A 46,767-nucleotide genomic window follows, 5' to 3' on the forward strand; every position below is an offset into this window, starting at 1 on the left:
GATGGCCACGGCCTTTGCCGTGCAGGGGCCGGTGGCCGTGCGCTACCCGCGCGGCACCGGAGCGGGCGTTGCCGTCGAGCCGGAGATGCGGCCCCTGGAGCTGGGACGCGGAGAACTGGAACGCGACGGCAGGGACGGCCTGATCGTGGCCCTCGGCTCGCGCGTCTACCCCTCGCTGGAAGCGGCCTTGGAGCTGGCCGAGAACGGCGGGCCGGACATGGCCGTGTTCAACGCCCGCTTCGTCAAGCCGCTGCCCGTGGAGCAGCTTCTCGAGCTGGCCGCGCGCTTCAAGCGCATCGTCATCGTGGAAGAGAACGCGGCCCAGGGCGGCTTCTCCTCGGCCGTGCTCGAAGCCCTGGCCGACAACGACATGCTGGACGGCCTGCGCATCAAGCGGCTGGCCCTGCCCGATCATTTCGTGGAGCACGGAACCCAGAAGGAACTGCGCGCCATGCTCGGCATCGACAAGAACGGCATCAAGAAGGCCGCGCAGGAAATCACCGCGTGAAGCTCCTGCCGCGGCAAGGCTCGGCCCGGCGGGCGGCCTCGCGTGGGCCGCGCGCGGCTGCCCAATACGGCTTTTCCCTTTTTCGGCGCTCCTGCGGCGTGCTGGTCCCGCTCCTGCTCTGCTGGCTGGCCACGGGCTGCGCCCAGCGCTACGCGCCCGGCGACTCGGCCTGCCCCGCGCAGACCTGGCAGGACGTGGCCGAGATCGTGCGCAGCGAGCCAGCGCCGCCGAACAGCGGCGGCAGTCCCGGCGGCGCAGGGGCGCGGCCGTTCGTGGTCGAGTTCCGCATCGTGGGCGACGCAGCCCCGGAAAACAGCGCGGTGCGGCGGCGCACCACCCCCTTCATGCTGACGCTGGGCGCGGGCGGCCTGCCGGACGAGGAATACGTCCGGCGCAACGGCCTGAGCCTGGGTGCCAAGCTGCCCGTGCGCATCACCGAAGGATTTCCCGAAGACCGCTGGACCTACTGCGGAGGCGTGCAGATCCGCTTCGAGGGGCTGCGCTAGGGCGCGGGAGCGCATGCAAAAGGCCGGGAAGCGTGTCGCTTCCCGGCCTTTTCGCTTTCTGTTCCGGTCCGTCGGCTACTTTCCGCAGCACTTCTTGTACTTTTTGCCGCTGCCGCAGGGGCAGGGCTCGTTGCGGCCGACCTTGGGCTCGGCCCGGCGCTGGGGCTCGCCGCGCACCTCGCCGTCCACGTAGATCCACTTGCCTTCCAGCTTGCGGAAGGTGCCCAGCTCGCGGTGGGCCTGGCGCATGCCGGACTGGGTGTAGCGGGCGATGAAATCCACCTTCCCGGCCTCGTCGCTCTCGCCGCCGTCTTCGGTGGCCACGATCTCAAGGCCGTCCCACTGTGCGCTTTCGGACCATTTCCGGGCCGAGTCGATGTCGAACTGTTCCCGCTCTTCGGGCAGCAGGGTGTCGCGCAGGTATTCGAGCTTTCCCGTGGCGTAGGCCGTGTACCGGGAGCGCATCAGGGCCTCGGCCGTGGGGGCGTCGGCAGCGCCTTCGATGTAGGGTCCGCAGCATTCGGCAAGGGCTTTGCCGCTTCCGCAGGCGCAATTGCTCATATCTTTTTCCTCCGTCGCTCAAGGCGCGTGTGGTTTTGCGCGGTTGTAGCGGATTCCGCGCCGGATGGAAAGCGCGCGCCGCGCTCCCCGCGCAGTGCGGCATCCGTTTTCTGCCGCCGGAGGCATGCCTTTTCCAGGCTTATCAATCGCCGGGGAATCTGGTATCCCTGCGGCCATGCTGTACGTTTCCGAAGGGCTCTCCATTCCTCTCAAGGAGATCAGGATATCGGCGGTGCGCTCGTCCGGGCCGGGAGGCCAGCACGTGAACACCACGGCCACCAAGGCGGTGCTGCGTTTCGACCTGGAGCGCAGCGGCGCCTTGACCCCGTTTCAGAAAATGATCCTGAAGGGCAAGCTGCGCAGGCGCATCGGCAAGGACGGTTGCCTGACCCTGAGCTGCCAGGTGCACCGCAGCTTCGAACAGAACCGCGAGGAAGTGCTGCGCCGTTTCGCACGCCTTGTGGACGAGGCCCTGACCCCGGTGCTGGAGCGAATCCGGCCCCGCGTCCCCGGCGGCCAGCGCCGCAAGCGGGTGGAAGCCAAGAAACGCCGCGCCTCCATCAAGAAGACGCGCGGCCCCGTGCGCGGCGAGGACCATTGATCCTTGCCCCGACGAGAATCCGGAACCTGACCCGACCCGACGGCAACCCCTTCCGGCGCATCGCCGCCGACCAAACGGAGCATCCCGCCCATGGCGCCTGAGTTCGATCTCTTTCTTCTGGAGGACATGGACAAGTACCAGGTCCGCGAATACGTCTCGACCCTGCTCTGGCAGATCCGCATCTGCGACGCCTTCTGGTTCCTGAACGTGGAGCAGCGCCACGGCCTGGCCGAGGCCGAGAAGATCAACGAGCTGGTCTGGGACAAGGTCGGCGCTCTGGCCGCGCGCGACATCGTGGAACGGTTCGGCCCGTTCGAGGACTCGCCTCGCGGCTTCTGGGAAGCCTACGAATATCTTTGCTGGTCGCCCATGGTCGAGTATCAGGTCGAGGAAGAGGAGGACGCGCTCACGGTCACGGTGCGTTCCTGCCCGGCCCAGGCGGGCCGCCGCAAGCACGGCCTGGGACCGTATGCCTGCCGGGAGATGCACGGCGGGGAATACCGCCGCTTCGCCGAGCTGGCCGCGCCTTCCGTGCGGGTGGAATGCGTGCATGCGCCCCCGGACGACACGGAGCGCGACTACGACTGCCGCTGGCGGTTCGCGGCCCGCAAATCCGGGGACTAGCCCCGGTCCCAGGGCCAGACCGGGCCGAGCGTCTTCAGGCTCGTTTCCACATCCCTCTCGAAATTCACTTCCAGGGTGACCACGGGACGCGGCGTGTCCGGATGGCTGCGCAGCAGCGCGTCGAAGAGCCGGGCGAAATCGATGCGCCCCTGGCCCACTCCCTTGTGCTGGTCCGCCGTGCCGTCGTTGTCGTGCAGGTGCATCTGGCCCAGGCGCGCGCCCAGCCGCCGCACCCAGTCCTCCGGCGGCGTCCTGCCGAAGACGTGCATGTGTCCGGCGTCCAGGCACCAGCCCGCCTTGCCGTCCAGCGCCTCGAGGAGCGGGGCGAGCTGGCCGGGGCGTTCGTGGCAGATGTTCTCCAGCATGATCCTCGTACCCTGGTCCCGCGCGGTCCGGGCCGTCCAATCCATCAGCGGCAGCGCCCGCTCGTTCCAGGCCGCGTACTGCGCATCCGTCATGTATTCGGGCTGCCCGCCGTGGACCACCACGCAGACGGGCCGCAGCGTTTCGCAGAGCCGCAGGGTCCGCTCCAGGGCCGTGCGGGCCCGGCTGCGCTCGCGTTCGTCCTGCGATCCGAAGTTCAGGCCGAGAAAGGGCGCGTGCACCGTGCAGGGCAGTCCGCGTTTTGCCAGGGCCTCGGCTGCGGGGCGCAGGTCGGAAGGTTCGAGCTGCTCGGCCTGGGCGGCGTCGAAGCATATTTCCGGCCGCATGCCGCGCTGGACGAAGAGTTCCAGCGCTCCCTTGATCAACCGGGAGTAGGGGAGCTTGACGAAGAAACGGTCCAGGGGAAGTCCGGGAAGGGTGGGGGAGGAAGAATTCATGCCCGCAGGCTAGCGCGGGGGAGCCGCGCAGGCAAGCGCATTCCTCTGCTGCCGGACGGGCTCCATCCGGGCAGCTGCGAATGGTGAAAGCGGCGGCGCGCTTTAAATATGATTATATGTCTATGTATTGATTTTCTTTGCCGCCGGGCCGCAGCGGACTATTCCGGTCAGACCCGGCAGGAGAGCAGCTATTTCTCCACGTCCAGGTCGCGTTTCTTGGAGTAGAGGAAGCGCAGGAAATCGTACTCGAAGGGCGTGCCCGTGCTGTGGTAGCGGAAGGGCATCCGCGCGCGCTTGTCCACGGCGCGGACCACGGTGTTCGCCTGGCGCACGGGGTTGCGGTCGCCCGCGTCCGCGGCGTCGTAGATCATCTCCATCTCGTAATAGCTGAAGACCATGTCCACGGCGGTTCCGAGGGTATCGCGCGCGTTGGACGGGCCGTACACCGGCAGGACCACGTATGGCCCCTTGCCCATGCCCCAGACGCCGAGGGTCTGGCCGAAGTCTTCGTCCTGGCGGGCAATGCCCATGTCCGAGGCCGGGTCCAGGAAGCCGGCGACCCCCAGGGTGGAGTTCATCACGAAGCGTCCCAGGGTGACGCCGCTCTTGCGCAGCTTGCCCTGGAGCAGGCAGTTCAGCAGGGTCGGCACCTCGTTGAGGTTGTCGATGGCGTTGGATACGCCGTCGCGCACGCCCTGGGGCAGCACGAATTCGTAGCTGCGCACCAGGGGCAGGAACACGGCTTCGTCGAAGTTCGCGTTGAATTCGTAGATGGCCCGGTTCATCCGTTCCAGGGGGTCGGGAACGTAGAGGAAGGAATCCCGCGTTGGATGCTGCGCGGCCTGCTCCGAAACCACGTGGGAAACGGGCGTGCGGAAGGGGGCGCGGTCTTGTGTTCCGCTCTGCGCGGCCGGGCCGGGAGCCAGCTCCGGAACCTGGACCCGCGCGGCGCAGCCCGCGCACAGAAGGACCGCCAGGAGCAGCGCCGCACGGAGCAGGCCGGGCCGGGGCCGGACCGGGGAAGGGCTGGGCATGGTCAGGCGGACGCGGCTAGACACGGCTCGCCTCCTTGCCCGCTTCGGCGTTCCCGCTGCGTGCCTGCGGCGTTTTCGCCGCCTTGCCGGGCGCGCCCATCATTTCCTGCATGCGCCGCGCAAAGGGCGCGTACTGGAAATTGCCGCAATGGCCGCCATGCTTGAAGAATTCCGCGCGTCCCGCGAATGTGGCCTTGAGAAAGTCCAGCTCGTCCGGGTCCAGAATGGGATCGTCCTCCGTGCCGAGCACGAAGACGTTGTCCGCTGCGCGCAGGAAACGGGCAATGCTCCGCAGGCTGCACTCGTGCAGCACCGTGGCCAGCGTGGCCGCTGGATCGACGTATTGCACGTAGGGCAGGAGGAACTCCTTGACGTACTGCTCGAACGTCAGGCGGCTGGCCGCGTCGAAGTAGGGCAGCAGCGGGTCGTACAGGGACAGCTCCCTGTCCGGGGGCACCAGATAGCCCGCGCGCAGGAGCACGTCCGAGGTGAAGGACATGGAAGCGCAGGTCAGCCGGAAGCTGGAGCTGATCAGGGCCTGGAGCTGCTCCTCGCTCATGTGCAGCGTGTCGAAGAAGCGGAACAGGGCTTCGCTGTCCAGGTCGCCGAGGTCGTTGGCCTTGTAGAACTCCGTGAACTCGCGGATGAAGGTTCCTATGGCCGCCTCGGCCTTGGCCATGCCCGCTTCGCCGTTTCCCAGCCAGGAGTCGAAGTTCAGGGCCGAGCTGTAGAGATCCACGGGCGGATTGAGCATCAGCACGCGCTCGAAATCATAGACATGCGCGTGGGAGTCGCGCTCGGCCAGAAAGGCCGCGTGCAGCGCGCCCAGGCTGTAGCCCGCCAGCCGGTAGCCCGTGACCTGTCGCCGCGACTCCGCCTCGGTCCGGATCAGGCCCATGACCCGCCAGAGGTCGTCCACGTCCCAGGGCACGTAGCCCGCGATGCCGCGCCTGGAAGCGCTGACCAGAAACTGGAACTGCGTGGGCGAGTCGATGCAGGCCGTATGGAACCCCGCGTCGAAGAAAAGCTGTTGCAGGAACTGCATCTTGGATTCGTCGTAGCGCCCGCCCGTGCCCGCGATGAGGAAGACCAGCGGCGCGGGGCCGTCCTGCAGGAGCAGCGAATATTCCATGGCCGCGCTGTAGGAGAATACGTCCGGGATGACCCTGCCCTCGGCGCGGATCGAGAGCGTTTCGGGCCGTGGCGTTTCGCCCAGGTCGTAGCGCAGCTCCGGCGGCGTGCCGAAGATCGTGGCCTCGTAGGGACTGGCATAGGGGTAGGGAGCCTGCTCCGCAAAAACGGGCAAAGCCTGGAACAGGGCGAGCAGCAGAAGCGGCACAACGGCGACGTGTCGCAACATCGAACATCCTTGGGTCGGGTGAGTGAAACGCGTGTTTACTGGCTACACGAATCGGGCGGGGGGAACAAGAGAGGCGAACGATTCGGCGGCGGGAGTCCGGGGAAGGATGCAGCCGCAGGGCGGCCTGGGCCGCGCGCGGGAGACGGTTTTGAAAAAGGGTCCGGGGAAAACCTTTTCTTGCAGAAAAGGTTTTCCCCGGTCGCTTCGTCCCGGCGGTCCGGGATCGAGTCTCGGCTAGAAAACGCCGAGTTTCTGGAAGGCGACGTAGAGTTCGCGGCTGATCCAGGCGTCGGTGGCCGCGTAGTCGATCTGCTTGGACGAGAGCGGGTCGCGCGCCCAGTTGGAGCACTGCGCGCCCTTGGAAACCCGGAAGCCGAGCAGGTTTGCCGAGAGGTTGCGCAGCCCGTGGGTCTGCATCTTGAGCTGCTGGGAGATCTGTCCCAGGTCCACAAATCCTTTCGGCGTGAATTTGTAGATTTTCTTCAGCCCGACAAGGTCGTCGTGCACGGCCACGCCGGACTTGATCACTTCCGGGTCGGCGAGCAGCTTGGCGAGGCCTTTGTCCAGGCCCACATGCTGGAGCTGGATCACGAAAACGCGGTCCGCCGTGGCGAGCTGGAGCAGGTTGGGCGGTCCGGGCGTGTGGCCCTTTTTGAAAACGGGCCGGGTTTCCGTGTCGAACCCGATCAGCTCTTCGCCTTCCATGCGCGCGAGCGCCCATTCGAGCTGCTTCTTGTTGCGAATAACGCGGGTTTCACCTTCCCATTTGCGGATGGGCAATTCATTGATTTCGTCATTGGGGTACGGTCGCAGATGTTCTTCGGATATCTCGACGGCTTCGTTGATCTGTATTTTCATGCGTTGTCGTTCGTGGTCCTATTTCAGCCCCCAGGCCCGCCAGATGTCGTCGCGCCAGGCGTTGAAGTTGGTGATGAAGTCATCGAGGGGCAGTTCGGCGCGTTCGCCGGTTCTGCGGTCCTTGGCCTCGATGATGCCGTTCTTGAGTCCCTTGCCGCCGAGCACCAGCTGCATGGGGTAGCCGATGAGGTCGGCGTCGTTGAATTTCACGCCGGGACGTTCGTCGCGGTCGTCATAGAGCACTTCGATTCCGGCCTCTTGGAGCTGGGCGTAGAGTTCCTCGGCCTTGTCCGTGACGCTCTGGTCCTTGCCGCCCAGGGCCATGAGGCAGACTTCGTAGGGCGCGATGCTGGGCGGGAAGATGGCGCCGTTCTCGTCGTTGTTCTGCTCGATGGCCGAGGCCACGATGCGCGAGACGCCGATGCCGTAGCAGCCCATGACCATGAACTTTTCCTTGCCGTTTTCGTCCAGGAAGGTGGCGCTCATGGCCTTGGAGTACTTCAGGCCGAGCTTGAAGACGTGGCCCACCTCGATGCCTTTCCAGAAGTCGATGCGGCCGCCGCATTCGGGGCAGCGGTCGCCGGGGGTGATCACGCGCAGGTCCGCGAAGCATTCGATCTCGGCGTCGCGGCCCAGGTGCACGTTCTTCAGGTGCGCGTCGGCCTTGTTCGCGCCGGTGATCCAGCCCTGGTCCTGGCGCAGCTCGAAGTCGGCCACGATGCGCTTGACCTTGAGGTTCACGGGGCCGGCAAAGCCCACGGGCGCGCCCGACCAGGCCTGGACCTGCTCCGCGGTCGCCAGGTTCAGCTCGTTGGCGCCGAGCAGGTTGCGCAGCTTGACGTCGTTGAGTTCGCGGTCGCCCCGCACGAGCGCGGCCACGGGCTCGCCGTCCGCGTCGAAGAGCAGGGTCTTGGCCAGTTCCGAGGGGTGCACGTTCAGGAAGTTGCAGACTTCTTCCACGGTGTGCTGGTCCGGGGTGGCGACTTCTTCCACGCCGGGAAGGGCCGTGGTTGCCGGACACTGTCCGCCGGGGTCCACGGTGGCGGCCTTTTCGAGGTTGGCGGCGTAGCCGCAGCCCTCGTCCAGGCAGACCGCGATGGTGTCCTCGCCCGTGTCGGCCAGGACCATGAACTCGTGCGAGAAGTCGCCGCCGATGGCTCCGGAGTCCGCGCGCACCGCGCGGAACTTCAGGCCGATGCGCTTGAAGGCCCTGGAGTAGGCCTCGTACATGGCGCGGTAGCTTTCCTCGGCTCCGGCCTCGTCCTTGTCGAAGGAGTAGGCGTCCTTCATGATGAATTCGCGGCCGCGCATCAGGCCGAAGCGCGGGCGGATTTCGTCGCGGAACTTGGTCTGGATCTGGTAGAGGTTCAGGGGCAGCTGCTTGTAGGAGCGCACCTCGCCGCGCACGAGGTCGGTGATGACCTCCTCGTGGGTGGGTCCGAGGCAGTAGTCGCGGTCGTGGCGGTCCTTGAAGCGCAGCAGCTCCTTGCCGTAGAATTCCCAGCGGCCGGTCTCCTTCCAGAGGTCGCCGGGCTGGACCGTGGGCAGCAGCACTTCGATGGCTCCGGCGCGGTTCATCTCCTCGCGCACGATGTTCGCGACCTTGTTCACGCTGCGCAGGCCGAGCGGCAGGTAGTTGTAGATGCCGCTGGTGAGCTTGCGGATCATGCCCGCCCGCAGCAGGATTTTATGGGAGATGACCTCGGCTTCGGCCGGGGTCTCCTTCAGTGTCGGGACGTAGTAGCGGCTCAGGCGCATTTATTTTCCTCTCCGTTCTTCGAGAAACGAGTCCAGTTCTTTCATGAATTCGGGCAGCAGGTTTTCCTCGCCGCGAATCTTGCGCACCACCTCGCCCTTGCGGAAGATGATGCCCAGTCCGCGTCCGCCGGCGATGCCGATGTCGGCCTCGCGGGCTTCGCCCGGTCCGTTGACGACGCAGCCCATGACCGCGCAGGTGAAGACGTCTTCCACGCCGCGCAGCCGTTCCTCGACCTGGGCCGCGAGCCCGATGAGGTCGATTTCCGTGCGGCCGCAGGTGGGGCAGGAGATGATTTCCGGGCCGCGCTCGCGCAGTCCCAGGGCGCGCAGAATCTCCCAGGCCACGCCGATTTCGTCCACGGGATCGTGCGTCAGCGAGACGCGCAGCGTGTCGCCGAGGCCTTCCCAGAGCAGGATGCCGAGGCCCACGGAGCTTTTGATGGCCCCGCGCACCAGGGTTCCGGCCTCGGTCACGCCGATGTGCAGCGGGTAGTCCACGCGCTCGGCCAGCAGGCGGTAGGCCGCGATGGTGTTCAGGACGGACGAGGATTTCAGGGAAATCTTGATCGCGTCGAAGCCGCGTTTTTCCAGCAGGGCCACGTGGGCCAGGGCGCTCTCGACCATGGCTTCGGGCGTTGGCCCGCCGAAGCGCTCCAAAAGATGCTTTTCCACGGACCCGGAATTGACGCCGATGCGGATGGGCAGCCCCTTGTCGCGGGCCGCGTCCACCACGGCATCGACCTTGTCCGCGCCGCCGATGTTGCCGGGGTTGATGCGCAGCGCGTCCACTCCGGCCTTGGCGGCCAGGAGGGCCAGCCTGTGGTCGAAGTGGATGTCCGCCACGAGGGGCACGTCCGTGTTGCGGCGGATGGCGGCGAGGGCGTTGGCCGCGATCTCGTCGGGCACGGCCAGGCGCACGATTTCGCAGCCGGCCTCGGCGAGCAGGGCGATCTGCGCGAGGGTGGCGTTCACGTCGCGGGTGTCGGTGTTGCACATGGACTGGACGCGCACGGGATTGCTCCCGCCCACGCCCACGCCTCGGATGCGCACTTCGCGGGTCTTGTGACGTTGCTTCATGGGGGTGTGACCGTAACCGAATTCGGGTTGCAAGCCAAGAGCGGCAAGGGGTGCGGCCCCGATCAGGGCAGCCAGGCCCTGGCGATGAGGTGCACGTCCTCGTAGCTGAGCTTTTCGCGCACGGCCAGGGCCATCTCCGTGGCCATATCCATTTTGCGTCCGGCCTGATCCAAGATCTCGTCGCGCACGCGGGGCAGGTGGCGCTCCAGGAAGCGCGCGTCGAATCCGTCCACCACCAGGGCCAGCCCCTCGGCGAAGAACGGGGTGCGGGCATAGGGCAGGAAGCGTTCCAGGCCGAGCCGCTTGTGCTGCCGGGCGTGCATGGCGTAGAAGAGCATCTTGACCAGGAGGCGGTCCGCGGACATCTTGTGGTCCACCTCCAGCAGGGTCTTCATGTCGCCTTCCTTTTTCCGCACGCTGTCCGCGAGCGCCCCGGCCATGTCGATGGCGCGCTTTTCCTCCATGGGCGGCTGGGGGAAGAGGCCGTTCATGCGCACCAGGGTCACGCGGGGGTTTTCCCGCGCGGGCACGGCGATGAGGGTCACGCGCATCATGTCCAGCTTGCGGCGGTGGCTGCGCAGGAGCTTGTCGCGCCGGGCCTCGGCCAGCCGGCGCACCGTGGGCGAGTCCAGCCCGGAAAAGACCGCCTCCAGCAGAAAGCGCACGAAGGGCTCTCCCGTGTGCGCCAGTTCTTCTTCCAGGATGGGCCGGATCTTCTTGGCGTCGGAAAGCTTCTTGATGGACAGCCAATAGGCGGCGAGCCCCTCGAAGGGCATGTCCAGAATATCGATCTGTCGCGATGGTTCCATAGTTCGCCTTGCTCGCCGCGCTGCGCCGCGCGTGTCGTCTTGAAGCCTTTGCCCGCTCCGGGGTTGACGCGGGGGGCGACCTGGCGCACCCTGCGTCGCAGGCGAGGTGCATCGTAGCGCAATTCGGCGCGGAAACAAAGCATTGCGGCGCTGTGCGCCTGAGCTCCCGCAGGAGGAAACGTGATCATACTTCCCGACTTCGATCCCGTGGCCCTGCGCATCGGCCCGCTGGCCCTGCGCTGGTACGGCATGGCCTATGCCGCCGGGTTCATCGTCGCCTGGTTCTGGGGCAACCGCCGGGCGCAGGAACCCTGGCGCGGAGTCACTCCCCGCCGCTTCGACGACCTCGTGACCTGGCTGATCCTGGGGCTGGTGCTCGGCGGCAGGCTGGGCTACGTGCTCTTCTACAATCCCTCGTACTTCCTCGCCCACCCCGCGGACATCTTCAAAGTCTGGCAGGGCGGCATGTCCTTTCACGGCGGCGCCATCGGCGTCATCCTGGTCCTGTTTCTCTTTGCCCGGCGCTACGGCATCCCCTTCCTGACCGTGGGCGACTTCCTGGTGCCCCTGGTGCCGCCGGGGCTGTTCTTCGGCAGGCTGGCCAACTTCGTCAACGGCGAGCTGTGGGGCCGTCCCACGGACCTGCCCATCGGCATGGTTTTCCCGAATCCGCTGGCGGGCGGCGTTCCCCGCCACCCCTCCCAGCTCTACGAGGCCGGCCTGGAAGGCGTCTGCCTGTTTCTGCTGCTCTGGCTCTATTCGCGCAAGCCCCGCAGGATCGGCTCCACCGGAGGCCTGTTTCTCATGGGCTACGGATGTTTCCGTTTTCTGGTGGAGTTCGCCCGCCAGCCCGACACCCAGCTCGGCTACGTGGCTTTCGGCTGGCTGAGCATGGGCCAGGTGCTCTCCGTGCCCATGATTCTCGTGGGGCTTTGGCTTTTCCTGCGGCCCTCGCCGATTCAGGGGCAGTAGCGCCGACGGGCGGGTAGGAAGGATCAGTGCGGCGCGGGAGCCCGTTCCCAGGGCGCGTCCGGAACCTCGATCTCGAAGACCTTGTCCCAATTCTTGCCCGTGACGTAGAGCCGCTCGCCGTCCCAGGCGATGCCGTTGGCCACGCCCGCGTCCGGTCCGAGCAGGGGCCGCAGCGGCGCGAGGTCGATCCAGGCGGACACGCGCCCGGTTTCCGGTTCGATGACCGCGATGCTGTCCTCGAACCAGATGTTGGCGAGCAGATATCCTCGCACGTACTCCAACTCGTTGAGCTGGCTCACGGCCTTTGTCCCGTCCCGGACCACGATGCTTCCCGTCTCGGCCATGCTCGTGGGCGAGAGCAGGGAGATGCGTTCGGAGCCGTCGCTGAGGTAGAGGGTTTCCGGTCCGGCGGCCAGTCCCCAGGCCTCGCGGCCGAGGTTCGCTTCGCCCGCCCGCCCCAGGGTGCGCCCGTCCCAGAGCAGCGCCCGTCCGGATTTCCATGTCAGTTGGATGATTTTCGGTCCGGCCGGGGCCAGTCCCTCGCCGAAAAGGTCGTCGGGCAGGCGTCGGCGGCGCAGCACGCGGCCGCTTTTCGGTTCCACCACGCGCAGCTCGGACGCGCCGTAGTGGCCGATGGATTCGTAGAACAGGCCGTCCTTGGCGTAGAAGCCCTGGGTGAAGGCTTCGGGGTCGTGGGGCAGGGCCTGGACGACGCGCAGGCCGAGCAGGGCCAGGATGGGCCTGCGGGGGGCGTTCACCGCGGGGCCGCGCGCGGCGGCGGGGGCCGCGGCAATGCACGCGCAAAGAAGCAGCAGCAGGGACGCGCATCGGCGAGCTGCGGCGGGCAGGGTCGATTCAAGGCGTGGCGAACGCATTTCAAAGCCCTAATCCATCGGTATCATGGAGGCAAATTCTTTTTTGTCGCAGGGAGTTCCAAAGTGTCGTAAGAATGCTTATCATGGCGAAAAGATGGTGCGGTCAGGCCCTGGAACCCTACCCTATCCACGGAACGGCTTTGAAGCGAAAAGGAACAGGCATCAAGAGCAGCGAAGAGCTCTGCCGCATCTATCGGGAAATTTTCGAGAATTCCCCGGTGGGCATCTTCACCGCCACTCCGGCGGGAGAGTTCCTGATGGTCAACCCGACCCTGGTGCGCATGCTCGGCTGCGAGAACGGGCGCAGCATGACCTGCGGGGATGGGCAGTCGCATCTTGTTTCCTATTGCGGCGACGTCTGCTTCGACCATCTGCGCGAGGCCGCCGAGCACCCCGGACGCACCGTGGTTTTCGAGGCGCGGCCCCTGCGCCTGGACAGCACGGCTTTTCTGGCCCGTTTTTCCCTGCGTTTCGTCCCCGGCAGCGCGGGCGAGGAGCAGGAAGGCTTCATGGAGGGCATGGTCGAGGACATCACCGCCCAGCGCGAGGCCGAGGAAGCGCTTTCCCGCAACCTCGTCAGCGTGGAGCGGAAGGTGGCCGAGCGCACAGCCGAGCTGCGGGAATCCAACGCCATGCTCCGGGCCGAGGTGGAGGAGCGCCGCAAGATCGAACGGGAACTGCGCCGTTCCCGCCACAATCTGCGCGTTGTCCTGGACGGATCCTACGACGCCATTTTCGTGCACGACATTTCCGGCCGGATCATCGACGTGAACCGCAAGATGTTGGAAATGTACGGGGTCAGCCGCGATCGCGCCCTGGAGCTTTCCATCGTGGACGACTATTCCGCTCCGGACGCGCCCGTGCACGAGCTGCCGCAGCGCTGGGACCGGGTCGTGGCCGGGGAGCCGCAATTCTTCGAGTGGATGGCCAAGCGTCCGCACGACGGAACCACCTTCCAGGTCGAGGTCTATCTGCGCAAGGCAGAGATGGAGGGCGACGCCGCCATCATCGCCAACGTGCGCGACATTTCCGATCGCGCGGTGACGTATCGCCGCATCCGCACGCTCTCCCGCGCCGTGGAGCAGAGTCCGGTCTCGGTCGTGATCACGGACCCGGAGGGCCGGGTGGAGTACGTCAATCCCAAGTTCACGGAAGTGACGGGCTACTCCATGGCCGAGGTCATCGGCCGGACTCCGAGCATGCTCAAGTCCGGCGCGCACCCCGACGAATTCTATCGCGAACTCTGGGCCACGCTGGCTGCGGGCCGGGAGTGGCGCGGGGAATTTCTCAACGAAACCAAGGACGGCCGCCGCATCTGGGAATCCGCCTCCATTTCGCCCGTGCTCGGGCCGGACGGCGCGGTTCTGCATTACGTGGCCGTCAAGGAAGACATCACCGACCGCAAGGAGCAGGAGGAGCGTATCCGACATCTCGCACTCTACGACCCGCTGACGGGTTTGCCCAACCGCACGCTCTGCATGGACCGCATAGCCCAGGCTTCGGCCCGCGTGGCCCGCTACGGAGGCCGCGCCGCGTTGCTTTATCTGGACCTGAACAAGTTCAAGCCCGTGAACGACACCTTCGGCCACGAGGCCGGGGACGAGGTGCTGCGCGAGGTCGCGACCCGCGTCAAGTCCTGCCTGCGGGAGATGGACACGGCCGCCCGCATCGGCGGCGACGAATTCGTGATCATCCTTCAGGAAATCGAAAGCGTCGAGGAGGCCGTGAACGTGGCCGAGCGGGTGCGCGCCTCCCTGGACAAGCCCTTCCTGCCGTGCGGCAGGCACTGCGGCGATCTCGGCGTGAGCATCGGCATGAGCATCTGCCCGGACCACGGCCAGAGCGTGGACAGCCTGATCAAGAAGGCGGACCAGGCCATGTACCGGGTCAAGGGAACGGGCAAGAGCGGCGTTTCCGTCTGGGAGGATCTCAGCGAGGAATGAAAAAGGGCGACGAATGGAAAAAGGGGCCTTGCGGCCCCTTTTTTATTGCGGATTGCTTTCCGTATCGCGTGCTCAGGCCGAGGCGCGTTCTCGTCTTCCCGCCATCCAGGCGCGGAAGGATTCCTTGAGCGAGCAGAGCACGGGCACCACCACCAGGGTCAGCAGGGTGGCCACGCCCAGGCCGAAGATTACGGCCACGGCCATGGAGCCCCACCACTGGGACGACTCGCCGCCGATGACCATCTCGAACGAGAAGAAGTCGAAGCTGACGCCCGTGGCCATGGGCAGCAGGCCCAGGACCGTGGTGATGGCCGTGAGCATGACGGGGCGGAAGCGTGTCATCCCCGCGCGCAGGAGCGCCTCGCGCACGTCCATGCCCCGCTGGAGCAGCTGCTCGAAGTAGTCGATGAGCACGATGGCGTTGTTCACGACCACGCCCGCCAGACTGATGACCCCCACTCCGGTCATGATGATGCCGAAGGGCATGTTGCAGACCAGCAGCCCCAGGAACACGCCGATGAGCGAGAGCATCACGGACGTGAGGATGATGAACGGGGTCAGCACGGAGTTGAACTGGCTCACGAGCACCAGGAAGATGATGAACAGGCAGGCCACGAATGCCTTGGCCAGGAAGTCCTGGGCCTTGGCCTGCTCCTCCTGCTCGCCCGTGAAGTGGAACTCGTAGCCGCGCGGCAGGGGGTAGTCCGCCAGGATCTTTTTGATCTGCACGAGCAGGTCGTTGGCGAGGTAGCCCGTGGCCAGGTCCGAGGAGACCGTGACCACCCGCTTCTGGTCGATGCGCTTGATGGCGCCCAGGCCCGAGGCCAGGCGCACCGCCGCCAGGGAGGTCAGGGGCACGGGCTGGCCCTCCGGGCCGGAAACCGTGATGCGCTTGACGCCCTCGACGCTGGTGCGGTCCTTTTCCGCGAGCTTGGCCACTATGTCGTATTCGTCCTTGCCTTCGCGGTAGGTGCCGACCTTGGCCCCGTTGACGGCGGCCTTGACCGTGTAGGCCAGGGTATAGGCGCTGATGCCGAGCAGGGCGGATTTTTCCTTGTCCACGTCCACCCGGATTTCCGGCTTGCCGGAAACGTAGTCGTCCTTGAGGTCCACGAGGCCGGGCAGCTCCTTGATGCGGCTGCGCACCTCCTCGGCGATGCGGCCCAGCTCGGTCATGTCGTCGCCGGAGATTTCCAGGTTGATGGGCTTGCCCGTGGGCGGGCCGCCCTGTTCCTTTTCCACGCGGACCTCGGCACCCTTGATCATGGCGGTGAGCCGGCCGCGGATTTCGTCGGCCACCCCGGGCGAGGGCCGCGAGCGCAGGTGGAAGTCCTTGAAGTCCAGGGAAACCGAGGAGAGGTGGGAGTTGCCCGCGCCGGCAGAGCCCAGGCCGCCGCCCGCCTCGGTGCCCACGTTGGCGATGACGAACTTGATGTCCGGATATTCCATGGCCACCTTTTCCACCTGCCGGGTCAGCTCGTCCGACGCCTTCAGGTTGGTGCCGATGGGGGACTTGATGTTCACGTACACGACCTTGGGGTCCGTGTCGGGGAAGAACTCCACGCCGCGTCCGAACATGCCGAAGGCCACGATGGAGCCGACGAAGAGCGCGAAGGAGGCGGCTAAGATCTTGCCCCGGTTGTCCAGGGACCATTCCAGCAGGCGGCCGTAGCTGTCGCGGACCTTGTTCACGCCCCGGTCGATGATGCCCGGATGGGATTCCTGCTCCGCGGTCTTGGCCGTCTGCCAGAGCGCGGAGAAGACCGGGTTGACCACCAGGGCCACGAAGAGCGAGGCGAAGAGCGAGATGATCACGGTCTGGGGCAGGAAGGTCATGAACTCGCCCATGATGCCGGGCCAGAAGATCATGGGGAAGAACGCGCCCACCGTGGTCAGGGTCGAGGTGATCACGGGCCAGGCCACCTGGTCCGTGCCGATGACTGCGGCCTCCTCGCGGGTCTTGCCGTTCTGCATGTGCCGGTAGATGTTTTCCACGATGACGATGCCGTTGTCCACGAGCATGCCCAGCGCCAGGGTCAGGGAGAAGAGCACCACCATGTTCAGGGTGATGCCGAAGGCCTGGAGCAGGATGAAGGTGATCAGCATGGACAGCGGGATGGCCATGGACACGAACAGCGCCGAGCGGCCGCCGATGAAGGCGAAGACCACGGCCAGCACCAGGAGCAGGCCGGAGAGGATGTTGTTCTCCAGGTCTGCGACCATGTTGCGGATGTCCGTGGACTTGTCGCCCGTGAGGTCGATCTTCAGGTCCGGGGGGAATTGCGGGCGCATCTCGTCGAGCACCTGCTTGACCGAGTCGATGACCTCCACGATGTTCGCGCCGGTGCGCTTCTTGACCTGGAGGGTCACGGACTGGTTGCCGTTGATGCGGCTGATGGTCGAGGGATCCTTGTAATGGTCGCGGATGGTGGCGATGTCGCGCAGGTACACGGGCTTGCCGTCGCGCACGAAGGCCACGATGTTGTTGATCTCGTCCGGGTTTTCGTATTCTTCCGGCACGCGGACGAGGTATTTCTGGCGGCCGATGTCCATGGAGCCGCCCGGCATGTTCACGTTGGAATCCTTGACCGCGCTCAGAAGGCTCTGGAAGGGCATGTTGTAGAAGGCCACGCGGTCCAGGTCCACTTCCACGTGGATCTCGCGTTCCAGGCCGCCCACCAGTTCCACGTCGAGCACGCCCTCCACGCCTTCCATGCGGTCCTCGAAATCCTCGGCGAAGACCTTGAGCCGCTTGAGGCTGAAGGGACCGGAAATAACCACGTTCAGGATCGGGAAGTCCGAGAAGTTCTTTTCCTCGATGATGGGGTCGTCGGGCAGGTCCGAGGGCAGGTCGGGCTTGGCCTGGTCCACCTTGTCGCGGACCTTCTGCAGCGCGTCGTCGATGTTCACGTCCGGCGTGAATTCGATGGCGATGGCCGAGACGCCGTCGTCCGAGACCGAGGAGATCTCCTCCACGTCGGACAGGCCCTTGAGCTTGCGCTCCAGCGGCATGGTCACCAGGGTTTCCATGTCTTCCGGGGCCACGCCTTCGTAGGTGGTGGTCACGAAGACATACGGAATGGTGATGTCCGGATCGGATTCGCGCGGGAGCGAAACGTAGCTGGAGAGGCCCGCCACGATCATGAAGACCACGAGGACCATGACGGCGGGGCGGCGGGCCAGTGCTGCCTTGTTGATGATCATTGGGCGGAGCCCTCCGCGGGCTTGTCGCCGGGGCTGCTCAGCACGCGGCTTTCAGGGTCGGGCCGGACCTGCTTCGCGGCGTCGGGGGCGGGCTGCGCGTCCTGCCCTCCGTCCAGGCCGGGCAGGGGGGCGAGGCTTTCCTCGGCCGGGTGGGCCTCCACGGGCACCCCTTCCTCAACGGTGTTCTGGCCGCTGACGATGAGCTTTTCGCCCAGGCTGAGGCCCTTGAGGATCTGGACGCGGTCCCCGGCGATGATGCCGAACACGATGTTCCGGGCGCGGGCCACGCCGTTTTCCTCCACGAAAAGCATGCGCTCTCCGCCCTTGTCCACGATGGCGTAGAGAGGCGCGGACACGGCGTTTTCCACGACCTGCCGCTCCAGCCGCACGCGCGCGAGCATGCCGGGCCGGATGCGCCCGTCCGAGTTGTTGACGACCACGCGGGTGCGGAAGGTCTTGGTGGCCTCGTCGGCCTTATAGGCCACGAAGTCCACTTGGCCGGTCCAGGATTCCTTGGGGTAGGCGTCCACGCTCACGTTCACGGTCTGGCCGACGTGCAGATAGCGCACGTCCAGTTCGGGCACGTTCACGTTGACGCGGATGCTGGAGACATCCACGATTTCGGCCACGGTCTGGCCCACGTCCACGTACTCGCCCGGATCCACGGCGAGGTCGTTGATGCGGCCCGGAATGGGCGATTTGATCAGGCCCTGGTCGTAGTTGACCTGGGCCTGGGTCAGGTCCGAGGTGGCCGACTCCAGCTCGGTGTTGGCCTGGTCCAGTTCTTCCTGGGAGAGCAGGTTCTTGCCGCGCAGCTCCTTGCGCCTTTCGGCCTGCTTCTTGGCCAGGGCGTATGCGGAGCGGGCCTTGAGCAGGTCGGCCTCGGCCTTGTCCATGTCGATCTTGGCCACGACCTCGCCTTCCGTGACCTTGTCGCCCTCCACCGGGCCGATCCACTCGACGCGGCCGGCGCGTTCGGCGGCCATGGTCACGTCGCGCAGGGCTTCCGTGGAGCCGGGCAGGGTCAGGGTGTCGTGCAGGGTCGCGGGCCGCACCTCGGCGACGAGCACGGGCAGCGCCTTGGTCGCGGCGGGCGCGGCTGCCTCCGGTGCGGCCTGGTCGCCGCCGCGCGTCAGCAGCAGAGCGGCCAGGAGCAGCAGCGCGACTCCCGCGCCCATGAGCAGCTTGCGACGTTTTCCGGGTTTGGGAAGCTTGATCTTTTCTTGCAGACTCATGTGCGGTCCTTGCTTGCGCGCGACGCGCGCAGGTCTTCGGCGATGCTCCGCAGCGCCGCCAGGGCGAATCGTGAAACATGTTCCGCGAGCCGTTCGCGGAAGGCGCACGGGTCGGGATGGTCCTTGTGGATGACGGAGACGATGGGCCAGCACAGGGCGTGGTGCGTCATCATTCCGTATATGGAAATGCAGCTCTGCCGGACCAGTTCCGGGTCCGCGTCCGGGCCGAGCATCTCGGCGATCATGCCGCGCAGCAGCAGGCTGTCCACCGCCAGATGTTCCTCGATGAGCTGCGGCCACGTCTCGCTCGGGTGGGCCAGCTCCATGTGGAAGATGGCGGAAAGCTGGCCCCTGTCCTCGTCCGGGTCCGGGTCGCCGTAGATGTCCCGCGTGACCTCGTGGATGAAGACGGTGATGCGTTCCTCCACGGGCAGATTCGGATCGATGGACTTGGCGTTGGCGCAGCCGCAGTCTTCGAGCATGTTTTTGAGCACCGCCTCGTAGAGGTGCTTCTTGTCGCCGAAATGATAGTTCACTGCGGCGATGTTCGCTCCCGCAAGCTGGCAGATCTCCCGCACCGTGGCGGCAAGAAAGCCTTTTTCCGAAAATACCCTGGACGCGGCGGCCAGGAGCTTTTCCTTGGTTCCGCCTTCCGCATGTGCCTTGTTCGTCATCTATAGATATCTCGTCCTGCTATTGAAACAAACATTTGATTGAAACGGTGGACAGAGGTGGGAATTCCAGTTCCCATCGGGAAAGTCAAGTTGAATGAAGTGACGATTGCGGGTCGTGTGTACGGAAACAACGTTCAAGCGCCTTGAACGCGCACCGGGAGGCGATTCACGGGCCGCCGCGTCGATTTCCGGTCGATTTGGTGGGGAATGGGAGAAGACGCGCGCCGCCGGAGCCGCAAGCGCGAAAGGCATGATTTGAAGAGAAGAGGGGAGCGGCGGTCGCTTCAAGGCGGGCGGCCCGCTTGCCGGCAGGATTCCCGGAGAGGCGGGGCTAGAGCGCCAGGAGGATGCGCTCCACCGCGTCGATGATCCTGCCGGGAGTGGATGCTCCGGCCGTCAGCCCGATGCGCCGGCAGCGGCGGAGTTCGTCCAGGGGCAGTTCCTCCGGGGTTTCCACGAGCACGCAGCGCGCGCCCTTGGCCTCGCAGACCTGGGCGAGCCGCCGGGTGTTGCCGCTCATGCGCCCGCCGGCCACGACCATGCAGTCCACGTCCGAGGCGATGCGCATGGCTTCTTCCTGGCGCAGCTTGGTGGCGTCGCAGATGGTATGCAGCACGACCACGTCCAGATCGGGGTCGGCCTCCATGACCTGGGCGAGCGCTTCGAAGGCCTCGCGGTCCTGGGTGGTCTGGGCGGCGAGGACGTAGCGCCGGGTGCGGTCCAGCCCGTCCACGTCCAGCTCCTCCGGCGCGTCGAACACCACGGCTTCCGGCCCGGCGTAGGAGAGCAGCCCCTTGACCTCGGGGTGGTCGGCTTCTCCGTAGAGCAGCAGCAGGCGTCCCTCGCGGCTTTGGCGGGCGATGAGGGTCTGGGCCTTCTTGACGCGCGGGCAGGTGGCGTCGAGGATGGTCGCGCCCTGCGCGCGCAATTCCTCCTCCACCTCGCGCGGAATGCCGTGGGCGCGGATCACGCAATGCGCGTCCTGCGGCACTTCGGACGGGGAGCCCGCGGTGCGGACGCCCTGGCCCTCGTAGCGGGCCAGCACCTGGGGATTGTGGATGATGGGTCCGAGGGTGTGGATGGCGCGTCCCTCGCTGTTCGTCTCGATGAGCCGGTCCAGCTTGTTCAGGGCCATGTCCACGCCCATGCAGAATCCTGCGGTCTCAGCGCGAATCACTTCCATGCGCGGTGCTCCTTTCGGCTTGGATCGGATGCGGATACCTCGCCGGAGCGAGTTTGGCAACTCGCCCGCTCCGCGTTGACCCCGAAGCGTTTCAAGGGGTAGGAAAGGGCCACATCCACACGAGGAGTTCTCCATGCATCTTCCCTTTCCGCATCGTGCGCCTTCCTTCCATTCGGTTTTCCCCGCCCGCGTCAGGGCGTCGATACTTTGCGCCGTCCTGCTGGCCGCGTTCTGCCTCCTGCCCCGCCCAGGCCTGGCCCAGGACGCGGACAGCGTCTCCCAGGCCAAGGCCGGAGGCCCGCCCTGCGCGCGCGAGGACGCGGCCCCCGGGCCGACCCCGCTGGATTTCCTGGTCGTGCTGCCGGGCGCGCCCGAATCGCCCGAAGAAGCCGTGCAGGCTGTGGACGGTCTGGCCGAATTTCTCGCCCGCAAGACGGGGCGTTCCGTGCAGGGCGGCTTCACCAACGACTCCGAAAGAGCCGTGGACCTGCTGGAGCGGGAGCCGCCGCGCTGGGGCGTGGTTTCCCTGGGATTTTATCTGCAATACGCGGGCAGGCTGAAGATGACCCCCGTGGCCTCGACCCTGCCCGGTGGCGAAAAAGGGGACATCTGGCGGGTGCTGACGGCTCCGGAGTACAGCGACAGGGAACTGGCCGGCGATTTCGCGGGCAGCATGCTGTTCGAGCGCGAGACCGCGGCCTGCCTGCTGCTGCGCGGCCGCAACGGCGGCATCGTGGGCTTTCGCGGGGAGCGCGCCCCGCTCATGGCCCTGCGCGACCTGGGCGGGGAAGGGCTGGCCGGAGTGGTGCTCGACAACATTCAGTATGAGGCGACCGCGCACCTGTCCTACAAGGACGAGCTGAACTACAAGGTGCTCTTCGAGGTGCCGAATCTGCCTGCCGGGCCGGTGGTCTGGTTCGGGGAGGGCGCCAAGGGCGGGGATGCCGAAACGCTCGTCAAGGCTCTGCACGCGGCGGCGTCCGCAAAGCAGGCCCGTCCGGCCATGGAGCTGTTGCGCACGTCCGGGTTCGGTCCTGCGGACAAGCGGCTCTCCGGATTGCTCAAGGAGTGCGGCCAGTAGCCGACGACCACGCTACTGGATCGGTTCTTCCGGTCCGGGGGCGTTCGGGGCGTCGGCCTCGGAGCGTTCGCGATCCGGGTCGGTCATGGCTTCGAAGCAGGCCTGGAACAGGGCCTTGCGTGCGTTTCTGAGCGTGTCCAGCGCCTTGGAGTAGTCCCGCCCGGCCCGCCAAAAATCACCGAGCAGGGAGGGACGTCGCAAGATCGCGCGGACAAGGCCCCGCACGCTTCCTGCCGCGCCGTTGTCGCAGGCCGCGAGCATGGCCTTGGACACGGGGCGCTTGATGCTGTCGCAGACGGCGCGCGCCGCGAGAAAGGGGATGCGGGCCTCCATGGCGGCCAGGGCGACTCCGGCGCTTTCCGTGTCGACGGCCGAGGCTCCCGTGAGCGTGTGCCAGCGTTCGCGCTCCGAGAGATCGAGCAGGGGGGTGGCCGTGGTCAGCAGAATGCCCGCGCGGAAGCGGAATCGCGAGCCCGCGAGCAGACGCAGCGCGGACTCCGCCAGGCCCGGACGTTCCTGCGGCACGGCCAGGGGCGCGCCTTCGTGCACCAGCTGGACATCCTCGCTGATCAGCAGCTCGCCGCATTCGCAACGGCCGTCGATGCCTCCTGCGACGCCCGCGCAGAGCAGCGCGCCTGCTCCCTCGGCCACGAGCTCGCGCGCGGCCGCCAGGGAGCGTTCCGGACCCGGACCGCATTGCAGGCAGACCACGCGGCCCTGGGCGCAGTCGAATTCGCGTCGCTGGAAGTGTCCCTGGGCGATGGGCTTGCCCCTGTCAAAGGCTTTCGTCTCCGATTCCAGGGCGGTGATCAGGCCGAGAAAGGGGCGTGGCTGGTCGGTGGAATTCATGGGCCGTCCTCTTTGGGTGGGCTTCGGGGCCGGAGCTGGCCTGGCAGGCATGTCTGCAAGCGTAGCAGATTCGGGAATTGAAGAAAACCGGCTTTTTGATAAGGGGATATGGGGCTTCGTCTGATTGATGGACATTTTTTATCCCAGCGGTTAGCTTGTCCGAAGTCTGCGAGACGGATGCCGCGGGGGACGGGGCATGCGAGGGGTCATGCGGGAATTCGACATCGAGGTCCGAAACGGACTGCTGCTGGTCCGTTGTTCCGGTCGGCTGAGCATCGAAAGGACCGGACGGCTGAAAAGCGAGTTGGATATGCACTTGCGCGAGGGCGGATTGACCGCTTTCGCGCTGGATCTTTCCCGTGTGCGCTTTCTCGATTCCTCGGGGATCGGCCTGCTGGTGACCTTGCGTTCCCGCGCGGTGAGCCGAGGCATGGACTTCCGGCTGCTCCGGCCGAGCGAGGAGGTCGTCAGGACGCTCGAACTCGTCAAATTGGGCGACTTCTTCGAGTACGCGGAGAGTGAGAAGGAGCTGGGTTTGCGGATCGACTAAGGAAGAAGCGGATGCCCTATTACATCAGACATTACTTCGACCCGGATTTCGACCATTTCCATCTGCAACCCCGCCAGCGCGAAGACGGATCCGTGGACCATTTCGACCTCGGCTACGTCCAGAACACGGTCAAGGGGCAGATCCTCGCGGAGATCGTCGAGGTGGGCGAGGGCGGTCTGAAAGGGATCGACCCGCGCTTCGTGCTCCTGGAGCCGAAGCTGCCGCAGGGCCGGAACACGCGCATCGAAGAGGGCAACCCGCGCGTTCTCCTGGCCGACTGCAACGGCTACGTCTTTTACGATCAGGGCCTGATCGTGGTCAAACAGATCCTCAACGTGCGCCGCGACGTGGACTACCACACGGGCAACATCCCCTACGTGGGGGACATGGTCGTGCACGGCGCCGTGCGCTCGGGGTTCCGGCTTCGGGCTTCGGGCATGCGGGTCAAGGGCAACATCGAGGGTGCCTCCCTGGGGGCGATTCATTCCATCGTCTGCGAATCCGGAGTCAAGGGAGGGAACAGGGCCTTCATCGAGGCCGGGGAAACCTTCCGTTGCGGTTTTTGCGAGAACGCGACCGTCAAGGCCGGGGCCAACGTGCTGGTGGACGGGGCCTGCCTGCACAGCAGGATTTTCGCCGGAGGCAAGCTGGCGGTGAAGGGGCGGCTCACGGGCTGCGAAGTCTATTGCTTCGAGTATGCGTATGTGGAGGAGCAGCTGGGAGGCGGCATGAGCGCCGAAACCTCCATCCTGGCGGGGTATGACCCCATGCTGCTCTTTGCGGATCAACAACTCAACGAACGCATCGCCGAACTGCACGAGCAGATCAAGCTGAGCGAGGCGCACATCGGCAAAGACGATAAGCAGGACAAGGAATTGCGGGAGGCGAGGGATTCCTTCCGACGCAAGCTCCGCCTGCTGCGGCAACGCAAGACGCAACTCTGGGAGCGCATCGACGCCACCGGGATGCTGGAGCGCTGCCGGATCATCGTGCCGGGAAGCGTCAAGCCCGGCGTGGAGATCAGCATCGGTCCAGCCTACTACAAGGTCTTGGACTACCTGGAAAACGTGCGGTTCTACTATGAAGATCGTGAGATCAAGTACGCATCACCCGCAATCGAGAAATAGCGCACCATGGACATCGCAACCGTAATTGGACTCATCGGCGGTCTCGGTCTGATCGTCACCACGATTTTTCTCGGAGGCAACGTCGTCGGCTTCGTGGACATTCCGTCCGCGGTCGTCGTTTTCGGCGGCACCGTCGCCACCGCCTTCATCATGTTTCCGCTGAACGTGATCATCGGCACGGTCAAGGTGATCATGAAGACCGTGTTCTTCAAGAGCACCGACCCGCACCAGATCATCCGCAAGATCATCGAACTGGCGGACACGGCCCGGCGCGAGAGCCTCGTGGCCCTGGAAAAGGTCAGCGTCGAGGATCCCTTCATGAAGAAGGGGGTCATGCTCGTGGCCGACGGCACCGAGGAGAGCCTGGTCCGCGCCGTGCTGGAAACCGAGATCAAGTTCATGAAGCAGCGCCACCTCCAGGGCCAGGGCGTGCTCAAGGGCATGGGCACCATGGCTCCGGCCTTCGGCATGATCGGCACGCTCATCGGTCTGGTGAACATGCTTCAGAACCTTTCGGACCCGGCCTCCATCGGCCCGGCCATGGCCGTTGCGCTCTTGACCACGTTCTACGGGGCCGTGCTGGCCAACGTGGTCTTCCTGCCCATGGCCACCAAGCTGGAGGGCCGCAGCGCCGAGGATCAGCTCTACATGGAGATCATGCTTGAAGGCGTGCTCTCCATTCAGCGGGGCGACCACCCCTCCATCGTCAAGGAAAAGCTCATGGCCTTTCTCAGCCCGGCCATGCGCGAGTCCTCGAGCTAGGCCCGGAGCGCGATCGTGGGCAAAAGGATCATCATCGTAAAGAAGCCCGCAGAAGAAGGGCCGAAGCATGAAGGACTGCCGCCGTGGATGGCCACGTTCGCGGACATGGTCACGCTGCTGCTCTGCTTCTTCGTGCTGCTGCTCTCCTTCGCCAATCAGGACGTGCAGAAGTTCCGCGACGTGCTCGGCTCCATCCGGGACGCCTTCGGCGTGAGCGTGGTGCGCACGAAGTCGTCGGACCTCGGCCTGGAGACGACGAGCAGCACCGAAAGCATGACCGCACCGACCAGCTCCGCCGAGCAGATTCTCGCCGGCGTGGTCATCCGCATCCGCTCCATCCTGGACAAGACCCCGGAGCTGAAGCAGGCCAGCGGCGTCCGCGTGGACAGGGAGGGGGTGCTCTTCGACGTGCGCAGCTCCGCGCTCTTCGAGCCCGGCTCGGCCAAGCTCAATCCGGAAGCGACCCGCGCCCTGGACAGCGTGGTCACGGTGCTCAAGGAATATCCTCTCAATCTGGTCGTGCGCGGACATACCGACAACCAGCCGATCACTTCGGGCCGCTACCCCTCGAACTGGGAACTCTCCGCGGCGCGCGCGGCCAACGCCCTGGCCTACATCGTGGAGGTCGGCGGCATCCCCGTGAACAGGGTCAAGGCCGTGGGCTACGCCCAGACCCGGCCCGTGGCCCCGAACTCGACGGTGGAAGGACGGCTGGCGAATCAGCGGGTGGAGTTCTATTTCCACAAACCGGACGGCGACAGCTGGTAGGCGGGGAACATGGCCAAGGGAAGAGCCGAGGACGAAGTCCTCATCATCGAGCAGTACGAGGAGGGACCGCCCCCGGAAGAGGGGCTGCCGCCCTGGATGGCCACGTTCGCGGACATGGTCACGCTGCTGCTTTGCTTTTTCGTGCTGCTGCTGTCCTTCACCAACCAGGACATCAACAACTTCCAAATGCTCATGGGCGCCATGTCCGACGCCTTCGGCGTGCAGAAGGAGCGCAGCGACGCCAAGGAAATCCCCTACGCGGACACGTCGCGCAGCTTCAAGACCGAGATGGAGAACGAGTCCGAGATCAAGCAGCTGGCCGCCTCGCTGAAGAAGTTCATCCAGGACGAGACGCTTACGGGCGAAGCCTCCCTGAGCGTGGACAACACCGGCGTCATGCTCCGGGTGGGCAACAAGGCCATGTTCCGGCCCGGCTCCTACGACCTCACTCCCGAATCCATCAGCGTGCTGGTGGAGGTCATCAAGCTGCTCAATTCCACGCCCTTCAACCTCATCGTCACCGGACACACGGACGGCGAGAGCCGCAACGAGCAGCTCTTCGACACCAACTGGGAGCTTTCCGCCACGCGGGCCGCAGCCTGCCTGCGCTTCATCCTCGAACATTCGAGCGTCTCGCCGGACCGGCTCAAGGCCGTGGGCCTGGCCGGGTCCAAGCCGCTGGTGCCGAGCACGACGGAAGCCAACAAGGCGCTGAATCGGCGCGTGGAATTCTATTTCAAGGCTCCGGGCGACAAGAACTGGTAATCCCGCGCCGGGAAAGGAGCGCAGATGGAACGCATCGAGTGGAGCAAGGATCTGGAAGTGGGCATCGGGCTGCTCGACGCCCAGCACATGAACATGGTCAAGCTGATCAACACGCTGGGCGAGGCCGTGGAAAAAGACCAGGGCAAGACAGTCGTCAACGAGGTCATGGAGCAGCTCAAGCTGTACACCTCCTACCATTTCACGAGCGAGGAACGGCTGCTCCGCATCCATAACTACCCCGCCTACGAAGAGCACCTCCGGGAGCACCAGGAGTTTTCGGACGAAGTCGAGGATTTCTACCTGGACCTGCGTACCGGGGTTCCCGGAGTCAGCGCCGCGCTGCACGATTACCTGCGGCAGTGGTTCGTGGTCCACATCCAGGACGAGGACCAGCGCTACGCCAAGTTCCTTCGCGCCAAGGGCGAGAAGTGATTCCGCCTTCGGAGAGACGTTGGACTTCCTTGAGCCGACCCGCCGGATCATGGGCATGCGCCCCGCTGTCTGGGAGCGCCATGCCAATCCCTGGAGCGTCTATACCCGCATCCCCATCCTGCCCCTGCTGACCCTGGCCGTCTGGAGCCGCGTCTGGATAGGATGGTGGGCTCTCGCCCCCGTTCTGCTTCTCGCGTTCTGGTCCTGGCTCAATCCGCGGGCGTTTCCGCCGCCCGCGTCCACGGAAGGCTGGGCCTCCAAGGCCGTCCTGGGCGAGCGCCTCTGGATGCGCCGGAGAGAGCTGCTCGTGCCGAGGCACCACGTCAGGGCTGCGGCGCTGCTTTCCGGACTCGCGCTGCTCGGTGCCGGGCTGCTCTGCTGGGGGCTGGCGATCCTGCACCCGTGGCTGACCCTGCTGGGGCTGACCCTGGCCGTGCTCGGCAAGCTCTGGTTCGTGGACCGCATGGCCTGGTTCTACGAGGAGCAGAGCCGTCAGCCGGAACGCACGGACCGGGCGGAAAAATAGTCGCCCCGCTGCGTTTGCGCGGAAAATGCAAGCATTTCAGACTCCGCCGGTCCGATTTAAGTCCGTTTTCGATTAGTGAAATAAAGAATTAATCCCAGTTGCTTGACTTGGCGCAATCCCGGTGTACCCTTTTATCCAAACACAGGGGGCTGTCATGTCCATAGAGATGGGTTTCACCGAAGCGATCATGCTTTTCTGCGCGATTGCGCTGCTCTTCCGCCTGGAAGGGGAACTGCCTGCCATGCTCGCCACGGTCCGCAGCGGCTTTCGGGCCGTGGGATCGAAGCTGAGCGACCACCAGCGAAGCGATTTCTACTGTTTCTTCCACTCCAAGGCCCTGATCGGGCGCTAGCGGAAGCGATGCCGCGCCAGCGGGCGCGGGACAGTATCGGCTTTTTCTACACTCCTCCTCTTCTCGACGACGAAGCGCCTGAACCGGATTTCCGGTTCAGGCGCTTCAATGTCGTGCGGCGCACAGGGCCGCTGGAATCGGCGGTTCCTAGCTTTTCTGGGCGATCTTGGCCCAGGTGTCGCGCAGGGTGGCCGTGCGGTTGAACACGGGTTTGCCTGGCGCGTGGTCCTTGGCGTCCGCGCAGAAGTAGCCCAGCCGCTCGAACTGGCAGAGCCAGCCCGGCTCCTGATGCGCGAGGCAGGGCTCCAGCAGGGCCTGGACCGTGGTCAGGGATTCGGGGTTGAGCAGTTCCTTGAAGTCGCGGTCCTTGACGGCGGCGGGATTCTCCACGCTGAAGAGCTTGTCGTAGAGGCGGACCTCCGCGGGAACGGCGTGCGCCTCGGAAACCCAGTGCAGCGTGCCCTTGACCTTGCGTCCGTCCTTGGACCAGCCGCCTTTCGTCTCCGGATCGTAGGTGCAGCGGATTTCCGTGATCCTGCCGTCCGCGTCCTTTTCCACTCCCGTGCAGGTCACGTAATAGGCGTAGCGCAGGCGCACCTCCCGGCCGGGGGCCAGGCGGAAGAACTTCTTGGGCGGCTCTTCCATGAAATCCTCGCGCTCGATGTAGAGCACCTTGGAGAAGGGCACGATGCGCGAGCCCTGGCTTTCGTCCTCAGGATGGAAGGGCATGTCGAACTCGTCCACCTGCCCTTCGGGGTAGTTTTCGATGACCAGCCGCACGGGGTCGAGAACGCCCATGACGCGGGGGGCGCGGGCGTTGAGATCCTCGCGCACGCAATGCTCCAGCAGGGCGAAATCGACCATGGAATTGGCCTTGGACACGCCGATGCGGTCGCAGAAGTCGCGCAGCGCTTCCGGGGTGTAGCCTCTGCGCCGCAGGCCCGAGATGGTCGGCATGCGCGGGTCGCTCCAGCCGGAAACGTGGCCTTCGGACACGAGCTGGATCAGCTTGCGCTTGGAGAGCACGGTGTAGGTCAGGTTCAACCGCGCGAATTCATACTGGTAGGGGCGCTCCGGGAATGCGGCCACGGTGTCCAGCACCCAGTCGTACAGCTCCCGGTTGTTCTCGAATTCCAGGGTGCAGATGGAATGGGTCACGCCTTCGATGGCGTCCGAAAGGCAGTGGGTGAAGTCGTACATCGGGTAGATGCACCACGCGTCCCCGGTGCGGTGATGGTGCGCCCGCTTGATGCGGTAGAGCGTGGGGTCGCGCATGACCATGTTGGGCGCGGCCATGTCGATCTTCGCGCGCAGCACGCGGGAGCCGTCGGGAAATTCCCCGGCGCGCATGCGCCGGAACAGGTCGAGGTTTTCCTCGGCGCTCCGCTCGCGGAAGGGCGAGGGCTTGCCCGGTTCCGTGAGGGTGCCGCGATACTCGCGGATTTCCTCGGCGCTGAGGTCGTCCACGTAGGCCTTGCCCATCTGGATGAGCTGCTCGGCAAAGGCGTAGATGCGGTCGAAATAATCCGAGGCGAAGCGTTTTTCGTCCCAGTCGAAGCCGAGCCAGCGCACGTCTTCCTGGATGGAATCGACGTATTCCTGCTCCTCCTTGGAGGGGTTGGTGTCGTCGAAGCGCAGGAAGCACTTGCCGTCGTATTCCCTGGCGAGGCCGAAGTTCAGGCAGATGGACTTGGCGTGCCCGATGTGCAGGTATCCGTTGGGCTCCGGAGGAAAGCGCGTCTGCACCCGGCCTTGGTCGTATTTGTTCTCGGCGATGTGGGCGTCGATGATGGTGCGGACGAAATCCTTGCCGATCCGGGTTTCCGGGCTTTCGGCGTCGCTGTGAGTGGTCATTGCGTTTCCTCGTGTGGGAAGGGTTGCTCCCGTTCAACGTCGTGCGGCTCAGAACCGCCGCCGCAACGGGGATCGGCGGAAAATACGGAAAATGCCCCATGCGGTCAAATGGCAAGCGCGGCCCGGGGTGATACGGATCGCCGGTAACGTCGTTTCATTTGTGCGAAAAGAAAGGAGAAGCTTCAAAATGGCTTTTCAAGCGCAGGGGAATGGGGTAAAGAACGCGAGGCACGCCGTGCGCGTATTGAATTGACAGCGAAAAACATCCAAGCGAGCGCGAAGACAGCTGAACCGATGAATCTCTGCGGCCTCTTTTCCAGCTACCAGGTGCTGGTGTATCCCGAAAAAGACGGGGAATGCCGGACTCTGAACATTCGATGCATCCTGCCGGTGCTGTTCTTTTCGCTGCTTCTCGCCTTGGTGGTCACCTTCGGATTTCTGCTCCAGATGTACTTTTCCCACGCGGACCTGCGGGCCAGCTACGACGCCCGCGAACAATTGCGCCTCGAGCAGCGGCTGGACATCCTGTTCCAGGCCCGGCGGCTCATGGGGCTCCAGCACGATTACGACCGGATCGACGATTTCTGCAACAAGCTCATGGTCATGACCAACATGACCGAACCCAACCAGGAATGGGATGCCTTTACGGGCAGCGGCGGTCCGGCCATCAACGACATGACCCTTTCGCCCTACGACACCCGGAGCCTGATCCGAAACATGCAGGGAGCCGTGGCCGCCCTGAACCGCGAGGTTCTCGACAGCGAGGTGCTCCAGCAGCTGATCCTCAAGCAGGTACGGGAAAACAAGCAGGTTCTCGATTCCACGCCCTCGGTCTGGCCGGTCAAGGGACGCATCACTTCCGGCTTCGGCATGCGCCAGCATCCCTTCGACCACACCTACAAGTTCCATCGCGGACTGGACATCGTGCCTCCGGGCGGTCGCGGAACCCCGATCCACTCGCCGGCCAACGGCACCGTCATCTTCACCGGCAGGGACGGCGGCTACGGGCTCAGCCTGCTCATCCAGCACCAGGGCAACATCACCACGCGCTACGGCCACCTCAAGAGCATCGCGGTCAAGGTCGGGCAGAAGGTCCACCGCGACGACATCGTCGCCTTCGTGGGCAACTCCGGGCGCAGCACCGGACCGCATCTGCACTACGAAGTCCTGGTGGCGGGCAAGCCCCAGAATCCCAGGAAATACATCCTGAACTAGTCCTGTTCCGGTCTTGGAATCAGGAAAGGCGCAACGGCCGGGACAGACTTCCGCGCCGCTGCCTTGCCGCGTGCGCGGACCCGGTACCGGTCCCTTCCCTGGGTCCGGTGGTCGGGCGCCGATCGGGCGGCATGCCGCCACGTTCCGCTTTGCGGGGCGATACTCAGGCTACCGCGCCCTGGGCCAAGGATCCCGTTTCGACGCCTTGGGCCTCGTAGGCGCGCATGGCCATGCGCATCAGCGCGGATTGTCCGTCGTTCCCGCCTGCGCCTTCGTCTTGGCCCCGGCCTGCGCCGTCCGTCTCGAAGAGGCTCTCCAGGCTGACGTCGCCGTTGGCGAACGCCTGACGAAGTTCGTCCATGGTCACGACGCCGTCTTCATTGAGGTCGTACTCGTCGTACTCCTCGTCGTCGTCGCTGGAAGAGGCGCTCTCCGTGCCGCCGGAGCTTTCCGATCCTCCGGATCCGGACACTCCGGAAGCGGTGGCCGCGGCGGCAATGGTCTCGCCGCTCTGTTCCGCGCCCTGCGCCCCCGTCATGCCGTCCGGCGGCCGCATGGCCGCGTTGATCTCCTCGGTGGAGACGGAGCCGTCGCCGTCGGCGTCGAGCGCGCCGAACAGCTCGTCGCTCAGGCCGCTTTCCTCCTGGCTGAGCATGCCGTTTCCGTCCGCGTCGCTCTCGGAGATGAGGGAACTGGCGAAATCGCCTTCCCCACGGCCTCCCATGCCCTGCATGAGCATGTTCAGACCGCCCATCATGCGGTCCATTTCCTTTTTGCGGCTCTCCATGTCGGCGGAGATCTCTTCCTCGGTGAGATACCCGTCTCCGTCCGTGTCCGCGTTGTCGAACCTGGTCTGGCCGATGCCGGCCTCTTCGAGGCTGAGCAGACCGTCGCCGTCGCCGTCCTTGTCGCTGACGAAGGAGCCGGCGAACTCCCCGCTGTCTCCTCCACGGTTCGCGCGCATCTGCGCAAGAACATCGGAGGAAAGGCTCGCCAAAGTCGAGCTGCCTATGCCGGAAACATCCACGACGTACCTCCTTGCTGAGGGTTGTTCCACGGGCCGGGAGGCAGGATTTGCCGCCCTTTGCCCCGCTTTCGGAGCAAGCAAGGAGAGGGCCTGAATATGTTAAGATCGATCATCTTAATGTTTATTAATATTGATATGCCGGGAGGATGCTTTGACGCATGCCGCTGCCGGGCCGGAATGTCGAAGCTTTTCGGGAAAAGTGCGGGGAGCGGGGAAGCGCGCTCTGGATTGGAATGCTGCACGGCGCAGGCGTTTGAGCGAGGCCGGGAAAATCGCATTTCCGGACTTGAGCTTGCTCCCGCGCCGGGGTAGGGCTCCTGTCAGGCGCGCGGGCCGCGCTATTCGGGACGTGGCCCGAAATCATCAAAACAAAGGAAGCCAGCATGCGGATTTGGGTCGACGCCGACGCCTGCCCCAACGCGATCAAGGAAATCCTCTTCAAGGCCGCCCTGCGGCGCGAGGTCCGGCTGACCCTGGTGGCCAACACCTCGCTGACCGTGCCGACCTCGCCGCTGATAGACACCATCCGCGTGCCTGCGGGCATGGACGAGGCGGACAAGGAGATCGCCAAGCAGGCGGAGGCGGGCGACCTCGTGGTCACGGCGGACATCCCCCTCGCGGACAAGATCGTGGACAAGGGCGCCACGGGCCTGAACCCGCGCGGGGAGCTGTACACCGAAGAAAACGTCAAGGGGCTGCTGCGCATGCGCAACCTCATGGAGGAGCTGCGCAGCGGCGGCATGGCCTCGGGCGGCCCTGCCCCTCTCGGCCCGCGCGACAAGCAGGAATTCGCCAATCAACTGGATCGCTTTCTGACCAGAAGCCTGCCCCGGTAGCGGCTGAACAGTTCTTCCTTCCTGAAGAGGCCGGATTCGGCTTCGGCGTGTTGCCCGTCGCCGCCGAACCCGCAGGAGTGCGGCTTGGCGCATGGCCCGCGTCTTGGCTTCTGCCAAAACGTGCGGGTTTGCCAGTGCGCAAAAGCCGGGGAACCCCAAAACAGGGTGCGTAAACAAAAATCAGGGCAGCAATTTTTTACGGATTGCAAAACACCGCAGGAAAGTATACCCCCCACCTTGGTTTTTCTTGTTTTGCAGAAAATCAACCCGAAAAAGACGATTGGCATCATGAAACGCGAAGGTTTTGCGACCCGGCTCGGCGTGCTGACGGCAACGCTCGGCTCCGCGGTCGGATTGGGCAATATCTGGAAATTTCCCTACATGACCGGCCAGAACGGCGGAGCCGCCTTTCTGTTCATCTACCTCGCGGCCACCGTGGTCGTGGGCCTGCCGATCATGATCGCCGAGATCATGATGGGCCGCCGGGCCAGGGCCAATGCCATCACCACCTGGAAGAAGGTTGCGCCGGACAATTCCGGATGGATGCTCGTGGGCGTCTGCGGGGTGCTCGCCGCATTCTCGATCATGGCTTTCTATACCGACGTCGTGGGCTGGGTCTTCCGCTACATCGTCCAGGCCGCCGCAGGAGGGCTGAACTCCTCCGACCCGAAGGCGGCCGAAGCCGTCTTCAAGGCCACGGTCTCGGCGCCGTGGGCCTCGCTGGCCTGGCAGTGGGGCGTGCTCGCCCTCGTCAGCACGATCATCCTCGGCGGCGTGAGCAAGGGCATCGAGAAGACGACCAAGATCCTCATGCCGATGCTGCTGGGCATGCTCATCGTGGTCTGCATCCGTTCCCTGACCCTGCCCCGCGCGCTCGACGGCCTGGCCTTTCTCTTCAATCCAGATTTTTCCAAGGTCGACGGAGAGGTGGTGCTCATGGCCATGGGCTTGGCCTTTTTCAAGCTCTCCATCGGCATGGGCACCATGATGACCTACGGCAGCTACTTCCGCGAGGACGCGAACGTGCCTCTCACGGCCAGCCGCGTGATGCTCGCCGACCTGACCGTGTCCCTGCTGGCGGGCATCGCCATCTTCCCGGCCGTGTTCAACTACGGATTCGAGCCCGCTGCCGGGCCGGGCCTGCTGTTCATGACCGTTCCCGCCGTGTTCAGCTCCATGCCCTTTGGTCAGGCGTTCATGACCCTGTTCTTCGTGCTCACGGCGGTGGCCACCATCGGGGCCATGCTTTCGCTTTTCGAGGTGCCCGTGGCCTTCATGATCGAGAGCGGCCTGGGCTGGTCCCGAAAGAAGGCCACCATCGCCACGGCCGTGGGCCTGGGCATCTGCGGAATCCCGGCTACGCTCTCGTTCAGCGCCATGAGCGACGTGACGCTGTTCGGCCTGAACTTCTTCGACTTCTACGACTACCTCTCCTCGAACCTGCTCATGCCCATCGGCGGCTTCTTCATCTGCGTGTTCGCAGGCTGGTTCTGGGGCCGCGAACGCACCGAGGCCGACCTGAGCAACCGGGGAGCGCTCTCCAACCGCGCCGTGATCGCGCTCTATTCCCTGATCGTGAAGTGGATCACCCCGTTGCTCGTGCTGCTGGTCCTGCTCAAGGGGCTGGGCGCGTTCTAGCCGAGGCGGGCGAACTCCGGACAGCGGCGTTTCGCCGCAGAGCATTGATGGGGCAGCGCCCCGGCATCCCCACCCTTAGGTTCGGGGTGCCGGGGCGCTGTCTTGCGTGCGGCCGCGGCGGATGCGCAGCCCCTGGCCCTGAGGCGGCGGACCGAATGGAGCCGGGACCATGCGCGGCTCAGCCGCGCATCCGGCCGCCGCGCTTGATGATCTTTTGCAGGCTGACCCTTTCGATTCCGGAGAGGCGGGCGGCCTCGGAAATGTTCCCGCCGGTCCTGGCGAGAACATGCTCCACGTAGCAGCGTGTGAAGTTGGTGAGCACGGTGGATTTGGCTTCCTTGTAGGGCATCAGCTCTTCCGTGCCCGCTCCGGGAACGAAGACGCCGGGCTGGGTCTGCTGCGTCCTCGGCAGTCCGCCTTCGGCCTGGTGCAGGTGGATCGCCTCCACCTGCCGGCCAGGGCAGAAAACGGTCAGGCGGCGGACCGTGTTCTGCAACTCGCGCACGTTGCCCGGCCAGGGGCGTTCGCAGAGGCAGCGCAGCACCTCCGGCCCCAGCACCTTGGGCGAAAGGCGCATTTCCCGGCAGGTCTGCTCCAGGAAGTGTGCGGCCAGCAGCGGGATGTCCTCGCGATGGTCCCGCAAGGGCAGGGTCGTCACGGTGAGCACGTTCAGCCTGTAGAACAGATCCTCCCGGAACAGCCCCGCGGTGATGCGCTCTTCGAGATTCTGGTTGGTGGTGGCCAGGATGCGCACGTCGATCCTGGTGGTGCCGTTCGCCCCCACTGGCCGGACTTCGCGCTCCTGAAGCACGCGCAGGAGCTTGGTCTGCACGGACATGGGGATGTCGCCGATCTCGTCGAGCAGGATGCTGCCGCCTCCGGCGGCCACGAAGAGGCCCTGCCGGGCCTTTTCCGCTCCTGTGAAGGCGCCTTTGACGTGGCCGAAAAGCTCGCTTTCCAAGAGGTGTTCAGGGATTGCCGGGCAGTTCACCGTCACGAAAGGGCCTTTGGCGCGGTTGCTCAGACGGTGGATGGTGCCCGCCACCAGCTCCTTGCCCGTTCCGGACTCGCCGCGCACGAGCACCGTGTAGTCCGAAGCCGCCACCGCGGCGATGGATTCCTTGAGCTGGCGCATGGCCGGGGCGTCGCCCACCAGAGTGCGCGCGCCCTCCGCCCGGCGGGCCAGGTCGCGCAGGGCTTTGTTTTCGCCGAGCAGCCTGCCGTGTTCCAGCCCCTTGCGCACGGAGCGGAGCAGCTCCTCACGCTTCACGGGCTTGGTCAGAAAATCATAGGCTCCGCCCTTGAGCGCGGCCACGGCGGCCTCCACGCTGCCGTAGCCCGTGAGCAGGATCACTGTCAGGCCGGGCACGAGTTCCAGAGCCTGATGCAGCAGCTCCTGACCGTCCAGTCCGGGCATGCGCAGGTCCGTGAGCATGAGATCCGCTCCAGAAGTGGCCAGGATTTCGAGGGCCTCGGAGCCGTCGCCAGCCATGGCGATCTCCACGTTCGGAAAGCCCGAAACGACCAGCCGGGCCAGCCCCTGGGCGAAGTCCGGCTCGTCGTCAACGAGCAGGATGCGCTGGGTCATCTAGGTTCCCTCCGTGGCCAGAGGCAGGTGCACGCGGAACACCGCACCGCCGCCGGGCCTGTTTTTCACTTCGATGTCGCCGCCCAGGTCGCGCGTCAGCCCGTAGATAACGGCCAGGCCGAGGCCTGTGCCTTTGCCCACTTCCTTGGTGGTGAAGAACGGGTCGAACACGCGGTTCAGATGTTCCGGCAGGATGCCCGGACCGTTGTCCGTCACGCTGATGCAGGCGAAGCGGGAGTCGGCATCCACGCCCACGCAGACCTCCCCGGCGCGTCCCTCTTTTTCCTCCAGGCCGTGAACCGCGTCCAGGGCGTTCATCACCAGATTGGTCAGGATGTGTTCCAGGGCGTCCGCGCCGGCGCGAACGGGCGCGATGTCCGGAGCCGCTTCCAGGAAGAGCCGCGCCTTGCATGACCTGGCCTTGGGCTGCATGAGGTCCACGGTGGCGGCGGCCACGCCGGTCAGATCGCTGGGACCGGGCGAGGCGGGGCGGGGGCGGCTGAAGTCGAGCAGGTCGCGCACCACGCGCTGTGCCTGCTCGGTGTGGCGGATGATCACCGCGAGGTCGGACTGGGCCTGTCCGTCGCGCTGCGATGCGGCGAGCAGCTCGGCGTAGCAGAGGATCACGCCGAGAGGGTTGTTTATCTCGTGGGCCAGTCCGGTGGCGAGCTGCCCCACGGCCACGATGCGTTCGTTGCGCAGCATCTGGCCCTCCAGGCGGCGTTCCGTGGTGATTTCGCGCAGGGAAGCCACGTGGCGTCCGCCTCCGGGCTCCTTGAGACGATAGAGATGGGCCGCGAAAATGCGGCCATCCGGCAGTTCGAATTCGCCGCAACCCGTGTCGGCGGTGGCGGCGCGGACCTTCTTCAACAGAAATCCGAATCCTTGCCCGTTCAGGGTGGCGACCAGATCGCGGGCCGTGGTGTTGGCCAGCAGCACCGAGTCGCCCGTGTCCAGCAGCAGCAGCGGGTCGGCGATGCTCTCGAAGATGGAGGAAAGCATGGCGTTCTGGCTCAGAAGCCCGTCGAGCGCTTCCAGGTTCTCCATGGCGATGCCGAGCTGCTGGCCGATGGCGCGGGCCAGGTCCGCCAGGCGGTCGCTGCTCTCCTGGGCCTTGTCCCAGTAGAGGCAAAGCAGTCCCCGGCTGGTTCCCGACGTCTGCACCGGGATGTGCCAGGCCAGGGCGCTCATGCGCAGCTCGCCGCTGGTCACCAGGTCGTGCCAGTCCGGGGGGAGGTCCGGCTTGGCGGCGGAGTCGGGCCAGGAAACGAAATCCGAGGCGGCCAGGATGCAGATGTAGCACGCGCGCGCGGCGCCGAAGCGCCTGGCGATGAGTTCGAGCCCGGAACGCAGGAGTTCCTGCTTGTTCTGGCTTTCGTTCAGGCTGTTCAGCAGCGAGACGAACAGGGCCACATCCGCCCGGCGGTCGTCCGCCAGTCGGGTCAGGTCCACGGTGCGCTCGACGACCTTGTCTTCCAGGGTGGCGGCGTATTCCTTGAGGTCGACGCGCGCCTGGCGCAGGTGCTCGGCGAACGTCTCGAAACCGTGCAGGATGCCCTCGATCTCGTCGTTCCGGGGCAGGGCCTGCTCCGTCTGTTCAGGCTGCTTGGATGCCTCGTCCGGAAACAGGCGCTGCATGACTCCGGTGACTTGGCGCAGGCTGTGGACCACGAGCCGGTGGAAGAATCCCTGGATGACGAGGAAGAGCACGAGGATGCCGGAGGCGAACAAAAGCGCGAAGGAGAAGGTCGCGTCGCGGATGCCGCCCACGTCGCGCTGGACCTTGAGCCGGACCAGGTCGATGCCCGCCAGCTCGCCGACCTTGCGGCCGAAACCGCGCTCCGCCCCGTAGCGGGCGATGAGTTCGCGGGGAGCCTCTGCCGGGTCGCCGTGGCAGTGCATGCAGGAAGGTTCGTACCGCTGCACGTAAACGGTGATGAAGTTGCGCTCGCCGTTGACTTCAGCAAATAATTCCAGATGTTTCAGCTTCGGGTCGGCCCGGAAGCGCTCTATGAAGCCGCGCTCCATTCCGTTGGCCTCGAAGTCCGGATTGCGCGCGCCTTCCGCGACCCGGCGGTAGACGAAGCTCTCATGCGCGAGGTCCGGGTCGCTCATCACCGCGCGGGTGACATAGGAGGTGCTCATGGCCTCCAGCACGAACTGATCTCCGGGCAGAGTCTCGTACATGGTGGGCCGAAGCGTGTTGCGCACGTAGCGCTGCATGGCCTCCACGTTGGAGAGGATGAGCGAGGCCTTTTCGCGCGCTTCGCCTTCCATGAGCCGGCCGAGATGCAAATGCAGACTCAAGGCGAAGAAGGCCACGAGCGCCGTCATGAGCAGGACCAACCCGAAGAAGAACTTGCTCTGCAAACTGTGCGGCATGAGCCGATGCATGATAGCACCATCCCATTTTTGGGGCAGCATAAGCGGCGGAGCCGATGAAGGCAACGGCTGTTTGCATTGCTGCGTTCTCTCGGCAGCACGGTGCAGCCGCGCGGTAGCAGTTTGCGTTGACCGGCTAAAAAATAATCAAGTCATTTCAGCGTATTGAATTTTTTATAACAACTGGAATCCTTTTTGCTCAAGGAGGGTGCCGCGTTGGAGCGGGGGCGTCGTTCGGGAGCGCACGGGAGCGCGACGAGCCAAGACGCCCGGAGAGAGGAACGTGAGGGTGCGGCGCGCCAGGGGTGGCCGCCTGAAACATATCGTTGCACCCGGAAGAGACAGTGAGGAGGTTGGTATGGCTGAAAGACGATGGCTCACTGAGGACAAGCTCGCCCTGATCATGGGCATGATCCTCTTCTGCCTCGGGATGCTGAACTTCATCGGAGTGGATGTCCTGGGCTGGTGCGTCAACACCAAGATCTGGATGGATCCGGGCGCGATCTTCGTGCCTACGTCCGAGGTCTACAAAAACTTGCCCGGCTATGTCTCCCTGCTGATCACCTACGTGTTCATCACCGCGTTTTTGAGCGTGGGCGTTAAATTCCTGGGCGGCGACGTGATCAAGTTCGCCAAGTCCTTCACCGTCGTGTTTTTCGTCAGCATGGCCTGCTGGGCCGCCGGCCACTATGCCGTGATCGCGGCCACCCCGGACAAGCTGGAGCAGTTTCATCTGACCTGGGCCATGGGCCTCACCGGCGAGGCCGGCTTCATCGTGGCCCTGGTGCTCGGCATCCTGGTGGGCAACTTCATGCCCGGACTGTCCGAGGAATTGAAGGAGGCCCTGCGGCCCGAAATGTACATCAAGATCGCCATCGTCATCCTGGGCGCGGAACTCGGCGTGAAGGCCGTCGACGCCCTGGGTCTGGCCTCCGCGGTCATTTTCCGGGGACTTTGCGCCATTGTCGAAGCCTATCTGATCTACTGGGCGCTCGTGTATTACATCTCCCGCAAGTACTTCAAATTCAGCAAGGAATGGTCCGCGCCGCTCGCCTCCGGCATCTCCATCTGCGGCGTTTCCGCGGCCATCGCCACGGGCGGCTCCATCCGCGCCCGTCCCATCGTGCCCATCATGGTCTCCTCGCTGGTGGTCGTGTTCACCTGCATCGAGATGCTCGTGCTGCCCTTCGTGGCCCAGTGGTGGCTCAGCGGCGAGCCCATGGTCGCCGGCGCCTGGATGGGTCTGGCGGTCAAGTCCGACGGCGGGGCCGTGGCTTCCGGCGCCATCACCGACGCGCTGATCCGCGCCAAGGTTCTCGCCGACACGGGCGTGCAGTATCAGAGCGGCTGGATCACCATGGCCACCACGACCATCAAGATCTTCATCGATGTGTTCATCGGCATCTGGGCCTTCATCCTGGCCATGGTGTGGTGCACGTTCATCGACTGCAAGCCCGGACAGCGCATGAAGTTCTCCGAAGTGCTGGACCGCTTCCCCCGTTTCGTGGGCGGATACGTCATCACCTTCGTGATCATGCTGCTCATCTGCGCCCTGCACCCGGACATGGTCAAGATGGGCAAGGCCGTCATCGCCGGGACGGGCAAGTTCAGGGGCATCTTCTTCGTGCTCACCTTCTTCACCATCGGCGTGGTTTCGAACTTCAAGAAGCTCTGGGCGGAAGGCATCGGCAAGCTGGCGGCGGTCTATGTCGTCTGTCTGGCGGGCTTCATCATCTGGATCGGTCTGTTCATATCCTGGCTGTTCTTCCACGGCGTGACGCCGCCAGTGGTCTAGAAACGAAAGGCGTCGAATAAAACTCAAAGGAGAACAGGTATGCAGCTTGAAGAAAACAAGATCGCAGAAGAAATGGAAAAGATGGAGTATGAACCCCTTCTTCCCATCGAACTGAAGCTCATCCGCTGGAGCCTGGGCATCGGGATCGCCTCCCTGGTGCTGCTCTACTGGGTCAGCGCGACCTTCTTCCCCGCCTCCCACGGCGTATAGGACCACTCAAGACGTGCGCGGCGCTCCGGTGCCGCGCACGCCCGCGGAGGGAAAGATGGAACAGTGTGAATCGCTTTTGAGCAAGGTGGTGGGCATGGTGCGCGAGGACCAGCGGACGGTCCTGCGCCGGCGCATCGAGGAGGCCGTGATCGAAGAGGCCGGAGGCGAGGGACCGTGCGGCCCCAAGGCATACAGGTTTCTCAAGGATCTCGATATCTTCATAAACATGCCTGGACCGGATTTCATCTATTCGCGCGGCATCGCCGAGAGTCTGCGCGTGGGCGAGGACATCTTCGAACTGGCCTACGTCATCAAACGGGCCATGCAATAAGGTTTGGGATCGGATCAGTGCGGGTTCGGTCCCGCCGCATCGCTCTGTCGTCGGCAGCGGGCGGCTTATGACGATTCAAGCGGGACGGGCGCGGAAACGAGCGCCCGTCCCGCTTTCTTTCGGGATATGCCCTTGCGGGCCGCGTTTCAATATCCCCGGCATTCGCGGGCGGCCTTGACGAACGCCTTGAATATCTTCCGGTGCACGCGGTGTTGCAGCAGGAATTCGGGATGCCACTGCACGCCGACCACGAACGGCTCCTCCGTGGATTCCACGGCCTGGGTAATCCCTGCCTTGTCCCGCGCGCAGACCCGAAGGCCGCGCCCGGTCCGGTCGATGGCCTGGTGGTGGAGGGCGTTGACGCGCAGGGTTGTGGTCCCGAATATCCCGGCCAGCAGGGAGTCTTCGGCCAGATTCACGGTTTTCAGCGGGAGCACCGTGTGCGGCGGGGTCACGTCTTCGTAGAATTCCGCGATGTCCTGGTGCAGCGAGCCGCCCAGGGCCACGTTGATGAGCTGCATGCCCCGGCAGGTGCCGAGCAGAGGCAGCCCGGCCTCGCTGGCCCGGGCGATCAGCCCCAGCTCGAACTCGTCGCGCGCCGGGTCGGCCTCCGGAGTGCCGCGCACGCCGACGCCGCTCAGGGCCAGGCGCAGCAGGAAGATCAGCGCGGAAAGCAGCAGCCGCAGGAGATTTCCCCAGGACAGGCGCTTGCCTTCCCGGACCACTTGCTCTCCGAGCTTCGCCAGCTTGCCGTAGCGTTTGGGGTCGATATCCGAACCGCCGGAGAGCAGCAAGCCGTCGAAGGCGGCGTCGTCCGGCAGGGGCCGCGAGGTGGTCAGGCGGACGGCCCGGCCCCCGGCCAGAAAGATGCCCAGGCGGCAGAACGTCCACATGAACCAGCCGCCCTGTTCGGCCGTGCTTACGGCGATGACCGGGCGGCTCACGGGACGAGTCGCTTCCCCAGCCTGCGCAGCCAGTCCAGCGGGCTCTTCGGCCTTTGGGCGAATTCGCGGCATTGCCGGTCCAGTTCCTCGGAATCGGCGGCCAGCCGTTCGACCATGACCCAGCGGTTCCATTCCAGGGCCATGGACCAGTCCGCATCGTCGATGCGGCAGTCGGGCAGGCGGTAGTGATAGGTGGGCCTGGGTTTGACCAGATGGGGTTCCTCCACCTTGCCGAGGACCGTGTCGGGGTCCAGGTGGGCGAACAGGCAGGTCATGTCCAGGGGCCGGTTCCGGGTCGGGTTGTGTTCCAGATAGTCGGCCACGAGGGCGTCCATGTCCGGCGCGTAGTCCGGGTCGAGCACCAGCTCGCGGTAGCTGTCCGGAAAATTGTCGATGAAGGGGGCGATGCGCCTGGAGGGGTCCACGTCGATCTCGTCGCGGAGCCGCTTTTCCAGCAGCAGGAACGCCTGGATATGGGCGCGCACCGAGTCGGCTTCGAGCGAAGGGGCCTCCGGGTTGAGCTGCATGCCGAAGGCATAGAGGGGCGAGGCCCGCGTGCCCTTGGCTCCAAGCTCGCGCAGTATCCGTTCCAGCTCGTCCATTTCGTGCATGCGGTCCAGGGGCACGGGCGGCGAGACCAGCTCGAAGGGCACGGCCACGGAAGCCGTTTCCAGCAGGGCGCTCTCAACGGCTTTTTCGGATTCCTGATCCAGGGTGATGCCGATCTTTTGCAGAAAGTCGCGGTAGCGGCGTTTCTTGAGCAGGTCCGCGTCCACCTCCAGCTGGAAGTCGCCCAGCCGGGTGCCCGCGACCGTGTGCACGAAGGCGTTTTCGGACTCGACCTTCCCGCCCAGCTCTTCAGCGATCCGTTCGGCAAGGCGCTTCAGGTCCACGCCTGCGAACTCCAGCTCGAAGCCGACGCGGCGCGTCCGGCCCTGGTCCGTGGTCATTGCGATGGATTCGGTTTCGTAGTGCATATGATCCAGCCGCGAAGAGTGGTCAAGAACGCGGACGCCGCGGCGTTTCGCCCGCATATTCAAGATACATGCTTGCCTGCATGAGTCAACGCGCCTTGCGCCTGCGGGCGAACAGCCGCATCTGCCCGCGCACGCCGCAGACCTCGCAGGATGGACCCTGCCCGTGCGGGGCGATTTGCGGACAGGCCGCAACCGGACTGCCCCGACCATCGAAGGGACCGTGGCGGGGGGGGAATCCCCCCCCCCGCGGTGCGGCAGGTCATCTGCCGGGCGTGGGATAGATCTTCTGTTCGGTCTTGGCGGTGTTCTTTTCGAGACGGTGGTAGCGGTTCCAGGCGTTCGCGGACAAGCGGTCCAGAATGGAATCGAGATCGGAATCCCGCATCAATTCGCGCAGGCCCGCCCCTTCCATGAGCGAGTCCGAGAGCCGGTAGCCCTCGCCGCGCTCCAGGTCGAGCTGAATGTCCTGGATGTTGACTTCGGGGAGGTCGTCGCAGATATCCGTCAGCAGGTCGCGCACCATCTGGTAAAAGAACTTCTTCACGTCCTCGGTGGATTCGGCCTGGGCCATCATTTCCCGGAAACGGCTGCGAGCTGTCTGCTCCTGGGCGCTGAACGAAAGCTGATCAGTCATGTCTTCTCCTTGGTGGTTTGATGCCTGGGGCATCCAGTGAACCATCCCGCATCCTAGCATACGGAAGGAGCGTTGAACAATCCGAGGGGTGCCTTGACCGCCTCGTTTCTCCTCGCGGCTCAGGAAGGACGGTCCGAAGACGGACGCGCCTTGCTCAATGCGTCATGAAGTTCCCGCATGTCCACCGGTTTCGCCAGGTACCCGTTCATGCCGGCCGACAGGAATTTCTCCTTGTCGCCGGGCATGGCATGCGCTGTGAGAGCGATGATCGGGGTGCCGGCCGTGTCCGCGCCGGCCTCCCCCGCCCGGATGCGCCTGGTGGCCTCTACGCCGTCCATGACGGGCATCTGGATGTCCATGAGGATAAGATCGACTTTGTTGCTGGTCAGAAGATCCAGGGCTTCTCGCCCATCCACGGCAAAGAGCAGGGAATGGCCCTGTTTCTTCAGCATCCCTTCGAGCACTCGCGCGTTGAGGGATTCGTCCTCTGCGACAAGGATGCGCAGAGGCGCAGCCGCGAAGTGCGGATCGGCTTCCCGGCAGCGCCGTACCAGCGAAGCGTTTTTCTCTTTTGGAATTCCGACGGAGATGTCGAAAGACACTCTGGTTCCCTGCCCCGGAGTGCTTTCGAGCCGGACGCTTCCGTCCATGAGGTTGATGAGCCGCTTGACGATGGACAGTCCCAGTCCCGTCCCCTTGAATTTTTGCTTGTTGAAGCCTGCGGCCTGGGTGAACGGAGTGAACAGCGAGTCAAGCTGGTCAGGCTCGATTCCGATGCCCGTATCCGAGACGGTAACTCCGAGGCGCAGGCGGTCCGGCGCGATTCGCTCCAAAACGCGGACATTCGTGCATACGCTTCCATGTTCGGTGAATTTGACGGCGTTGCCGACCAGATTGAAGAGCACCTGTCGAATGCGGGCAACGTCGCCGAAAATCGTCTTCGGGGTTTCCGGAGCGATTCCATAGGAGACGTCCAGTCCCTTTTGGGCGCTCTGCAGGGCAAAGGTGTCGATGACGGATTTGAACAGGGAATCAATCTCGAAGAGTTCTTCTTCTATCGTGATCTTGCCTGCCTCGATCTTGGAAAAATCCAGGATGTCGTTGATGATGGTCAGCAGGTTTCGCGAGGAGCGAAGCGCCAGGTCGGCGTATTGCGCCGCTTCGGCTTCCAGGCCGCAGCCTTCGAGCAGTTGAAGCATGCCCATGACCCCGTTGAGAGGGGTGCGAATCTCGTGGCTCATGTTGGCGAGGAATTCGGACTTGGCGCGGTTGGCCGCTTCGGCAGCCGCCTGGGCCGTGACGAGTTTCTTTTCCAGCCTGCTGCGGGAGACCATTTCGCCGATGAGGCGGGCGGCGCGTTTCAGGTTCGCCTTGGTCTGATCGACGATGAACGCCGGGCGCGCTTCGTATTGGGACGCCTGGCGGCGAAGCTCCGCGACATCGACCTGGAAATCAGCGGCAAGCCGCTCCAGGGTCTCGTCGTCGGTGGGCGGGTTGCCGTAACCGATGTTGATGGCGCCGACGACTTCTTCCCCGGCGAAGATCGGCACTCCGTAGAGATGCAATCCGCCGACGCAGGAAATGTCCGTGGCCTGCCCGGTTTCCATGGCCGCTTTGGCCGAGTTGCTCCAGCAGTCATCATGGCACAGCCATTTGCCGCAATCCAACGCGCGCCGATTGTCCACGTCGCCGCATAGTTTGCGGGAGGCCGCATCCATGAACTGACACCAGCCCGAAGTGAACATCCCGAAGGCATAGTCGCCGTTCCTCTCGTATACGGCCACGGAGGTTTCCAAAAGCTCGATCGACTGGCTGGCGATGTCGTGCAGGGTTTCCTGCCCCACGCTCTCCATGATCACTCCGCAGGTGTTCAACTCGGTCACGTCGCCGTAAGGGGGAACGTACGCCGGGGCGATTTCCTGCTTGGGCTTCCTGGTCAACAGCCACTCGATGCGCTTGAGGGCTTTCTCCGCCTTCTGGCGCTCGGTGATGTCCAGAATCACCCCGGTGACCCGCAGGGGATTTCCGCTCTCATCGCGTTCGACCTTGGCTTTCGAAACAATCGTTTTCCTGGGCGAGCCGTCGGCAGGAAAGATGTCGAACTCAAGGTCATAGGGTTTGTCTTCGTTGATCAGATCCATGAGAGCCTGATTGACCCGTTTCTTTTCAGGAATGCAGGCTTCGATTTCCTCAATGGACAGCAGGTTGGAAGGGGGAGGCGTCATCCCGTAGATGCGAAAGCCCTGCTCCGAGCCCCAGATTTCGTTCGTGCGCATGTCGAACTCCCAGCAGCCGACCTTGGCCAAATGCTGGGCTTCTTGAAGGCGGGCTTCGCTTTTCCGGAGCTCCTCTTCAGTGCGCTTGCGGTCGGTGATGTCGGTGGTGACGACGCACACGCCCGAACCGTTGCCCTCGGCGTCCAGCAAGGGAGTCCGGATTCCGAGGTAATAGCGTTCCTGGCCCCCAACAGGCACCATGTCTTCCGTGATGAGGGGACGCTTTGTTTCAAGGATGCTCAGATCCTCGCTGCGGAAACGCTCGGCCAAGGCCTTTGGCAGGATGTCGAAGTCTGTCTTGCCTAAAAGGCTGTCGGTCTCGACGCCGATGAATCGGGCGAATGCCTTGTTGACAAAAACAAAGCGGCCCTGGAGGTCTTTGACCATGATGAAGGAATTGCTCGAATCCAAGACCGCCTGTTTGATCGCATCGCGCTCTCGCAAGGCGTCTTCGGACTTGATGCGCTGCGTCGCGTCGTGGACGATGGACAAGAGAAGCTTCCTTCCCTGATGGACCAGCGGTGAAATCAGCACTTCCACCCAGCGTTGCTCGCCGCGCGCTGTCCTGTGCGGGAAAACGAAGAAGTTTTCCCGCAGTTCCAGAGCGTTTCGGTGTTTCTGGGCGAGCTCGTCCTTCGGGAGCATGTTGATTTTTTCGATATGCAGGGTGGGAAAAACATCGCGGGCATAACCGTAAAATGTGGCGGCAGCATGGTTGGCGTCCACGATCATGCCCGATTCGGCTTCAATGAGGAGCATGGCCGCCGTGTGCCGCTCGAAAACAGAGAAGAAAAGGTCTTGCGATTCTTCGAATCGCGGCGGGCCTTGTTCAGGGGCGACAGCCTCGGCTGTCGTCGCCGCGAGCTTTTGACGCGCCTCCTTCAGCTCCTCAATGCGTTGCCCCTTGGTCATTCGGGTATCCTTCATGAGAAGTGGGTTCAGGAAACTGGACCAGTAGCTAAGGTGGACGTAAGAAGCCTGAAGGAGGCTTTTGATGTCCAAGCAGAGAAGAAAGTTCACCGCCGAATTCAAGACCCGAGTCGCCCTGGATGCCTTGTCCGGGGAACACACCCTGTCCGAACTCGCCAGCAAGTACGGCGTGCACCCCAATCAGGTTTCCCAGTGGAAGCAGCAGGCCAAGGAGCAGATCGCGGCTGGCTTTGCGGGCAAGGCCCAGAAAACCCAACAAAGCGATGAGGCGCGGATCAAGGAACTGCACGCCAAGATCGGCCAGCTTACGGTGGA

Annotated in this window: 44 protein-coding genes (1 of these 44 running past the window's edge); 22 read left to right on the forward strand and 22 right to left on the reverse strand. The window is 64.7% G+C overall.

Annotated features, from left to right (window positions below):
• Both dxs and G452_RS0100740 read left to right on the forward strand, forming a co-directional pair.
• Positions 1-508: the final stretch of a 1-deoxy-D-xylulose-5-phosphate synthase gene (gene dxs / locus G452_RS0100735; protein WP_022660346.1), read on the forward strand. The gene continues 1,391 nt to the left of window position 1, outside the view; the window shows 508 of its 1,899 coding nt (coding positions 1,392-1,899); its start codon lies beyond the left edge, outside the window; it ends in the stop codon at positions 506-508.
• The gene (locus G452_RS0100740) at positions 505-1,014 is read left to right on the forward strand and encodes a hypothetical protein (RefSeq protein ID WP_022660347.1); all 510 of its coding nucleotides are present in this window, start codon (positions 505-507) and stop codon (positions 1,012-1,014) included. Before dxs ends, G452_RS0100740 begins: the two co-directional genes overlap by 4 nt.
• Positions 1,015-1,089: 75 nt before the next feature.
• Here the strand turns inward: G452_RS0100740 and G452_RS0100745 are convergent, their stop codons facing one another.
• Positions 1,090-1,575, reverse strand: a complete 486-nt coding sequence (locus tag G452_RS0100745; RefSeq protein ID WP_022660348.1) for a YchJ family protein — start codon at positions 1,573-1,575, stop codon at positions 1,090-1,092.
• 175 nt (positions 1,576-1,750) lie between these two features.
• Between G452_RS0100745 and arfB the strand changes: the two genes are divergently transcribed.
• A complete protein-coding gene (gene arfB / locus G452_RS0100750) occupies positions 1,751-2,176 on the forward strand; it encodes an alternative ribosome rescue aminoacyl-tRNA hydrolase ArfB (protein ID WP_022660349.1) in 426 nt (141 codons plus the stop codon).
• A gap of 90 nt (positions 2,177-2,266) precedes the next feature.
• On the forward strand, positions 2,267-2,800 hold the full coding sequence (locus G452_RS0100755; protein WP_022660350.1) for a DUF6125 family protein: 534 nt from the start codon (positions 2,267-2,269) through the stop codon (positions 2,798-2,800).
• On the opposite strand, the gene G452_RS0100760 is transcribed toward G452_RS0100755, so the two are convergent.
• The 7 genes from G452_RS0100760 to G452_RS0100790 form a co-directional block, all read right to left on the reverse strand.
• The gene (locus G452_RS0100760; protein WP_022660351.1) at positions 2,797-3,621 is read right to left on the reverse strand and encodes a sugar phosphate isomerase/epimerase family protein; all 825 of its coding nucleotides are present in this window, start codon (positions 3,619-3,621) and stop codon (positions 2,797-2,799) included. The two genes, G452_RS0100755 and G452_RS0100760, sit on opposite strands and share 4 nt — an antisense overlap.
• A 188-nt stretch (positions 3,622-3,809) precedes the next feature.
• Positions 3,810-4,679, reverse strand: a complete 870-nt coding sequence (locus tag G452_RS0100765) for an MlaA family lipoprotein (protein ID WP_155887447.1) — start codon at positions 4,677-4,679, stop codon at positions 3,810-3,812.
• On the reverse strand, positions 4,672-6,015 hold the full coding sequence (locus G452_RS17485) for a hypothetical protein (RefSeq protein WP_022660353.1): 1,344 nt from the start codon (positions 6,013-6,015) through the stop codon (positions 4,672-4,674). The genes G452_RS0100765 and G452_RS17485 overlap by 8 nt, the downstream gene beginning before the upstream one ends.
• Before the next feature lie 234 nt (positions 6,016-6,249).
• Positions 6,250-6,873: a 3'-5' exonuclease gene (locus G452_RS0100775; protein WP_022660354.1), complete on the reverse strand. Its 624-nt coding sequence runs from the start codon at positions 6,871-6,873 to the stop codon at positions 6,250-6,252.
• A gap of 18 nt (positions 6,874-6,891) precedes the next feature.
• Complete coding sequence (locus G452_RS0100780; RefSeq protein ID WP_022660355.1) at positions 6,892-8,631, reverse strand: proline--tRNA ligase; 1,740 nt, start codon at positions 8,629-8,631, stop codon at positions 6,892-6,894.
• Entirely contained in the window at positions 8,632-9,708 is a 1,077-nt protein-coding gene (ispG, locus tag G452_RS0100785; RefSeq protein WP_022660356.1) for a flavodoxin-dependent (E)-4-hydroxy-3-methylbut-2-enyl-diphosphate synthase, read from the reverse strand. It lies immediately after the preceding gene.
• Between the two features lie 62 nt (positions 9,709-9,770).
• Positions 9,771-10,517, reverse strand: a complete 747-nt coding sequence (locus G452_RS0100790) for a hypothetical protein (RefSeq protein ID WP_022660357.1) — start codon at positions 10,515-10,517, stop codon at positions 9,771-9,773.
• Between the two features lie 180 nt (positions 10,518-10,697).
• On the opposite strand from G452_RS0100790, the gene lgt reads away from it, so the two are divergent.
• On the forward strand, positions 10,698-11,489 hold the full coding sequence (gene lgt / locus G452_RS0100795) for a prolipoprotein diacylglyceryl transferase (RefSeq protein ID WP_022660358.1): 792 nt from the start codon (positions 10,698-10,700) through the stop codon (positions 11,487-11,489).
• Between the two features lie 23 nt (positions 11,490-11,512).
• Here the strand turns inward: lgt and G452_RS0100800 are convergent, their stop codons facing one another.
• The gene (locus G452_RS0100800; protein WP_022660359.1) at positions 11,513-12,364 is read right to left on the reverse strand and encodes a glutaminyl-peptide cyclotransferase; all 852 of its coding nucleotides are present in this window, start codon (positions 12,362-12,364) and stop codon (positions 11,513-11,515) included.
• Positions 12,365-12,447: 83 nt separating this feature from the next.
• On the opposite strand from G452_RS0100800, the gene G452_RS20300 reads away from it, so the two are divergent.
• Complete coding sequence (locus G452_RS20300; protein ID WP_162141258.1) at positions 12,448-14,307, forward strand: sensor domain-containing protein; 1,860 nt, start codon at positions 12,448-12,450, stop codon at positions 14,305-14,307.
• A gap of 72 nt (positions 14,308-14,379) precedes the next feature.
• Here the strand turns inward: G452_RS20300 and G452_RS17495 are convergent, their stop codons facing one another.
• The 4 genes from G452_RS17495 to ispH all read right to left on the reverse strand — a co-directional run bounded on the left by G452_RS17495 (position 14,380) and on the right by ispH (position 20,603).
• Positions 14,380-17,511 carry an efflux RND transporter permease subunit gene (locus tag G452_RS17495; RefSeq protein ID WP_022660361.1) on the reverse strand — a complete coding sequence of 1,044 codons (3,132 nt, stop codon included), beginning with the start codon at positions 17,509-17,511 and terminating at the stop codon, positions 14,380-14,382.
• On the reverse strand, positions 17,508-18,746 hold the full coding sequence (locus G452_RS17500; protein WP_022660362.1) for an efflux RND transporter periplasmic adaptor subunit: 1,239 nt from the start codon (positions 18,744-18,746) through the stop codon (positions 17,508-17,510). The genes G452_RS17495 and G452_RS17500 overlap by 4 nt, the downstream gene beginning before the upstream one ends.
• Positions 18,743-19,420, reverse strand: coding sequence for a TetR/AcrR family transcriptional regulator (locus tag G452_RS20305; protein WP_022660363.1), 678 nt, complete (start codon positions 19,418-19,420; stop codon positions 18,743-18,745). The genes G452_RS17500 and G452_RS20305 overlap by 4 nt, the downstream gene beginning before the upstream one ends.
• A 331-nt stretch (positions 19,421-19,751) precedes the next feature.
• The gene (ispH, locus tag G452_RS0100825; RefSeq protein ID WP_022660364.1) at positions 19,752-20,603 is read right to left on the reverse strand and encodes a 4-hydroxy-3-methylbut-2-enyl diphosphate reductase; all 852 of its coding nucleotides are present in this window, start codon (positions 20,601-20,603) and stop codon (positions 19,752-19,754) included.
• Between the two features lie 133 nt (positions 20,604-20,736).
• Between ispH and G452_RS0100830 the strand changes: the two genes are divergently transcribed.
• Entirely contained in the window at positions 20,737-21,684 is a 948-nt protein-coding gene (locus G452_RS0100830) for a substrate-binding domain-containing protein (protein ID WP_022660365.1), read from the forward strand.
• A 12-nt stretch (positions 21,685-21,696) separates the two neighbouring features.
• Here the strand turns inward: G452_RS0100830 and G452_RS17510 are convergent, their stop codons facing one another.
• Positions 21,697-22,533, reverse strand: a complete 837-nt coding sequence (locus G452_RS17510; protein WP_022660366.1) for a phosphorylase family protein — start codon at positions 22,531-22,533, stop codon at positions 21,697-21,699.
• 208 nt (positions 22,534-22,741) lie between these two features.
• Here G452_RS17510 and G452_RS0100840 point away from each other — a divergent pair, with 208 nt between their 5' ends.
• The 8 genes from G452_RS0100840 to G452_RS0100875 all read left to right on the forward strand — a co-directional run bounded on the left by G452_RS0100840 (position 22,742) and on the right by G452_RS0100875 (position 27,815).
• Entirely contained in the window at positions 22,742-23,083 is a 342-nt protein-coding gene (locus G452_RS0100840) for an STAS domain-containing protein (RefSeq protein ID WP_022660367.1), read from the forward strand.
• Between the two features lie 11 nt (positions 23,084-23,094).
• Positions 23,095-24,210 (forward strand): DUF342 domain-containing protein, encoded by a 1,116-nt coding sequence (locus G452_RS0100845; protein ID WP_022660368.1) that lies wholly within the window; start codon positions 23,095-23,097, stop codon positions 24,208-24,210.
• Positions 24,211-24,216: 6 nt separating this feature from the next.
• Complete coding sequence (locus G452_RS0100850) at positions 24,217-24,972, forward strand: motility protein A (protein ID WP_022660369.1); 756 nt, start codon at positions 24,217-24,219, stop codon at positions 24,970-24,972.
• A gap of 15 nt (positions 24,973-24,987) precedes the next feature.
• Positions 24,988-25,740, forward strand: coding sequence for an OmpA/MotB family protein (locus G452_RS0100855; RefSeq protein WP_022660370.1), 753 nt, complete (start codon positions 24,988-24,990; stop codon positions 25,738-25,740).
• A 9-nt stretch (positions 25,741-25,749) separates the two neighbouring features.
• Positions 25,750-26,505: an OmpA/MotB family protein gene (locus G452_RS0100860; RefSeq protein WP_022660371.1), complete on the forward strand. Its 756-nt coding sequence runs from the start codon at positions 25,750-25,752 to the stop codon at positions 26,503-26,505.
• Positions 26,506-26,529: 24 nt separating this feature from the next.
• On the forward strand, positions 26,530-26,937 hold the full coding sequence (locus tag G452_RS17515) for a bacteriohemerythrin (RefSeq protein WP_022660372.1): 408 nt from the start codon (positions 26,530-26,532) through the stop codon (positions 26,935-26,937).
• 19 nt (positions 26,938-26,956) lie between these two features.
• Positions 26,957-27,463, forward strand: coding sequence for a DUF6653 family protein (locus G452_RS0100870; RefSeq protein ID WP_022660373.1), 507 nt, complete (start codon positions 26,957-26,959; stop codon positions 27,461-27,463).
• Positions 27,464-27,617: 154 nt separating this feature from the next.
• A complete protein-coding gene (locus G452_RS0100875; protein ID WP_022660374.1) occupies positions 27,618-27,815 on the forward strand; it encodes a hypothetical protein in 198 nt (65 codons plus the stop codon).
• Between the two features lie 147 nt (positions 27,816-27,962).
• On the opposite strand, the gene G452_RS0100880 is transcribed toward G452_RS0100875, so the two are convergent.
• Positions 27,963-29,669 (reverse strand): glutamine--tRNA ligase/YqeY domain fusion protein, encoded by a 1,707-nt coding sequence (locus G452_RS0100880; RefSeq protein WP_022660375.1) that lies wholly within the window; start codon positions 29,667-29,669, stop codon positions 27,963-27,965.
• Between the two features lie 294 nt (positions 29,670-29,963).
• Here G452_RS0100880 and G452_RS0100885 point away from each other — a divergent pair, with 294 nt between their 5' ends.
• Positions 29,964-30,884, forward strand: coding sequence for a M23 family metallopeptidase (locus G452_RS0100885; protein ID WP_022660376.1), 921 nt, complete (start codon positions 29,964-29,966; stop codon positions 30,882-30,884).
• A 163-nt stretch (positions 30,885-31,047) separates the two neighbouring features.
• Here the strand turns inward: G452_RS0100885 and G452_RS0100890 are convergent, their stop codons facing one another.
• The gene (locus G452_RS0100890) at positions 31,048-31,911 is read right to left on the reverse strand and encodes a CREC-EF hand family protein (protein WP_022660377.1); all 864 of its coding nucleotides are present in this window, start codon (positions 31,909-31,911) and stop codon (positions 31,048-31,050) included.
• Positions 31,912-32,294: 383 nt separating this feature from the next.
• Here G452_RS0100890 and G452_RS0100895 point away from each other — a divergent pair, with 383 nt between their 5' ends.
• Both G452_RS0100895 and G452_RS0100900 read left to right on the forward strand, forming a co-directional pair.
• On the forward strand, positions 32,295-32,747 hold the full coding sequence (locus G452_RS0100895; protein ID WP_022660378.1) for a YaiI/YqxD family protein: 453 nt from the start codon (positions 32,295-32,297) through the stop codon (positions 32,745-32,747).
• 288 nt (positions 32,748-33,035) lie between these two features.
• Positions 33,036-34,385, forward strand: coding sequence for a sodium-dependent transporter (locus G452_RS0100900; protein WP_040368006.1), 1,350 nt, complete (start codon positions 33,036-33,038; stop codon positions 34,383-34,385).
• 178 nt (positions 34,386-34,563) lie between these two features.
• Here the strand turns inward: G452_RS0100900 and G452_RS0100905 are convergent, their stop codons facing one another.
• The gene (locus tag G452_RS0100905; RefSeq protein ID WP_022660380.1) at positions 34,564-35,973 is read right to left on the reverse strand and encodes a sigma-54-dependent transcriptional regulator; all 1,410 of its coding nucleotides are present in this window, start codon (positions 35,971-35,973) and stop codon (positions 34,564-34,566) included.
• Positions 35,974-38,367 (reverse strand): c-type heme family protein, encoded by a 2,394-nt coding sequence (locus G452_RS0100910; RefSeq protein ID WP_022660381.1) that lies wholly within the window; start codon positions 38,365-38,367, stop codon positions 35,974-35,976.
• A gap of 346 nt (positions 38,368-38,713) precedes the next feature.
• Between G452_RS0100910 and G452_RS0100915 the strand changes: the two genes are divergently transcribed.
• From G452_RS0100915 to G452_RS17520, 3 genes are read left to right on the forward strand one after another with little or no spacing between them, the layout of a single operon-like run.
• Positions 38,714-40,150, forward strand: coding sequence for a putative sulfate exporter family transporter (locus tag G452_RS0100915; protein WP_022660382.1), 1,437 nt, complete (start codon positions 38,714-38,716; stop codon positions 40,148-40,150).
• A gap of 39 nt (positions 40,151-40,189) precedes the next feature.
• Positions 40,190-40,360 (forward strand): hypothetical protein, encoded by a 171-nt coding sequence (locus G452_RS21715; protein ID WP_022660383.1) that lies wholly within the window; start codon positions 40,190-40,192, stop codon positions 40,358-40,360.
• A gap of 55 nt (positions 40,361-40,415) precedes the next feature.
• Complete coding sequence (locus G452_RS17520) at positions 40,416-40,691, forward strand: hypothetical protein (protein ID WP_022660384.1); 276 nt, start codon at positions 40,416-40,418, stop codon at positions 40,689-40,691.
• Between the two features lie 146 nt (positions 40,692-40,837).
• Here G452_RS17520 and G452_RS0100930 read toward each other — a convergent pair whose 3' ends face one another.
• The 4 genes from G452_RS0100930 to G452_RS20310 all read right to left on the reverse strand — a co-directional run bounded on the left by G452_RS0100930 (position 40,838) and on the right by G452_RS20310 (position 46,434).
• Positions 40,838-41,635 (reverse strand): gamma-glutamyl-gamma-aminobutyrate hydrolase family protein, encoded by a 798-nt coding sequence (locus G452_RS0100930; protein ID WP_022660385.1) that lies wholly within the window; start codon positions 41,633-41,635, stop codon positions 40,838-40,840.
• Complete coding sequence (locus G452_RS0100935) at positions 41,632-42,612, reverse strand: amidoligase family protein (RefSeq protein ID WP_051141957.1); 981 nt, start codon at positions 42,610-42,612, stop codon at positions 41,632-41,634. The genes G452_RS0100930 and G452_RS0100935 overlap by 4 nt, the downstream gene beginning before the upstream one ends.
• A 259-nt stretch (positions 42,613-42,871) precedes the next feature.
• The gene (locus G452_RS0100940; protein ID WP_022660387.1) at positions 42,872-43,246 is read right to left on the reverse strand and encodes a hypothetical protein; all 375 of its coding nucleotides are present in this window, start codon (positions 43,244-43,246) and stop codon (positions 42,872-42,874) included.
• A gap of 119 nt (positions 43,247-43,365) precedes the next feature.
• The gene (locus G452_RS20310; protein ID WP_022660388.1) at positions 43,366-46,434 is read right to left on the reverse strand and encodes a PAS domain S-box protein; all 3,069 of its coding nucleotides are present in this window, start codon (positions 46,432-46,434) and stop codon (positions 43,366-43,368) included.
• Positions 46,435-46,516: 82 nt separating this feature from the next.
• Between G452_RS20310 and G452_RS0100950 the strand changes: the two genes are divergently transcribed.
• A partial coding sequence (locus tag G452_RS0100950) for an IS3 family transposase (protein WP_022660389.1) occupies positions 46,517-46,767 on the forward strand: 251 nt, incomplete at its 3' end.

The sequence above is a fragment of the Paucidesulfovibrio longus DSM 6739 genome (genome assembly GCF_000420485.1).
Lineage (GTDB): Bacteria > Desulfobacterota > Desulfovibrionia > Desulfovibrionales > Desulfovibrionaceae > Paucidesulfovibrio > Paucidesulfovibrio longus.

What these genes read in the sequence shown, in the direction of transcription:
- G452_RS20305 (WP_022660363.1), bottom strand. Translation starts at nt 19,420, where the DNA reads ATGACGAACAAGGCACATGCGGAAGGCGGAACCAAGGAAAAGCTCCTG.
- G452_RS0100880 (WP_022660375.1), bottom strand. Translation starts at nt 29,669, where the DNA reads ATGACCACTCACAGCGACGCCGAAAGCCCGGAAACCCGGATCGGCAAG.
- G452_RS0100875 (WP_022660374.1), top strand. Translation starts at nt 27,618, where the DNA reads ATGTCCATAGAGATGGGTTTCACCGAAGCGATCATGCTTTTCTGCGCG.
- G452_RS0100860 (WP_022660371.1), top strand. Translation starts at nt 25,750, where the DNA reads ATGGCCAAGGGAAGAGCCGAGGACGAAGTCCTCATCATCGAGCAGTAC.
- G452_RS0100910 (WP_022660381.1), bottom strand. Translation starts at nt 38,367, where the DNA reads ATGCATCGGCTCATGCCGCACAGTTTGCAGAGCAAGTTCTTCTTCGGG.
- G452_RS17510 (WP_022660366.1), bottom strand. Translation starts at nt 22,533, where the DNA reads ATGAATTCCACCGACCAGCCACGCCCCTTTCTCGGCCTGATCACCGCC.
- G452_RS0100780 (WP_022660355.1), bottom strand. Translation starts at nt 8,631, where the DNA reads ATGCGCCTGAGCCGCTACTACGTCCCGACACTGAAGGAGACCCCGGCC.
- G452_RS0100905 (WP_022660380.1), bottom strand. Translation starts at nt 35,973, where the DNA reads ATGACCCAGCGCATCCTGCTCGTTGACGACGAGCCGGACTTCGCCCAG.
- G452_RS0100850 (WP_022660369.1), top strand. Translation starts at nt 24,217, where the DNA reads ATGGACATCGCAACCGTAATTGGACTCATCGGCGGTCTCGGTCTGATC.
- G452_RS0100800 (WP_022660359.1), bottom strand. Translation starts at nt 12,364, where the DNA reads ATGCGTTCGCCACGCCTTGAATCGACCCTGCCCGCCGCAGCTCGCCGA.
- G452_RS21715 (WP_022660383.1), top strand. Translation starts at nt 40,190, where the DNA reads ATGCAGCTTGAAGAAAACAAGATCGCAGAAGAAATGGAAAAGATGGAG.
- G452_RS17500 (WP_022660362.1), bottom strand. Translation starts at nt 18,746, where the DNA reads ATGAGTCTGCAAGAAAAGATCAAGCTTCCCAAACCCGGAAAACGTCGC.
- ispH (WP_022660364.1), bottom strand. Translation starts at nt 20,603, where the DNA reads ATGGAAGTGATTCGCGCTGAGACCGCAGGATTCTGCATGGGCGTGGAC.
- G452_RS17495 (WP_022660361.1), bottom strand. Translation starts at nt 17,511, where the DNA reads ATGATCATCAACAAGGCAGCACTGGCCCGCCGCCCCGCCGTCATGGTC.
- G452_RS0100790 (WP_022660357.1), bottom strand. Translation starts at nt 10,517, where the DNA reads ATGGAACCATCGCGACAGATCGATATTCTGGACATGCCCTTCGAGGGG.
- G452_RS0100830 (WP_022660365.1), top strand. Translation starts at nt 20,737, where the DNA reads ATGCATCTTCCCTTTCCGCATCGTGCGCCTTCCTTCCATTCGGTTTTC.
- G452_RS0100940 (WP_022660387.1), bottom strand. Translation starts at nt 43,246, where the DNA reads ATGACTGATCAGCTTTCGTTCAGCGCCCAGGAGCAGACAGCTCGCAGC.
- G452_RS17520 (WP_022660384.1), top strand. Translation starts at nt 40,416, where the DNA reads ATGGAACAGTGTGAATCGCTTTTGAGCAAGGTGGTGGGCATGGTGCGC.
- G452_RS0100885 (WP_022660376.1), top strand. Translation starts at nt 29,964, where the DNA reads ATGAATCTCTGCGGCCTCTTTTCCAGCTACCAGGTGCTGGTGTATCCC.
- G452_RS0100745 (WP_022660348.1), bottom strand. Translation starts at nt 1,575, where the DNA reads ATGAGCAATTGCGCCTGCGGAAGCGGCAAAGCCCTTGCCGAATGCTGC.
- G452_RS0100915 (WP_022660382.1), top strand. Translation starts at nt 38,714, where the DNA reads ATGGCTGAAAGACGATGGCTCACTGAGGACAAGCTCGCCCTGATCATG.
- G452_RS0100775 (WP_022660354.1), bottom strand. Translation starts at nt 6,873, where the DNA reads ATGAAAATACAGATCAACGAAGCCGTCGAGATATCCGAAGAACATCTG.
- arfB (WP_022660349.1), top strand. Translation starts at nt 1,751, where the DNA reads ATGCTGTACGTTTCCGAAGGGCTCTCCATTCCTCTCAAGGAGATCAGG.
- G452_RS17515 (WP_022660372.1), top strand. Translation starts at nt 26,530, where the DNA reads ATGGAACGCATCGAGTGGAGCAAGGATCTGGAAGTGGGCATCGGGCTG.
- G452_RS0100895 (WP_022660378.1), top strand. Translation starts at nt 32,295, where the DNA reads ATGCGGATTTGGGTCGACGCCGACGCCTGCCCCAACGCGATCAAGGAA.
- G452_RS0100755 (WP_022660350.1), top strand. Translation starts at nt 2,267, where the DNA reads ATGGCGCCTGAGTTCGATCTCTTTCTTCTGGAGGACATGGACAAGTAC.
- G452_RS17485 (WP_022660353.1), bottom strand. Translation starts at nt 6,015, where the DNA reads ATGTTGCGACACGTCGCCGTTGTGCCGCTTCTGCTGCTCGCCCTGTTC.
- G452_RS0100760 (WP_022660351.1), bottom strand. Translation starts at nt 3,621, where the DNA reads ATGAATTCTTCCTCCCCCACCCTTCCCGGACTTCCCCTGGACCGTTTC.
- G452_RS0100840 (WP_022660367.1), top strand. Translation starts at nt 22,742, where the DNA reads ATGCGGGAATTCGACATCGAGGTCCGAAACGGACTGCTGCTGGTCCGT.
- G452_RS20310 (WP_022660388.1), bottom strand. Translation starts at nt 46,434, where the DNA reads ATGACCAAGGGGCAACGCATTGAGGAGCTGAAGGAGGCGCGTCAAAAG.
- G452_RS20300 (WP_162141258.1), top strand. Translation starts at nt 12,448, where the DNA reads ATGGCGAAAAGATGGTGCGGTCAGGCCCTGGAACCCTACCCTATCCAC.
- ispG (WP_022660356.1), bottom strand. Translation starts at nt 9,708, where the DNA reads ATGAAGCAACGTCACAAGACCCGCGAAGTGCGCATCCGAGGCGTGGGC.
- G452_RS0100900 (WP_040368006.1), top strand. Translation starts at nt 33,036, where the DNA reads ATGAAACGCGAAGGTTTTGCGACCCGGCTCGGCGTGCTGACGGCAACG.
- G452_RS0100845 (WP_022660368.1), top strand. Translation starts at nt 23,095, where the DNA reads ATGCCCTATTACATCAGACATTACTTCGACCCGGATTTCGACCATTTC.
- G452_RS0100935 (WP_051141957.1), bottom strand. Translation starts at nt 42,612, where the DNA reads ATGCACTACGAAACCGAATCCATCGCAATGACCACGGACCAGGGCCGG.